The sequence below is a fragment of the Bacillus cereus group sp. MYBKT14-1 genome (assembly GCF_051915185.1).
GTDB lineage: Bacteria > Bacillota > Bacilli > Bacillales > Bacillaceae_G > Bacillus_A > Bacillus_A cereus.
Map to the genome: position 1 here is coordinate 1 of NZ_JBQAEF010000016.1, position 57,671 is coordinate 57,671.

Sequence of the window (57,671 nt, forward strand, 5' to 3'; positions counted from 1 at the left end):
ATTGGTACAATCATTAAGCAATCTCTTCGTCGTTGTCCAACAGCTATTTGTATTTCATTCGGATGCTAATTTTAAATAACCCGATAATTTGATAACTTAATAATTCAATTGCACTTCTACTGTGCGAATATTTAATAGGGAGGAATTAATAATGAAAAATGCTTTTGATTTAGATGTACAAAAGGATGCAGTGAAATTACAAGGTGATGTACAACCAGATACAATTGGTACAATCATTAAGCAATCTCTTCGTCGTTGTCCAACAGCTATTTGTATTTCATTCGGATGCTAATTTTAAATAACCCGATAATTTGATAACTTAATAATTCAATTGTACTTCTACTGTGCAAATATTTAAATAGATGGTTCATCCCGTTTTTAAATTACGGGATGGATTTTTCTTTTAACTCAATTAAGAATAGGGTGGTTTTTATGAGTATTACAAAGATAAATGTAGTAAAAGAGAAGGAAGTAAAACAATCTTCATTTGAGGTATTAAATAATTTTATGGTACGTTCTCCACTTCTCTCATTAGATTTCTTTCACAAACAACTTTCAAATCCACAATTAAATAATTTGAATTTAGATGATACTCTTCTGTTTTTTAAAAATATAGTCGAAAATAACAAGGAAATAAAAGAAGCAATAGCGGTGTCTAGTACGTCTCTTCTTCAGTCAATACAACAAATTACCCCTGATAGTAAGCTTAAAAATAAAAGAAATGTTGTTAAAGGGATCTTCAGATACCTAAATCGTATCTCTACTCGAACAACTCCCTTTGGATTAAGTGCCAGCGTTGGAATGGGGAGGTTTTCTACTTGTAATACATCGGAAGATTATGCCTCTTTAAAGAAGTATGTGCAAGTAGATATGGAATGGGCTACTAATTTAATTAAACTATTAGAGTCTGATTTAAGCATAGTTAGGCAATTAAAAGTTAAATTGAATCAGGGCATAATGATTAACGGCTCAAGGGTAAAATTAAATTACTCAACAGATAGTGTCAATGATAAACAAGGTGAACAAAATTACGTTTCCACCTCAATAAATTATAATGAAGTAGTAGAGCAGGTTTTTGAGCATTCAAAAGAAGATATTAAATTTGGTGATTTATTACATAAAATTTATTCAAATCACTCTGACGTAGACATCGAAATTATTGAAAGATTTATATATGAGTTAGTTAAACAAGAATTTTTAGTAACAGAATTAAGATGTTCTAACGAAGATACAGATACTTTAAAACACATTTTAGGGATTTTGTCAGAAAAAAATAATATTCAGGTCATTGGGGCAGAACTTCACGATATATATATGAATATAAAAGAGTATGAAAGAGCTACATTAGGGGAAGGTTTATCACTTTATATGGATATCACAGAAAAAATGAAGCAGATAGTTCAAGTGAAAAACCCTTTAAAGGTGGATTTAATCTCTTTAAATAATGACTATTATATAGAAGAAACTCGTAGAAAAGATATTGAAGAAATTGTTGAATTGCTATGTAAATTTACAGCATGGAATGGAAACATAAGTAATAATGATTTAAAAGAATATCACTCAAGATTTTTAGGAAAATATGGTTTAGACAGAGAAGTGCCAATTTTAGAACTTTTAGACAAAGAATTAGGTTTAGGTGCTCCTAATGGGTATCAATATCCTCCCCAAAATGAAGGGAATATTGAACAATCTTTTGGATTGGGACATGTTGATAGGGTCTTTCTAGATAAGATTACAGAGTGTTACTTAACAAATGAAATGGAATTATCTATAACTGATCAAGACATAGAGACTTTGAAAAGTCAAGTTGTTGAAAAAATAGCATTACCAGATTCTTTAGATGTCTACTTTTTTAGGAATGTAGGGAATGATAAACAGTATGAATTTATATTAGGACCGAATCCTTATTCAACAGGAGCAGGTACTACATTAGGCAGATTTATTAATTACTTAAACGATAGTGATAGAGAGTTTTGGAGGGAAATAGCTAAAAAAGAGCAAGAGTTACATCCGAATTCTATTTTAGCAGAAGTTTTGCCCACACCTATAAATAATCGTAATTTAAATGTTTGTCAGATTGGTGAGAGGAGAAGTCACCAAATTAATATAACCAATAACTTATATACGCGAAATAATATTAATTTAAATGATATTGTAATTGGCGCGACTCACGACAGTTTATTTATTAAATCTTTATCAATGGGGAAAGAAATTATTCCGTTAGCTAGTCATATGTTAAATCCTTCTCTTTGTCCAAATATATATCGTTTCTTAATAGAGATTGGGCAACAAAAAACAGGAAATAACTATCCATATATTTTTAGTAATATAACTAATCTTGGTATTTCATTTATACCTCGAATAACGTATAAAAAATTTGTATTGGCACCAGCTAGGTGGAATATAAAAACTTATTCTTTTAAAGAGTGCAAAAATGAAGAGGAGTTTTATAAGCATTTTAAAGTATTTAGGGAGAAATTTAATATTCCTAAGCTCGTCTTTTTAGTTCATTTCGATAACAGGATATTATTAGATTTAGAAAATAAAATTCATCTGAATGACTTATTTAAGGAAACTAAAAAAATCAAAGATAATTCTTTTATATCTCTAGAAGAGAGTCTATATACAGAAAGTACAGATATTAATCACTCGCAGGACTGCAAAGAATTCGTGTTCTCTTTGGTAAATAGAAAAAAATCAATTATAAAAGATGATAAAAATATAGAATTTTCAAAAAAACTACCTATTATTAGTGACAAAGAAAGAATGGAGTACCCATTTGAAAATTGGATATTTGTAAAGCTTTATTGTGTTAATGATCGACAAGAAGAGATGTTAGGGCAATATTTATATCAATTTATTAAAGAAAATAACTGGTATGAGAATTTCTTCTTTATGAGATTTAAAGATCCGGAATTTCATATTAGGATTCGATTTAAGGCAGACACAGAGGTTTTAATACATGAGGGTCTCCCTATTATTATAAAATGGATAAATACTTTAAAAGAGTTAGGCATTATTAATAGGGTAACTTTTGATACATATGACCCAGAGATAGAACGCTATGGAGGGGCAATCGCTATGGAGAAGGCTGAAAAAATATTTTATTTAGACAGTCTGATTTCCCTAGAGTTAATTAGAAAAAAAAGGTTTGAAAATTTTTCGGTTTCTAAAGATATCTTAGCTTTTATTAATGTTAATCATTATATGAAATTCTTTAAATCAGACCTTACAGAACAAATAGAATGGCTAGATAAACGTATAGAATATAAGGAGTTTTTAAAAGAATTTAGGGAGAATAGAGATGAATATTTAAATTATTTTAAAAAATTTGTAGTGGAAGATACTTCTTCACTAACTGTGGATGAAAGCCAATTGATAAATCTTTTAATTATACGAGAGAATGCCTTAGCTGAATATGTTGAATATATTAGGCTCCTTGAACAGCAAGGTATTTTATATTCTAATATTGATAATATTCTAGATAGTTTAATCCATCTTCATTTAAACCGTCTTATAGGAATTAATCGAGAGTATGAAACAAAGGTATTGACTCTTTATCGACATGCATTACACAATTTTAACTTTCAATATACTATATAGTGATTTTCAGAAAATGAAACAGGAGGATAACAATGCAAGTAGATCAAACTGACAAATCCGTAAGCTTACAAAATATTATATTTGCATTCTCATATTGGCCTCGAATTTTTCTTTTCTTATGGCGGGCTAATTATGTATATTTAATATTTATTCTATTAATTAGCCTTTGTCGAGGACTAATTCCCGCTGTGTTATTGCTAGCTACACAAAACATTGTAAATAGTGTTAGTGAAACGATGGGAACTGTAAATTTCAGCTCTACAGCAGAAACTGTGCTACTGTTTATTGCTTTAACCATTTTTAACGAATTTTTGTCTATATTAGAAACGCATTTTACATCTATATACAAAACAAATATATCAAACCATATTAATGTTGAAATTTTTGAAAAAGTAGGCAAGTTATGTCTAGAAGATTTTGAAAATGCAGAGGTGCAAGACCAATTACAAAGGTCTCAACAAGAGGCTAATTATCGTCCCTTTGAAATATTCCAGCAAATTTTGTCTATATTTACAGGTTGTGTGACTTTGTTTTCTTCAGCGGCTATTCTTATTAATTGGAATTGGAGTATCGCGTTATCATTGGGGCTAATACCTATATTATTCTTTTTTGCTTATTTACATTTAGGTAAAAAAGAGTTTGTTATTCACTATAATCGTATCCCTAGGTATAGAAAATCTTGGTATTTAACTTACTTATTGACTCGAGATTCAAGTTTTAAAGAAGCAAAACTTTATCAATTACATGGTCACTTTTTAAATGATTACCAAAACATCATAAATGATTTTCTTAATGAAGATAAATCTTTGGCAAAGAAACGTACAATTTTATCATTATTTTCCCAAATTATAAGTAATGTTTTAATTGGTGGGATTATTATGTATATTGCCTTTGCTGCTTTTAAAGGAGAAATAAACTTAGGGAATTTAGTAGCATATATTTCAGCAGTTACTTTAACCTACAACAACTCACAAAATATAATGTTTAACATTGTGAATATTTGTAAAAATAATTTGTATATAGAGCAACTCTTTTCTTTTCTAGACTATCCTGTAAAAGAAGTAGATAACAAAGTAATAGGAAATAAAGTAAATAATAAAATTCTAAAAAAACCTATAGAGTCAATAGAGTTTAGAAATGTTTCTTTTAAATATCCTGAAACAGATCATTACGCTCTCAAGAATGTATCATTTAGCTTGAAAAAAGGAGAGACTTTAGCATTAGTTGGTAGAAATGGTTCGGGGAAATCAACATTAGTTAAATTATTGACATTGTTATATACAAATTTTGAAGGAGATATACTTATTAATGGAAGAAACATAAAAGATATACCCCCAACTAAGTTATACAGTGAAATAGGGATGGTTTTTCAAGATTTTGTGCAGTATGAAATGTCATTAAGAAATAATGTTGGTTTTGGGGATATAGAAAATTTGGAGAATGATGTTAAAATCAAAAAATCGCTTTTTAATGCGGGGCTTCCAAATTTAACTGAAAAATTACCTCAGAAATTAGAAACACAATTAGGCAAATACTTCCAGGAAGGGAACCAACTTTCTGGAGGCCAATGGCAAAGAGTTGCTATATCAAGAGCATTTATGAGGGATGCCTCGCTGTATATATTAGATGAACCCAGTGCAGCTTTAGACCCAAAAGCCGAAGCTGATATATTTCAAAGATTTTATACCTTAGTTGCCAATAAAATAGGCATCTTTATTTCACATAGGTATACTACACTACGGTATGCAAGTAAAATTATTGTTCTTGAAGAAGGAGAAATTGTTGAAGAAGGAAATCATTATGAATTAATGGAGAACGAGGGTTTATATTCTGAGTTGTACAATTTACAAATGAAACATTTTCAACAGGAAGAAGTAATAGATTTGTAACTTATAAATTGTAGAAAAGGAAGATATAGATGACAGTAACTAAAAATTTTAATTATATAATTCAAGAGGTAACAAGTAACTTAATTATAAATTTTAAAACTCCTGAAGAGTTAATGAAATTTATGATGGAAGATAAGAATAATGAACATATCGATTCCGACTATACCCTTGCATCTGGGCTTTCTGGATTACTCTTATTAATATCACAGTTACAAAAGGAAGAAATTGTATGGAACGAGTATGGTTATGAATGTATGAAACTTCTAAATAAATATATTTCAGATGGAAAAATAAATAATTTATCTTTGTGGGGAGGATTGACAGGAATAGCAGCGTCAGCTTATTTACTATCTAATAAAGGCGAATATTATTCAAATTTCATAAACCAGTTAAATGAAATTATTTTAGATAATCTCTCTTTTTATTTAGGGGGTTCTTTAAATAATTTAACTTCATCTAGGACTACCAGTTTAGACTTTGAGGCAATTTATGGGTTAGCAGGTATTACAAGGTATTTACTATTTTTCAAAGAAGATCCCAAGGTTAATGAAATGATTCGAAATATATTGAACTATTTTATTCAACTAAATAATAAAGTTAACTATAGAGAACAGAAAGTGCCAGGGTATTTTATTAGTGAAGGTAATCAATTAAATAATGATTCTATCAATTACCCAGGTGGGCACTTAGATTTAGGATTATCGCATGGTATGTGTGGTCCGTTGTCTGTTATGGCTTTATCATTGGAACATGGAATTGAACAACCAGGTCAAATAAGTGCGATTAATGATATGGTTGAGCAATTATTAAAATGGATGCAAAAAGATCAAGAGGGAGTATGGTGGCCTACAAAAATTAATTTTAATGAATTTATTAATGAAGATTTCATACAAAAGCAAGACCTGATATATGGTTGGTGTTATGGTACTCCTGGAGTAGCAAGAATATTGTGGATATGTGGTAGAGCTCTGAATAATAAAGAATATCAAGAGATAGCACTTTCGGCTTATAAAGCAATATGTAAGAAAGATTTTAAAAATTTAAAAATCCAAACACCTACTTTTTGCCATGGGATTTCTGGTATTCTGCATTTAACGCATCTAATGTATATTGAGTCTTTTGATAAGGAACTATTAAGTTTTAAAAATAATTTAGCTGAAAAAATACTTCAATATTACGATGCAGAAAACCCTCTGGGATTTTATGACATAACTTACAGTGGTAAAAAAAATCTCTCAATTGGGGCATTAGATGGTGTGAGCGGTATCTTAGCTGTATTAAATTCTATTAATTCTAATGAAATTCCTGAATGGTCGTTTTTGTACCTTACAAACTAAATATATATTATATAGGAGAATTGAAATGGTCAAGAAGTTTAATATAGTAAATAGAGGGTGTATGTTATTTTTTTTCTGTTTTGTTTTGTATTTTAATAATAGCGTAAGTGCTAATAGTGATTATATTGATAACAGTTATATTATTACTATGAAGGAGGAGGGAGTTTCTGGTGAAATATCAGAGGAATTAATTCATAAATTCCCTGATATAAAATTTGAATTTATAAATGATATTGGTGTTATTAAAATACATGGGAATAATGAAGAAATTACCCAAAAAGTACTGTCTTATATAAATAAGATGTATGCTGTAGATTCTGTTAGTAAAGATAAAAGAATATATATACCAGAAACTAAAATTGATAACTCAAAGGTAGATAAAAATAATTTTGTAGATTCACAGTATAAATATTTTGGATTTACACCGTCTTTTATGCCTAACGGCCTTTATACTAGATGGCAATGGAATATAGATGCTGTAACAGCTAATAAAAAAAGCTATGAATTTCAAATGGGTAATCATGAAGTAACGGTGGCTATAATTGATAGTGGTATTGATCCTAATCATCCCGATTTAAAAAATAATATTGTAGCAGGTGGTAAATCTTTTATCCCAGGGGATGAAAGTATTAATGATAATACAGGGCATGGAACTATGGTTGCGGGAATTATTGCAGCTAATGGAGATCTGAAAGGTATTGCTCCGAATACTGGTATTGCTCCGTATAAAGTTTTAAATAGTGAAGGTGGTCAATCTACATGGGTTATAAAGGCTATTATACAAGCTGTGGATGATGGTCATGAGATTATTAATTTAAGTTTAGGTACTTTTTTATCGTTGAAAAATAAAGAAGAAAAAGCCCTAATCAAAGCTTATAATAGAGCAATAAATTATGCACACAAAAAAGGAGCTTTGGTGGTAGCATCTGCTGGTAATCAAGGAATAGATTTATCAAATCCTAGAAAAGTGTCTGAACACTTAGGGATATTAAATGATGAACAAAAATATGCTCCAGGGGGACTAAATTCCGCATTGTCAGTAGGGGCAGTTGATAAAAATAATCAATTCGAAAATTATTCCAATTATGGATGGATGTTAGATGTTACAGCTCCTGGTGGTGATTTCGGACCGTTGTATGAAAAGGAAGGAATTGTAGACGTAAGACATCTTATATTAACAACTTATCCTACTTATCTCCCAAATTATATTGCTGAAAATGGTGATTTACCACGTGGTTATGAGTTTTCTTATGGTACGAGCTTATCTACTCCTACAGTATCAGCAGTTGCGGCTCTTATATTAACAGAGTATAAAGAGGAAAAGTCTAAAAACTTATCTATTGATGAAATTCAAAATATTATGTATCAAACTACCTTAAAAGTTGGAACAAATAGAAAAGAAAAACTTTCAGGAAGAGGTACGGTAGATGCATATGAAGCCTTGAAATTAATCAACAATAAATAAGATTTTAATAAAACCAAAACTTTCTTGCAAAGAAATTAGTGCCATTTAGAGACATATAAGAAATGTGTTCGTAGATAATTTCAATAGTTAAAATAACTGGTTATATCTTAATGGGATGAACCAGTTGTTTTTGTTTAAAACCATTTATTTAGTACATTATTTTTTTATGATAAGTAAAGTGTGATGTTCTAATTACATAGTATGAAAATACTTAAACTGCCAGGATTTTTATGATAAATAAATATTTTTAAAATTTAAAGAAAACTTATTGAAATCCGAAACATAAAGGTATAAAATGGGAATAAGTAAACTGAACAGTTCAGTTCAAATTTAATTTTAGGTAGGAACAGTTTTTAAAAGTCATAAAGAGGTGCTAACTTTGAAAGAAAAAATCATAATATCCGCTTTGAAATTATTTGCAGAAAAAGGTTTTCACGCTACTAATGTACAAGAGATTGCAAATCATGCTGGAGTTGCTAAGGGGACACTATATGCTCATTTTACTTCTAAAAAAAATATTTTAATTTCCATATATGGTTATTATTTAGACTGTTTATACAATAGCTTGGATGTTAGCATGATAAGTAATAATCAACCTTTTGAGGAACGACTAATAACATTAAACAAAGTTTTAAATGATTATCTGAGTGTCGCATTTGAACATGAAAATTTCCTTAAAATGCAAATGAAAGAACAAAATATTAATGATCCACAAATTATGGAATTTATTCAAGAAAAACGTGGGAAAATTTATATTAAATTTCAGCAACTAATGACGTATGTGGGAGGAGAAGAGCTGAAAAACTGTGTATTAGATGTGGCTGTTATATTAAATAGTCTAATTGAGGAATATTCAGCAGTTGTGATATTAGATGGAGCAGATATACCAGTTGAGGAATTAGTTAATTTTATTACACAAACTATAACCTGTATCTTAAAGGGGTTTAAAAACAAGCATATATCCCCGATTCTTAGTGAGAATTACATGAAAAATAAGGAGATTAGAGAGGAGTTTATATATACAAATAAAATTAAAGAACGGTTGAGTTCAATCAATCAATTGATTCATAATATTTATTTTACTCAAGAAGAAAAGCAAGAAGTCAATGCTTCTTTAATGTTGATTAACGATGAATTATCTAAAAATAACCCAGATATTATAATTATTAAAGGAATGCTAAGAAATATAGGGCGATTTACAGAATTAGAATTCATAGTAGATGAGATATTTAGTTTATTACAACAAATAAAAAAAGATTTTTGATGAAAAATACTATTTTTAATAGAGGTGAGCGTTTATGTTAGGTGAGTTAATAGAAGTAATAAAGTTTATTATAGAAATTGTTAGAGGTAATATTCCTGGTACTCAGTTGTATGCCATGGTGAGTATTCTAGTTATAGTACTCATAGGTGAAGTATTATTTGAATTGAAAAAAGGGGCAGTTAAAAATATATTTCTACTAGTTGGTGAGCGATTAATATTAAATATAATCGGACTGGTGTTTTATTTAGGGTTTTACATGTTTATCTTAAAAATGTTTTTGAAAATATGGCCGACATTAATCCCAGGTTATGAAACAGCTTTAGCTAGTTGGTTAGCAATTATCTCATATATAAGTATTATTTTATTAGTACCACTTGCTGTACTCTTTGTTAAATTTAATAAAATCTCATTAAAAGCAATAACATTTATAATTCATTTAATATTTACCGGAGTTATAATTAGTTTAATTAATCAGTATTGGGAGCCTAATATTAAATTCCCTGTAATTTTATTAATCGTTAATATAGTGGCCAACACTCTTTTAAGTCTAGTAATAGTTACGTATGGATTAAATAAGGATGAACAAAAAAAAACTAATAACTTAGTTAGAGGGTCTAAAAAAGGGGCTTTTTAAACTATTTTAGAAGTTGACATTTTTAATTAAATGTCAACTTTTTGTTTTGAAGAACAATGAATTTTTTATTTTTAATGTGTGGAAATTACCGAACAAACTAAACTATTGGAGAAAGTACTGATGAATGAATAAAAGAAAGGGAGCTTTTTACAATGTACCCTATAGAATAGACACTTAAAAAAAGTCTATTCTATAGGGTATTTCTTGTATAATGAGAGAAAAATGAGAATCGGAGAAATTTTAAAATGACGAAAAAATTATTTACAGAAAAAGAAGTTCAAATACTATCAAAAAATCGATATGTAAAATCGGTAAGCCAAAAAGGAATTACCTATACTGATGAATTCAAGCGTATTTTTATTGAGGAAAATGAACAGGGTAAACCACCTCGTATCATTTTTGAAGAATGTGGTTTTGATATAGATATCATCGGTCTACAACGTATTGTGTCATCAGGAAATAGATGGCGTACTTCTTATAAGCAAAATGGTGTATTTGGCTTAAGAGACACACGTAAGGAAAACTCAGGAAGAAAGTCAGAAAGAGAACTTACATTAGAAGAGAAATACGCACGTTTGGAAGCGGAACGAAACTTATTAAAAGCTGAAAATGAACTGTTAAAAAAGATCAAACTTATGGAAGGGAGGATGGGAAAGAAATAACGTTACAGCCTAGTCAAAAGTACCTATTAATTCGTTCTATTATTGAAAAATATCGCTTAAAAAATATGGTGAGATATTTGTGTCAGATCGCAGGTGTTTCACGCTCTGGATACTATAATTATTTTTCAGCTATTTCTCAAAGTCGGCGAGAGAAAAGAACGCATCAAGATGAAATGGTGAAAGAGATGATAGTAAGGGCATTTCGATTTAAAAACCGAAAGAAGGGGGCTCGTCAGATCAAAATGACATTGGCGGGTCAATTTCAAGCTGTCTACAATTTGAAACGCATCCGTAGAATCATGAAAAAATATGGGATTATCTGTCCCATTCGCAAAGAAAATCCGTATAAAAAAATGTTGAGAGCGACGAAAGAACACTTCGTGGTACCCAATCAATTAAAACGAGAATTTAGGCAAGGTGTACCAGGAAAGGTACTTCTTACCGACAGCACATACCTGTCTTATGGTAAGAATCAAAAAGGATATTTATCTACCATTCTAGACGGGTCTACGAATGAAGTTTTAGCTTACCATGTGTCAGAACGACTTACCCTAGATATCGCAACGACGACTCTTCACAAACTAAAGAAGAATAAGAAGGTACGATTAACGCAAGATGCCTATATTCATTCTGATCAAGGTACTCATTACACAAGCCCTACCTATCAAAAGTTAGTCAAAGAATTAAAGCTGGGACAATCCATGTCAAGACGAGGAAACTGTTGGGATAATGCCCCTCAAGAATCTTTTTTCGGGCACTTTAAAGATGAATCTCACATCAAAACTTGTACATCTTTCACACAGTTAAAACAAGAAATTAAAGACTATATGAAATACTACAATCAGCATAGATATCAGTGGAATTTAAAGAAGATGACTCCTGTCGAATACAGAAATCATCTTCTTGATGCCGCCTAACTTTTTTTTAAATGTCCTTTACAAAGGGTACAGATTATTTGCTATGTTACCTTTATTTTTTGTTTTGTCGCAATAGGTGCTACCATATATTAATATAACTTACCTGAAGATTTTATTTGATGGTTATCAGTAATAGTAAAATTCATTATACTTTTCCCTTTCTTATTTGATGTTCAATATCTTATTACAGTTTTAGCATGGAATAGATCCAATAGAATTCAATAAATATAGACAAAAAAGCTTATCTCTTAGCGCTTAATGATAAGCTTTTTTATTATTTTTTTATCGTTTTTTGTTTTTGTGTTATTTGCTTCTCTTAGGTTGATAGCGATGTGGCGAGACCCCACATCCATCAACTTAAGGATTCGGACTATTTTTGAAATTAAAAGCGCGTTACTATTTTCTTATATTAATGAGAAAGGGTGACGTGCTTTTTATGAATATGCATCAAAAGCAAGAGTTGTCTTTATTTGCCGAAGAGTTATATCAATATATGTCTCCCGCTACACTTAATCAATTAGCTATAGAAGCAGGCGGGATGAAACGAAACCGGAAGTGCCACGGGCATCATTTTTTATCTTTGTGTGTATGGCTAAATCAACAAGTCGCTACCACCTCTCTTACCCAACTATGTAGTCAATTAGAAACTTCAACAGGAGTTTTATTAAGTCCGGAAGGACTTAATCGGCGATTTAACTCGGCTTCTGTAGCCTTTTTTCGTACTGTATTTACTACACTTCTACAGGCTAAGATTGGAGGCGTATCTAAGATTTCTCATTCTCTTTCTTCCTACTTTGAGCGCATTCGCATCCTTGATTCTACAACCTTTCAAGTTCCAGATCGATTCGCAGCTATGTATCCTGGTGCCGGAGGATGTAGTCATAAAGCTGGTGTGAAAATTCAACTAGAGTATGACTTGTTGAGTGGAGAGTTTTCTGATGTGAAAATTGAACCAGGAAAACGAAGTGATCAGGCGTATGGTGCGACTCGAACAGACATGATACAAAAGAATGAGCTGTATATCCGTGACTTAGGATATTTTCGTCTACAAGACTTTAAGTCTATTCAAGACAAGCAGGGGTATTATTTATCCCGTCTTAAGTTACCGACTAAAATATATAGAAAAGAGTTCGAAACAGTCGTATTTAAAACAAAACCTCCTCAATTGAAACCAGTATATATACAAATTCATTTGGAAGACATTATGAAACAATTAAAACCTGGCCAAGTTTATGAATTACAAGATGTATATGTAGGGAGTAAAGATAAACTGCCTACTCGTATTGTAGTTTATAGATGTATCGAGGAGCAAAAACAGAAACGCTTACGTGACCGAGCTATTCGTGAAAAGAAAAAAGGGATTACATATACAGAGCGCACGAAGCTTTTACAAGGTATCACGGTATATATGACAAACATTCCTACGGAATGGGTACCAAAAGAGAAAATCTATGACCTATATTCATTACGTTGGCAAATTGAGCTGTTATTTAAAATATGGAAATCTTGGTTTCAAATTCATCGTTGTAAATCTATTAAACAAGAGCGATTAGAATGTCATCTTTATGGGCAACTCATTAGTATTCTATTATGTTCTTCTACTATGTTTAAAATGCGAGAACTCCTATTACGTAAAAAACAGAAAGAACTAAGTGAATATAAAGCAATGTATATAATTAAGGATTATTTTTCACTTTTTTACCAAGCATTACACAAAAACACCCAAGAATTATCAAAGGTTCTCCTTCGTCTGTTTAACCTCCTACAGCACAACGGACGAAAATCTCATCGGTACGAGAAAAAGACAGTCTTTGATATTTTGGGTGTTGTTTATGAGTATACCACTTCTAATCCACAGGTAGCATAGTAAAAAATTGAAACCCGTCAGGGTTTATTTGATATGCCTACTTTTATAAAATCTATAAAAGATAATAAAAAATTATATAAAAAAACCACATTTTGTTTGAAAATATCCCTTAAGTTGATGGATGTGTGGCTGTACCCCATGCACATCAATTTAAGAATTCAGAATTTCCCCGAAACGAAAAAATGAGGGTTTTTGTCACAAGTTAGCACAAAATTTTGTTTGGTTATTTGCTTTGTTAGGTTGATGAAGACGTGTCGCTACTCCTGTAAAGGTAGTAGAGGGTACTACAATGAGAAATTCTCTAGTATCTTATTGTGGTACCAAGCATAACTTGACAAGTAACTAATAAATTATGCCTGTTTTGTATAATTTTCGCAAAATCACTTTGACTCATTAATTATTATCATTATAAAATAATATTAGGATATATATTACTAGCAGTTATATGTTTAGGTATATCCTTTTTGTGATTATAAGGAAGAAATTCAAGTTAAGACTGAAACAATAAGTTAGGAAAGCTAAACTGACGCAGCAGACAATGCAAAAACTCATGAAGGTCTGTCTATTGTTGAAGAAAAGAATTACTAAAAGAAAAAGGGGATAAGTTTAAAATGAGTATTAATAAATCATTTAAGGGTATCGCAATAGCAGGGTTAAGTGTTAGTTTCATGCTAGTAGGTTGTACATTAAATACATATGGACTTACACAGTCAGAGTATAGAAAAGTAGATAAGTATTATGATGCAGATAAAATGGTATCTGACCTAAAGAAATTGCACTATAGTGATGAGCACATTGAAAACCAACTAAGAAACGCATTGTCTAGAATTGAGTATGAAAAGGGAAGTAAGGAAGAAGAATCAAGTAGTAAAGAAAGTAAATCAAATGTATCAGACACGGAAGGTGAAAAGAAGGTAAAGGTATCTGAAAAAGATTATCCTTATCGTTTGACTGAACTGCACTTAGAATTCCAGTATCATTTAAAAAAACTAGAAAAGAAAACTGATGAATTATTTACAGAAAAGAGTGTCTACATAGGTGAGATAGATTCTTTAATTAGTCACATTAGTTTGGATATAAACCGTTTTGAAAAAATCAAGCCAACTAAAAAGTATGAAGACTACCAATTCTTAATACAAGAAGGGGTAGAAGAGATTAGAAAACACCTAATAAAAGTAGAAGATGCAGTTAGACAGTATGATGGTGAATATAATAAGGATAAAGCAAAAGAAATCATACAAACCGGTTTGTTTGGGATAGATGATGGTGTTTCTAAATGGGAGACAGTATTTAAGGAGATAAACGAGAAATACCCTAATATAGAGCAAGAGGTAAAGGAAGAGAACCAGAAACATGCGAAAGAGGGTCATCGCGAGGATGATTTAAATGAAAAAGTTAGTGGTTCAGAAGTTGATAAATACAAAGCAGCCATCGTAGAAAATACAAATAAGATGGATGAAGTTATCAGACTGATACAAGATATAGGACATTCAGATGTAAAGGATTATGAGTCAAAGAAAAGTGAAATCCAACTGAGTTTGAATATGGCAAAAATACACGTAAGAGACATAAAATACCTTGAGGCACCTAAAGAGTTAGAAGTTGAACAAGAAAAGATAAAACAGGCAATGGATAATTACTGGGATGTTCTGCGATTACTTTCAGAAGCATTAGAAGAACAAAATGATAGTAAGTTGGAACAAGCAAATAATAAAGCAGAACAGGCAATGAAACTATTTAAAAAAGCAACTGAGAGTATTAAAAGTAAAACGAACTAATCATGAAAAGGGGCATATGGCGGTAGCCCTATTGCAAATTAACAAATAAAAAAAGATAAGATCAGGGAGTAGGATCTTATCTTTTCGCAAAGAGAAATATATTGCAAGATATCTTATTATTCAATATCTTGTTTCCTCTAATGCTTTTTTTCTTGGTTTAACATCTATTGCGTCATAATCATATAACCAAAAATTATTACTGAAATTACAAGTCCTATAGCAGCACCCAATAACACTTGTCCATTAGTACCTGCACACAATTCTTTTAAATCTGCTTTTGCTTTTTTCTTATCTTCTCCTGTTGAAAAGAGATAAATAATAGAATGTGCAACTAGTGAAAATAGTGCCGTGATTATCTCTATCATTACTTATGTCCCCTCTACTATATGTTTACTATTAATTGATCAATAATTGCTTTATACATTATATCAGCTAGGGTACATGGAAGTATAATGAAACATTTATATAACTTGTTTTTAATATATATATATTAAAAAATTTTACCTAATAATTCCTTGGCGTACGAAATTCTTGTTTTGTTGGGAGGACACCATCGCTATCAAGCTAAAATTTTATAGTATCCCCCAGAACGAAATTTGGTGTTAACTTATAACAAAAAAGCATATTTTTTCGTTTTAGGGTTGACCTGTTTTCTTAACTTGATTGTCATGTGGCGGTACCCTATCACTATCGATTTAAAAGAATGACTGCCACGTTTTATACAAATATTAATTTGTTTTGATTGAAAATAGATTATAAAATTAATATTTAAATATAAAGAATTTGAATATTAATATGTTATCATTTAAATGATTCAAATATGTAGTAAAAAGTCAATATTTGTAGCTGATTTCGTTTATACGTATGAAAGAATTAAATTATGAAAAGGCGGTATTTATTATGAAAGCAATTAAATTAGCAGGTTTAACAATTGCAGCAGGTTTATTATTGGCAGCGTGTGGTACTGAAGAAGCGAAAATAGAGCAGGATGTGAAGAAAGAGGAACAAAAAGAAAAAGTTAAAGCATTTCAGGCAGAAAAGCAGCAAGAAGATAGGAAAGTAACTGTGCAACAATCGACGGATACGTCAAAACAGCATGAAAATGTAGTAAAAGAAACAGTTAAAGAAGAACAAAAAGCAGAGTCAACGCCTGTTGAACAACCGAAAGTCAGCGGGTTAAATGAGGGACAAGCAAAAGAAAAAGTGGAACAATCGATGACAGCGCAAGGCCAGGGGGCGCGTAATAAAGATGTGAAATTAAGCCAATTAGGCATCGAAACAGCAAAGGATGGAATAAAGGTGGCTGCACAGGCGCAAGACGTCCATATTGAAGCAAAAGACAGTCTAACTCGAATTGTTGTTATCGTTCCAGCTGGAACAACGAAAGAACGAGCGCAACAAGTAGGCGACATAGCAGCGCGCCAGGTGGCAAGTTTTGGGGCAATGGGATTAAATGTAGATTTGAAAGTACCATCAAAAGACTATTTAGGGGAATATTGGGAAAATTTCTCTGGTGATATCGGTATCTATGACAGTAACAAAAAACAATTAGTACGTGGATATATTTCCAAGTTAAACCCAACAAAAATTAAATGGTAAGAAAAACAAGGTCCCTACAAAATGTGTGGGGATTTTTCCATAAAGAAAAGACACCCTAAGGTGCCTTTTCTAATAGTTTCTTAGCAGAAGCAACTGCATCCAATAATGATTAATAGTATAAAGAGTACAACGAGTAAAGCAAAGCCTCCAGCAAAACCGCAGCCTTCGCCGCAACTACCACCATATCCCATAATAATAGTTCCTCCTTTAGATAAGAGAATAAAACTAGGGTTCATTCCACGGATGTTAATGGGTTTACTTTACCTTATGTTTTTAAGTATGAATTGAGCAGGTCCTTTTGAAAATAAGGGAAAGATAATTTAATGTGCTTCTACTGAATATTGATAAGTACCGACGTTCAAAAGTTGCTTAAAACGTATAATCCAGAAGTAATTTTTATAAATGGAGGGAGCACAATTTCTTCAAGGGAATCCTGTAATTATGACTAAAGAAGCAATTTATCAAACACATATGAAAGCTGTTAATCATTACTTACTAACTAGAAAAGAATTAAAAAGATTTTATCAATGTAAAAGGACTTTCCAACAATATTTTAGTACCATTTGATGGTGAAATATCTCACTTTCTAATATAAATACTTATGCGCTTTTTGATAAGCGTTGGTTTTCATGGTTGAGGCCCACCAGACATGCCTATTAAGTTAAGAAATAATAACACTCCCAGAACGATAATTTTATGCGTGTTGTTCATATTTATTGTTTGGGAATAAATCTGTTCTTGTTAGCTTGATAGTGATGGAGTACAGCCAGCAATGTAGGTTTAAAATAACATGATGTTGTTTATAAAAAAGCTGTAGAAATAGTGTGTCAAACCATACCACTAGTTAAAGAGAATATATATATGGCGGACCTTTTAAAATAGATATAATTACGTGAAAATTATAGTAAGAAGGGCAAGGAAATATTTAATGATTTTAAGTTTGTAGCAAATCATTCGATTTATATCCAATTTCATAATCATTTGAATAAATGATTGTGAAATGCCAACTATTGGAGCATCTATTGAAAAGGAGAATAGTTTATGGAAATAGTAAATGATAGAGCCATGTTACGATTAATGCATGTAAATGATATCGAAAGCTTATTTAACATTGTGGAAGAAAATAAAGAAATATGGACGTATTTAATAGCCAAAATGGATAGTTATCAAGATATGGAGCAGTATGTTGAAGTAGCAATAAAAGGTTTTGAAGGGGAAACGGATTTACCATTTGTTGTCGTAGATCAGAAAACGAATGGAATTGTAGGCAGTACACGTTTGTACAGTATTTCAAATGATAACAAAACGGTTGAACTTGGGCAAACGTGGTATCACCCAAGTGTACATCGTACAAGTATAAATACTGAGTGTAAGTATATGTTATTGCAATATGCTTTTGAAGAGTTACACATGTTACGTGTGCAAATAAAAACGGATTTACGAAATGAAAAAGCACAGCGGGCAATTGAAAGGCTAGGTGCTGTAAAAGAGGGTGTATTGCGAAACGAAAGACAATTGCCAAATGGTTATGTACGGGATGCAGTTATATATAGTATTATTGCAAGCGAATGGCCGATTATAAAAGAACAACTTTTACAAAAACTAGCTGTATATAAATAAATACTACGTTTATAAATAAGGGGGTATCATCTAATATATATTGGATGATACTTTTTTGTTTTATGAACAAAAAGGCTATTGAAAGAGTCCTGATATGAATATCAGGACTCTTTCAATGTATATAATTATTTCACTGCCTCTTTTAATTCTTTTCCAGCTTTAAAAGCAGGTGCTTTTGAAGCCGCGATTTGCATTTCTTCACCTGTTTGTGGGTTACGTCCTGTACGTGCAGATCTTTCACGTACTTCAAATGTACCAAAACCAAGAATCTGTACTTTCTCTCCATTTGCTAACGCATTTGTTATTGTATCTAATAATGCTTGTGTTGCTGCTGCAGCATCTTTTTGTGTAAGTTCAGCTTTGTCTGCTACTACTTTTGTTAATTCTGTTTTATTCATTTTCTGCACCTCTTAATATGTAATTAGGTGACTATTATAACGTGTGTATATTCATGACGCAATTATACTGTACTTAGAAAAGACCATAGCAAGAGCTAGAGGACAATGTTTGTGTAAAAGGCATAAGAAGGATATTAATTATCGCTTTAAACTCTGTTCATATTTCTTTACATCTTCCATGGTTTTAAATATTAATACATCAAAAACTCCTTTTTCATTCCCACATACAACAACAAAACCATCTGTTGCTTCGAGAACTCTACCGATGCCACCATCTGTAAGTGTAATACTGGTGACATGTTTTACGTTCAGTTTTTCTTCTTTTCGAATGTAAGTAGTTATGGGTGTTCCTACAGGAAACGCATCTGTGATCTCTTTTGTTGTATATGTTCCATCATCTATTGACTGAGTTTTAGCAGTAATAGAATCAGTTTGAGTGGAACATCCTGTTGAACATATTAAAAGAATGCCAGTAATCATACTTACACAAGCTGTTTTTACCATTCACAAAATCCTCCTATAACTGTTCGTATTGTCAACTCATTTAGGGTAACAAATTATATATACGAAGTTTGTTGGATTATATGAGTCGTAATTGAACAAAGATACAGGTATTTTGGCAGAATGTGTTTCAAACAAAAAAAAAGACACCCTAAGGTGCCTTTCTGCGACTTGAACCAACGTAATATGGTATTGGATGCCAATCCAATTATTATTTTACCACATTAAGTAATTTTGGTTGTTGAGAAATATAATTCAAATCTATACGTTGTTTACTTTTACTTCATTAGCTTTTTTGTTTTGGATTCTTCAATCTGTTCAGATTTAATTTTAATTTCAGGGGTTATTGCTATCCTGCTACCTTGGTGCACACAATACAGGTATTTGTTGCACCAGAACTTAAAAAGTAATTAAATGTAAAAAATTTAAAAATCGAAACGTAGTTATTATTATATTAAGAATTATAAATTAAAGGTGGCATCTGGAAGGGAGTAGTTATACATGAAAAAAATAAAGGGGAAGTTATCTTTTAGCATTGATATTATAGGTTGTATCCTTTGCATTATAATGCTTATTATAAGTCTTGTTAATTTTAGAACATGGGTGCATCCTTTTCTATTCTTTATCTGCGGACTAATTTTCTTCATTAATATAGTAAATACCCGTAAGGGAAAAGTGCATAATTCAAATTAAAATAAAATTGTATCCGTATAACCCAAAAACGCTATTCTGTTTGTAGAAATATACAGAGAGGATGGCGTTTTTTGTAAATTTTTTGTTTCAAGATGAACTCCAATGATTTGCTGAGGGATTGTATCAATATTTTCCTCCTTCACTTTTAGAACAGCTTGCTAGAGGGGGGAGATTTTGTTTAAAGAAAGGGAGTTTTTGCGATGTTACCTGATTATATAAAGATAGCTTATGAGATAGCCCAAAAAGCCCATGCTGGACAAGTAGATAAAGCAGGTATGGATTATATCAAACACCCTGAGGCAGTTGCTAGCTTTGTAAATACGAACGAAGAGAAGGCTACTGCTTATTTGCATGATGTTCTGGAAGATACAGAGTTAACTGCTAATGATCTGTTAAGTGCTGGTATACCTCATAACGTAGTTGAGGCAGTGCAGGTACTGACAAAAGAGAAATACACACCTTATTTTGAGTATTTGTGCAGAGTGAAAGAAAATTCTCTTGCCCGTACAGTTAAACTTGCAGACTTAAAACATAATTCTGATCGCTCAAGACTTGCTAGGATAACAGATAAAGACCTAAAACGATTGGAGAAGTATTGTAAAGCGATTCAGTATTTAGGGGAATAAAAGAAACAGCAACTTCTAAAGTGACAATTTCTTATAATACTAGTTGTTTAAAGAAACTCCTTCTTGCAATGTTTTAAGGCATGTAAGAACAATTCCCTGGTTGTTGTAAAATAAAAAAATAAGAGACGATATTCTAAAGGAGTCTAGAATATCGTCTCTTATTATAAGCCTTAAAACGTCAATTCAGGAATATGTAAATGATTTTTTAATAAGTTCCAAGTCTCATCTAGAATGGGTTTTGGTGGTATGTAAATAATTGTTCCATCCCGACCTCTTGTTAAAATAACTCTATATGCATTGAGTTTAATTTGGAATGGATCTACAACACCCCATTGATAGTGTTGCCCCTTCCAAGTCCCATTTTGTAGATATAGATCATCATCCCAATGAACAAGCGTCATATCTAGTTCAAGACCCTGTGTTTGGAATTCAGTTGAGCTGTAGTTGAGCGCTCTACAATAGTATTGGGATTCGGCATAGTTAAAGTATTGAGCGATCTTACTAGGGCGTTCATATCGTTCATCTCTTGGTAGAACAGGGACTTCTTTTTGATGATCAGCGCCACCAGCACAGACAACGCCAACTGTTTTTGTATCATCCTGATAAAGCTGATGTAAAGTGTGTTTGGCTTTGGCTAAATCACGCGTAATAAAAAGTTGATAATGTTCTTTTGGTAGCTTATGAATAAGCTGTTTTGTTTGTTCAAAATTAGCATCTAATAAGGTATTAATAATTTCATAGTATTTTAAAGCTGCATGAGCACGGAAAGATGAGTTTAAATGTAGCTGAGAATGAGTTCTATAATGTGCTGCATTTGTAAATAAAGAATTAGGATGTTTAGAGTGAACAGTCACGTTTTTTCCAGCGATCGCAGTATTCCATAGAGCGAGACCGCCTTCTTCACCAGAATAGATCTCTTGTCCTTCACCAATTAAGCCAATTGTTACACTCCACGGTTTATTCTTTGTTGTGATATTCATTATAATATCCGGTTCGCTTAAGTTTTGAGCTTCTCGATTTCTTCGAGTTAGTGATTGGTCGACTTTTTTTGCATCCCATGCTCGTTGGGCCTCATCAAACATGATTATTTGTTCTTTTGGAATCATTCTCTTTTCGAGAAAATCCATTTTATATCCATATAAACCTTGTACGAAGGTTCTATTTTTCAGCGTGTCTTGTAATACGTCCACTAATGGTCCATTACCAGATAAATAAACTGCATTTTTCATCTCGTGTGCAATGGTCAAACCTAAATATGTTTTACCTGCTCCTGGTTCGCCAGATACTAAAATGAGATGGTGGGTATTTGTACGTTGAGCTTCTTCAATAATTGAGCGTACAGTTTGTTGTACTTCTGGAAAGTTACTGCTTGATACAGCTTTAATGTCAGGGAGCGGTTCATTATTTAAAATGGATCGAGCAGCTTCTAGCATAGAAGGTGAGGGTTCATAGACACCATCGATTATTTCCTCTAGCGTCAAAGTTGGTACTTTTGTTTTATTGATGATTCGTTTAAGAATGCTTTCCAATCCATCAACAGTGGAGAGGGTTACTTGATATTCTTTTTGGAAAACCCAGCGTTCACCTTCATAGTTTGTAAGCAGCAAAACACCTATGACTTGCATGTTAGATTGTTGAATAGCTGAGTGATAATGTTCAAGATCACGCATATAAAGAGAAGTTTGGATATATTCAGAAGGTGAAACGCTATTATAACTTTTACATTCGAGGACGATCAGATAACCATTGATCAGTAAAAGTACATCTGGGCGACGACCGCCTCCGCGTAAAATCTCATATTCAAAAATAAGTGATGCATCTAAATTAGAAAATCGATTAAATAAATCTTGTAGTTTATTATAACTATCAATCCATGCTCTCTTTTGAGAATCTATTTTTGGATCATTAGTTTTATAGACATGATCTAGCAGTTGTTTAACAAAAAAATGTACATCTAATTGCTTAAATTGTTCAATAGTTCCAGCCCAGCCATAGTTCAAGATAAAAGCCCCCTTGAAGTGTAGTAGAATATATGTATATTTCTATTATACGAAATGGTATAACTAGTTTGGAATAAGAAAAGAGTTAAGTCGTATTTTTCTGGGGAATTTTTTGGTAATAAAAGATTTTCTTTATATGTTGAGGGCTATCGGTAACAAAAGAATTAATTTAGATGAAGATATTTTATGTTTAAATATAGTTTCTTAACTAGAGCACGAAATCATATTATTAACCAATTATCACTTTTAAATAAAGTCACTATGTTTTGAAAAAAATGCGATAAAATATAAAAAGGAAATGGACCATTTGTTAAAAAGATCAATTTCCTTTTTACGATTTAAATATGTTTAAATTTTATTATGAAGGAACCTAAATCATAGCCTGTTTTTATTATTGCTATAGCTGAAATTATAGCTAATGGGTATTTAATAGATGGTTTGTTGAGAAATTCCTTTAGGATTTTCATATTGTAGACCTCCATTGTATTGATAATATTAATATATATAGTATCACAAACATAGTGGTTAAAAGCCATTATATTTATCCCAATTAAATATAATGTGAAGAAGGGTACTTAAATTGACGGAGAACGAAACAAAATAATGGGTAACAAAACGATCAAATTTTTTATAAAAATCGCATACTAGTTTACAAAAAAAGAATCCATTTTGAACAAGCTTATGTCAGATTCTTCTTATTTATCATATAATATGTGTTTGTGTTACTATTACTATTTAATTAAGTTGTATTCTTTATTAAATAGAAGTATCGTTTATAAAAATTGTACTGTTTTCAGTCCTTTTTATTTTCAAGTTAATGTGATATATTCATAACATAAAGAGCGAAATATATCACATGGAGGTTTTTATGAAAAATAAATTGTCTTATTTAGGATTTCTCGGTTTTTTGGGTTTTTTAGGTCCGTTTACACTTTTAGGAAATATTTCATGGGCATATTATTTTTTCGGTTTCTTTTTCTTTTTCGCATATGCAAAAGTAGTACCAGATGAGCTTTTTATGCTACATGTTCGTATCGCTGCTACAAGGGCTTTTTTCGTAGCAGTAGTACTAGGAAGTATACTACTTTTGAGTGTTTTTATATTAGAAAATTTACATATAATTCGGTTATTCGTTATAATTTCATTTTTCATACCTTTAGGCACATTTATAATTAATTTAGAAATATTTGAGCGCAGAGAAAAGAAAGGAATGCAAGATGCCACTTAAGACTAGAATGAAAGAATATAGAGTAAAGCTAAATATGTCGCAAGAAGATTTAGCCAAGGAGGTTGGTGTTAGAAGAGAAACAATTGGCAATCTCGAAAATGGAAAATATAATCCTTCCTTCAAACTTACTTATGATATTGCGAAGGTTTTAAAAGCACCTCTTGAAGTTCTGTTTTGGTTTGAAGAATAGTTCATGTATGAGTAAATGATTATGATAGATATGTTCATGAGCTTTGAACAATCTTTTTTATAAAAACTAAATGCAGATTTCTAACAAAAGACTCCATTTTGATTAAACCTTTTTCAAAGTGGAGTCTTTTTGTTTACCATAAACTATGGGTTTGTGGTTTTTTGTTTAAATTTCATTACAAATCAACATCAATTTGCGAATACCTTGTTTGTAGATAAAAGAGAGCTGCAAACATCTGTATGCAATATATATAAGGTGCCAATTGTAATGTTAATAATGGAGATTGATAGCTCCTCTACGTTCACTTTTATAGAAGAGGGGAGATGAAATAAGCTAAGATACAGCTGTTTTAGTAAATTTGCTTCATTTTAAAATAAGTTTGAATGAAGGAGACAATTTGCTAAATACACTATGTTGTTCATTTCCTTCTTGATTCATACCTGCCTGATAAGATGTAAATCCTTTATACGTTTTTCTTTTCCATTGCCATAAGCCATTACTTTGATCGAATTCACCATAGTAATGATTGTAATCGAGTTTGTTTCCAGTGTTTTTATTAAAATTATTGCTAATAAAAATACGGCTATTACTTGCATAGATTTGGTTATTGGTAATTACATTGTTCCGAGTATCGTAATTTAATTCGATTTGGCCACTCTCTTGATCTTTTGTATCATTTTTATACATTACATTGTTCGTAATTGTGTTATTTTCTGCATATCCTTGCTGACTATCATATCCACCAATTGCAATGCCACTCATAATATTATTGGATATCGTATTGTCTCTAACGGTAATTTGGCTTGCACTTTTTCCTGCATGTTCGCTAGCTACTTCAATACCGAGATCATTTTCATAGCTTTGATTTTGCTCAATGATAATTTCCTTTCCGCCATCCACGTAAATACCATCAGCTGAATATTCATTATAACTCGTATTATTGATGGATGAATTGTGATGGACAATGTTATTACGAACAACTCCATTCCGTGCTTGATCTAAAGCAGCTACTGAAGATACGCCTTCATGTCCAATCAGAACAATTCCGATGTTGTTGTTATCATGTACTTTGTTATTGGTAACTTCAAAGGTATCTATATTTCCATTCACAGCAATTGCTTCACTCAATCCTAATTTCAAATTTGCTACTTCGTTATTATCAATCACAATATGATTTAAATTATTTTGTGCACTAGATGAAGTACCATAGACCGCAATACCATGTGCATTTCCATCCTTTACATTCGCTTCAATGTGATGGATATAATTATTTCTAATATCAATATAACTTCCTGTTCCAGTAATATAAATACCAATAGGGGGGTTGCTACCTTTACTTCCGCGTGAACAAGCTTTAGATCTTTTTGGAGTTTTACACACATCTCATGCAAAATAAAACTACAGCACGAACAAACCTAACCTTCATCAAGTCAATGATATTCAATTGTTTCGGAAGTAATTATGTTACTTAGGATTTTTTTAATAGGTATTAAAGAAAAACATTTTACATTAAAAGGTTATAGAAGTTGTATGATTTTGGATTAATAAAAGTGCATTCAATAATGTCAATTAATTATTATATTTTAAGAATAGTGAAAGGTTTTCGGGAATTAAAAAGTTGAATATAAGTTTGGGATTAGAATATTAAGGTGGATAATTATGTGTTTATTTGTAAAAAGAAAAGAAACTTTAGCTTTAAAATATGAATTAGACGGACTCTTATAGCATGAAAAAATATGCAATTTTGCATAGTTAAATTTTACCAAATAGTATTTTAAATAAAATTACGTACCGTAATAAGGATTAAAGTTAAGAGATTCAATGGAGTGAAACTATAAGTTTTTAATATAACCAAATGTTCTATTTTTGAGGATGAACATGGTTATATTAATTAAAATATACTAATTGTAAATTAAACATAAAGCTAGGCCAATAATGCATTCAGGGCGTTTAGTATTTGGTTTAAATTGGATAAAATTTAATGAAAAAGGAATAGATGAAAAAATATTCTGTTTATTAGAAATGATAAAAAAGAAAAAGAAAATAATAATTAAAATAATCAAGATTTAAGCATTTATTATTTTTCAGATATATAGAATTTATATCCATAAAAACAAATTATTAGTTATTAAATGGAAATTAACCCCTTCCCAATTTATAGATTTAGTAGTATTATTTGCTAAGAGATAAATTGGATATTATTTACTTTTATCAAAGGTATTGAAGCTTTGTTTTTATAACTCGAGTTCTATATCTATCTAACCTTCCGATTAATCTGAAGGTTAATTCAATACCAGAAATAATTAATGCGCTATTAAATTCTTAAGTTATTAAATTATTTTCATTTACAGAAAAATAATTTATCGCGCAAATTTTAAGGGGGTGGATTTATCGTTAAATCCATATTTCTTAATATAACAAAAGTTAGTTTAGAGGATATTCATTGCAAAAAATATTACTGGAAGGTGAATTAAAATGGGGAAATCGTTATGTGACCAAGAAAAAAAAGTAGCCATTCTTATTGCACACGGTTATAAGGATGTAGAAATTGCACAAAAACTATTTGTTAGTAGAAGAAGAGTAGGGGTTATTATTTCATCAATTAAGTTGAAATGTAGAATATCTTCTCGAGTTCAGATAGGAATTCTTGCCTATCATCGTGGATGGTTAGAATTTGAAGAAATTATGAGGAATGATGATTATGCGCAAAAGAGTGCCTTATATTGAACAAATGGAGCACAGCGAGTGTGGTTTAGCTTGTTTGGGGATGGTATTAGGTTACTACGGTTATCATGTAACGTTATCTGAATTAAGAAATAAATTCGGAGCTTCTAAAAAGGGCACCTCTCTTTATAATTTGATAGAGATGGGGGAAGAAACTAATCTTAAAGGAAAAGTTTATAAAACAGATTACGATGGTTTAAGTCAGATTTCAGGTCCTGCAATCCTCTTTTGGGAAAATAAACATTATGTTGTTCTTGAGAGAATTAATAAAGGTAATATTACTATTGTTGATCCCCTTAATGGGAGACGGAAAGTTAGGCCGGAGATCTTTAAGAATTCTTATTCTGGATATGTTTTGAAATTTAAAACAGATGAAAAATTTATTACAAAAAAGAAGGAATTAAAACTCAATTTTCTATTACAACATGTTTTAATGCATAAAAATATACTGATAAGTATAATGTTGGTGGCATTCCTATTACAAGGTATTGGACTAGTTATTCCTAAATTTACACAATGGGTTGTTGATAAGGTTATTGTACCTAATAATGCAGAATACACAAATATTCTAGGGATAAGTGTGCTCGGTCTATTTTTATTTTATCAAGTATTCTCTATTTTTCGAGGGTATTTAATTACTATTCTTCAAACACGTATGGATTCTTCATTTATGTCAGCTTTTATTTCTAAATTATTTAGTCTTAAATACTCATTTTTTGAAGCTAGAACAAGTGGAGAACTTATATACCGAGCCAATTCAAATGTAATAATCAGACAAATTCTCTCTTCTCGTATGATTTCTCTAATTATTGATATGGTTTTAATTATTGGATATGCAATAATGATGTTCTATATGCAGTGGAAATTAGGTTTGTTAGTAATATTATTATGCAGTATTATCACAAGTATCACACTATTAAGTACTCGTTTGATGAAGAAATTATCAGATCAAAATATTATGGTACAAACCAAAACACAAAGTTATTTAACTGAGAGTATTCATGGAATTTGTGATGTTAAGATTTTAGGTGCTGAAAAAAAGGTTTTTAATCACTGGCATCGTTTATTTCATAATCAATTAAAAGCTTCTCAAAAGCAAAATTTATTTTCTACTACTTTAGAATCTTTTAGTAGTGGAATTCAATTTATTACCCCTCTAATCTTACTTTGGGTAGGTTCAATCTTTATATTAAAAGGGGAATTTACGATAGGAGAACTTCTAGGTTTTTCGGCACTGGCTACATCGTTTATGGTACCAATTATTTCTATGGGAAACACGTATTCTCAATTGTTACTCTTAGTGGCTTATATACAGCGCTTACAAGATGTGATGGAAAGCGAATCTGAGAGTATAGATGGACACAAGATTAAAAATATTCAAGGTGAAATTGAATTTAAAGATGTGTCATTCAAATACGACCATTTTGGAAGGGAAGTTCTTTCTAAATTTAATGTTAAGTTTGAAGCAGGAGAAAAAGTTGCTATTGTTGGTCCATCTGGTTCAGGGAAAAGCTCAGTGGCAAAATTATTGCTAGGATTATATTCACCTACTAATGGAAAAGTCATTATTGATGGAAGACCATTAGAGGAATTGAATCTACATGCTTTACGCAGTCAGATGGGAGCGGTTTTACAAGAAACCAGATTAACTCATGGAAGTATATTAGAAAATATTCAAATTTTAGATAACCAAATTTCCTTAGAAAAAGTAGTTAAAGCATCTCAATTGGCAGATATTCATGAGGAGATTCTGAAACAACCTATGGGTTATTATACAATGATTTCTGAAGGGGGTAGTAATTTTTCAGGTGGTCAAAAACAGCGTCTTCTTTTAGCACGTGCTTTAGCTAATGAGCCTAAAATATTAATATTAGACGAGGCAACTTCAGCTTTAGATAATCTTTCAGAATCAAGAGTTCAACAGAATTTGAGAACGTTAGGCTGTACGCAGATTATCATTGCTCATCGATTATCTACAGTGAGAGATGCGGACCGAATTATTGTTTTAAAGGATGGAGAAATTCAAGAAATAGGAAATCATCAAGAGTTGTTAAAAAGAGAAGGCATTTATCATCAACTATATACAATTCAAGAGGAGAATCAAAATGAAGAAGTGGCAATCTAAATTAGGAACTATAATCGTAATTTTAACTACTGTTATGCTATTTACATTTACTTTTAATAAGTCAAGTAATGCAGAGAGTAGAACTGATCAACTATTTATGTTTACGGATTCAAATACTTCAGAAGAGGTAAACCAATTCATTAAGGAAAAATACCCAAGTGTAAAGAGTACGGTAATTCCTGAAATCGCAATGGTTAAGATTGAAGATACAGATAATGGTCAGCATATAAAAGCAAGTAATGAAGTAAAGGAAAAGTTTCATAATAAAATTGAATCTACTGGACCAGAAAGTAAAATAATTGACCCTAAAGAAGATACTTTAAAATCTAGTATTTCTGAAAATGAGATTATTCCTACTGCTGTTCCAAATATGGAAGAAAAAGCGAAATTATATCAAGTGTTAGGATGGGATATAAAGAAAATTACCGAAGATGGAAAAAGCTTCAAAAAGCAAAAAGGTAATCATAATGTAAAAGTAGCTCTTATTGATAGCGGTGTTGATTTTAACCATCCAGATTTAAAGGAGAATATTATTTCTAAAGGAAGATCGTTTGTTCCCAATGTAGATAATACTGAAGATCACATGGGGCATGGTACAATGGCAGCTGGTACTATAGCAGCTAATGGAAATATGTTAGGAGTTGGACCAGAGTTAGGCATTATCCCTTATAAAGTTATGGATAATTGGCAAGATGGAGCTGAATCAGCCTGGGTTACACAAGCAATTATTACTGCTACAAAAGATGGAGTAGATGTTATTAATTTAAGCCTAGGAACGTACAAATCATTGGAAAAGCCAGAAGATCGAGTAGTAGTAGAATCTTATAAACGAGCTGTAAAGTATGCACATAAACATGGAGTTATTGTTGTAGCTAGTGCAGGAAATGAGAGTTTCGATAATAATAACCCAACGCTTATAGCAGAAAAACGAGGTTTTTCTGGTGATAAGCAAGTACATCTTCCAGGTGGTGGGGTTCCATCATTAATTACTGTTTCAGCTACTGATAAAAATGACTTACTAGCATCTTATTCAAACTATGGTGGGGTTTCTGTAGCTGCTCCTGCCGGAGATTATGGACCCGAGTGGGCTACTGAGCAAAAACTAGATCCGCTTTCTATGACATTAACGACTTATCCAACTAATTTACCACAACCACCATTAAGCAAGGCTTTAAACTTACCGGAAGGTTATGTTTTAATGGTAGGAACTAGTGTAGCAGCACCAAAAGTATCTGGAGCGGTTGGAGTTCTTATTGCTGAACAACAAAAGAGAGGGCGAAAGTCTTTAAACATAGCTCAGATCAAAAATATATTAAAAAAGAGTTCAACAGATTTAGGGGCTCCTGGTAAAGACCCTCAATATGGATACGGTTTAATAAATGTTAATAAGGCGTTAGAATTAATCAAATAAATATTATATATAAATTATAAAGAATAGGGATTTTCCATTGATTTACGTGGAGGTCCCTATTTTATTTTGAGGAATATTTTAATTTGTTTTATAAAAATTAGTAAATGTAAGAAAGTATTTTCTAAATAATAAAAAATGCAAATTTGCGAACTATAATTAAAAGAATTTCTCATATAAAATACTATTTGTAGTTAATATTAAAGGAGGAATTTTATTATGAATCGTAATCAAATTATTGAAGAATTAGCAGTAAACCATCCAGCAGGTGCAAAATTAGTAGAAGTATCAAAAGAAGAGTTAACACGTGTTTATGGTGGTGGAGATGTTCAACCTGAAACAAGCCCAGCTTGTGCTACGGCTATGCTTTATCTTCAAGGAGTAACTGTTAGTCTTGGTCTTTCTAGAATGCACTGCTAGTTATAAACATAAAATTAAAAATTGATAGAAAGAACTACCTGTTGTCCATAATTTTTAGAGGACAGGTAGTTTTTTTCTTTGGTCATTAGCCTTTTACGTCAAATAAAATCACTTATGTATAAGCTATATTTTAACTATATAAGTGAAAAAAACATATTACAAAAATAATCAAATAATTTTAACGAAATAATAAAAAAATGCAAATTTGCGAACTACAAATAAAGATCTTACTCATATAAAATAATGATTGTAGTTAACATTAAAGGAGGAATTTGATTATGAATCGAAATGAAGTTATTGAAGAATTAGCAGTAAATCATCCAGCAGGTGCAAAATTAGTAGAAGTATCAAAAGAAGAGTTGACACGCATTTATGCTGGTGGGGATGTTCAACCTGAAACGACTCCAGTTTGTGCTATTGGTGGCGGACTAGCGCTAGGTTTTTCAATCTCAAAAATATACTGCTAATAGTTGAGAATAAAGATTAGAGTAACAAAAACACCATAATGTAAATGTATATAATTTACATTATGGTGTTTTTTTAAATACTAGGTTACTCAAAAAACATTATGTTAAAATGGAGGCTTGAAAAAATTGAATCAAAATACTAGCATTAAACCATTAATTTCGACTACTTTGTTTAAGTCGTTATCTATAAAAGAAAGAATTCAACTAGCTGATAAGATTGATACAATTAATTTAAATGAAGAAGAATTTCAAAGTTATCGTAATAAATGGAAAGAAGACACTTTATTAAATGATGATTCAATGAACAAGAGAATTCAAGTGGAGCAGTTAGATGAAAAGTTATTTATTAAAGCATTAAAAGCATCTGAAAATGAAGAATGGTTACAACAAAACAAATTAGAACCAAATCAAAATCCCTTATGGATGAATTGGATAGAGGAAGCATTAACACTTCATAGAAATAAAGCGTTAAATGAGCCGGATCAATTACATATTAGTTTAGCTTTCCGTCCTTTTATGCTCTGGGCAAAAAATAGATTTAATAAGTTTTATCAAGAGCATCCGTCCCTTTCGAAAAAAGTGGATTGGGATCAATTACAGTCTTCAATTTTATATAATTTGATTGAGGCTCTAACTAATATAGGTGCTAGAACTATCACTTTAGAGCTATATATTGCAAAGCAATTAAAAGAATTGACTGGAAATACTCCTGAAGAAAGATTTGAATCCTTTGTAAGAACTAAACTGCTAGATTTTGACGCACTTGAGTTTATATACAAAGAATACCCTGTTCTTACCAGGATTTTAATGATACGTACAAATTATTATGTAAATGCAATAACTGAAGCATTAACTCGTTTTGAAGAAGATTGGGATCAAATTAATCAATCTTTAAAACTAGATGCGCTTTCTCTTAAATCTATAGCTGTTGGACTAGGAGACTCTCATCAACAAGGGCGATCTGTAATGCGATTTAAGTTTGAAAAAAATAAAGAGATATTATATAAACCAAAGCCATTAACTGTAGCAATTTATTTTCATGAACTTTTAGATTGGATAAATAAAAAAGGATTTACACCAAAGTTAAAGGGACATAATATATTAAACTGCCAGGACTATGTTTGGGAGGAGTGTATTCAACATCGAGAATGTAAGACACAGGACCAAATTGAAAACTATTATAAACGTTTAGGTGGATATTTAGCTATTTTAAATGCTGTAAATGGTACTGATTTTCATCATGAAAATATAGTTGCTGATGGTGAATTTCCTACATTAATTGATTTAGAAACTATTTTTCATCATCCAGCTAAAATAAATATTAAAACGGCTGAAATAGAAGCGAAATATAAAATTATAAATTCCGTTCTAGGTACTGCGTTACTTCCACATTTATATTTTAAGAATGCAGAAGGGTATGGTATTGATATTAGTGGAGTAAGTGTACAAAATCAGGAAGAATTGCCTATACCTTTACTGCGACCTGAAAATGAAGGTACAGATGAGATGCGGTTTGTTCGTAAAAAGGTAATGGCAGATATAAATGATAATAATGTTCCAAAGTTAAACGGGAAAGCAATAGGGGCATCGTCACATGTAGATTCTATTATTGAAGGATATCAGTATGCAGCTCAAATTATATTTAATAATAAATCAGAACTTCTTCATGAAGATGGTCCTATAGCTAAATTTAAAGATACTGAAATTCGAATTGTAGTACGACCTACTCAATATTATGGGAATTTTCTTTTAGAAAAACACCATCCGGACTATATGAGGGATTGTGTGGAGCTTGAGAAATTATTAGATCGACTTTGGTTTACTGTATTAGATACACGTCAAATTCCATTTGAAAAACAAGATTTATTCAATGGAGATATCCCTATCTTCACCACAAAACCTGGAAGTCGAGATTTATTTGCAAGTTCTGGTGAGAAAATTGAAAATTACTTTGACCAACCAAGTTATGAAATAGTTGTTGAACGTATAAAAAACCTTACATTAGATAGTATTGAAGAGCAGTCAAAGTGGATTGAAGCTTCGCTTTCCTGTAATATAAAGGAAAAAGTTATTGTTAAAGAGGCTACATACCTAAAGGAAGAATTAAAGGAAATCAAGACAGATATATTTATAGAAGAAGCAAAAAATATTGGATATAGATTGAAGGAACAAGTTATCCATGGTTCTTATAACGATGCCACGTGGGTTGGCCTCGGAATGAACTATCATAATCAATGGCAAGTTACAGCTTTAGATAGCGGATTATACAATGGATTAAGTGGTATTGCAATGTTCTTAGGCTATTTAGGAAAAGTCTCGGGAGAAGAGGATTTTAATAGGTTGGCAATGCAAACAATGGAATCAATTTTACAACAGCCTATACAAGAAAAATCGTTTGCTAGCGCTTTTTATGGGCAGGCTTCTCATTTATACATCCTTTCTCATTTTGATGCATTATATGGTGGAAATCAAAAGTGGAAGTTATATATTCAAAATTCTTTAAATAATATAGAGAAAAGTGTAAAGAATGATCAATTTTATGATTTACTGGGTGGAAGTGCTGGAATAATTCAAGTCCTGCTTAATATTCATGAACAGTTTAATAATGAACAGGCACTTAATATTGCTCAGAAATATGGTGATCATTTAATTGAAAATAAAATAGTTACAGAAAGAGGAATTGGTTGGTCAGATCCTTCAAGTCAAATAATGTTAGGCGGGCTATCGCACGGTACAAGTGGGATTGCCTGGTCATTGTTAAGGTTGCATAAGCAAACTTCCAAACAAAAATATTTTGAAACAGCATTAGAAGCAATTCGATATGACCGTTCTTTATATAATTCAAAAAATTGTAATTGGGCAGATTTAAGATGTTCGCAACATAAGTCAAGTGAATTTTCTGCAGCATGGTGTCATGGAGCCACTGGAATTGGTTTAAGTCGTCTTTTGTATTTGCCTTATATTAAAGATACATTATTACAACAAGAGATAGAAACCGCAGTATCTACAACTGTAGATGTTGGAATGGGACGGAGCCATTCTCTTTGTCACGGTGATCTAGGAAATTCAGAATTATTCCATGTCGCGGGAAATGTATTAGGACGTCCAGAATGGAATAGAATGGCTCATGCGGTAGGAATGAATACAATTAAGGAAAAACAAGAAATAGGAAAATATAAAACTGGTGTTGGGCGTCATATTGAAATTCCAGGTTTATTTATGGGGTTATCTGGTATAGGATATCAATTATTACGCTTAGCTAAACCGAATCAAGTTCCTTCTGTCTTGACTTTGGAAAAACCAATTAAGTATTAATTTAGAAAACAGCACATAGAAATTTATGTGCTGTTTTCTATTGTAATTATTTAATTAAATTAAAGAGAAACTAGTCTATTAAAAGTTCTTCATATATAATATTTAACAAAATGTTAAAAAAGATATGCGAAATGTTAAAAAAGATATGCAAAATGTTAAAAATAGGATAAAATATTCATAGGAGGTGGGGGTAGTTGTTAAACAACCGAATAGTTGTTTGTCGTGCCGAAAAAGGTTGGACACAGCAAGACTTAGGAGAGAGAGTAGGTGCTAGTCGACAGACTATCGCTTCTATGGAAAGGAATAAATATAATCCCTCTTTAATTCTTGCATTTAAAATAGCCCAAGCTTTTGGAAAACCATTAGAGGAAGTTTTCGAATATAAGGAGGAATAAATAAATGGAATTTATAAAGTATGCTGTAATTATTATTATAGCTTTATCATGCCTAAGTGAATTATATATGTTTAAATTTCAAAAAAGCCAGGAGGCTAGAGATGAGAGGGGGTTAGAAATTCAGTATAAAACTACTAATTTTTTATATAACACTCTTTATCTGGGAATAGTTATATTGTTTCTTCTTAACATACTTCAATATATTACAGCAGAACAATTTGTGAATATCCTCTTATATTTCTTTATTTCTTTAGGGATAATAAAAGTTGCTTATTCATATTGGAGAAGGAGCTATTAAATATAAAAAGAAATATTAAAAATAAGGGAGCATATTTTTAATATACTTGTTCTTGAATTAATAATAGATTAATTTCTGTGGAAGTATTAGTGCTTCATATTAAGAGAAATTGGCCGAAGCTTACTAATATAATTATAGATACGCCTATGTACTTAAAGAATAAATACAGAGTTTTTATAAGCATGGAAAAATTGCAGTTTCAATTGAAACTGCAATTTTTAATTCATCCTTGCCATTATAGGGGAGGGGATTTGAAGTGTGCTAAGATAAAGTCATTTTAGTAAACTCGCTTCATTTTAAAATAAGTTTGAATGAAGGAGACAATTTGCTAAATACACTATGTTGTTCATTTCCTTCTTGATTCATACCTGCCTGATAAGATGTAAATCCTTTATACGTTTTTCTTTTCCATTGCCATAAGCCATTACTTTGATCGAATTCACCATAGTAATGATTGTAATCGAGTTTGTTTCCAGTGTTTTTATTAAAACTATTGCTAATAAAAATACGGCTATTACTTGCATAGATTTGGTTATTGGTAATTACATTGTTCCGAGTATCATAATTTAATTCGATTTGGCCACTCTCTTGATCTTTTGTATCATTTTTATAAATCTCATTGTTTGTAATCGTGTTATTTTCCGCATATCCTTGCTGACTATCATATCCACCAATTGCAATGCCACTCATAATATTATTGGATATCGTATTGTCTCTAACGGTAATTTGGCTTGCACTTTTTCCTGCATGTTCGCTAGCTACTTCAATACCGAGATCATTTTCATAGCTTTGATTTTGCTCAATGATAATTTCCTTTCCGCCATCCACGTAAATACCATCAGCTGAATATTCATTATAACTCGTATTATTGATGGATGAATTGTGATGGACAATGTTATTACGAACAACTCCATTCCGTGCTTGATCTAAAGCAGCTACTGAAGATACGCCTTCATGTCCAATCAGAACAATTCCGATGTTGTTGTTATCATGTACTTTGTTATTGGTAACTTCAAAGGAATCTACATTTCCATTCACAGCAATTGCCTCACTCAATCCTAATTTCAAATTTGCTACTTCGTTATTATCGATGACAATATGATTTAAATTATTTTGTGCACTAGATGAAGTACCGTAGACAGCAATGCCATGTGCATTTCCATTCTTTACATTCGCTTCAATGTGATGGATATAATTATTTCTAATATCAATGTAACTTCCTGTTCCAGTGATATAAATTCCAATAGGGGTTTCGCTAACTTTCGTTGACTTTAAGTTACGAAATTCTAATCCCTTTACTTGAATATAATTTTTGTCTTCTATTGTAAATAATCCATCATCTTCTAATTTGACCTTAGAACCATCGAGAATGACTTTTTCATCCTGGTAATTTTGAAAAGTAATGGGTGCGCCTGAGGCACCAGAACGAGCGACACGAACCTTTTGGTTATAAACTCCGCCTCTTATGTAGATTGTACTTCCTTCTTTAGCGACGTTAGCAGCTTTTTGAATGGTGGCGAAAGGTTGATCTAATGTGCCGGGATTGAGGTCATTTCCTGTTGGAGATACATAGTAATTTGTAACAGAAATTCCATTGCTATTGGATTGTGCAAAGGTAGAGGTAGGGAGTGTGAAAATTAACATACTGAAAGAAAGGATAAAGATAAAAAGCGATTTTTTTAATGAGGGAAATATGGTTTGATATTTCATCATGATCCTCCTTCTTTTTTTAGCATTCCTTCTCAACTATATAGTTAAAACTGACGATTTATATCTTGTATCAATAAAAAAAACAGGAATGTATTGCGGGTTAAGGGACATCAACTCCTATGGTCTACGTCTTCTATCTGAAACTAAATTTTTAATAATTCATGGTTTTTCGTATAAAATCAAATCATATATACGTGTACTTAAAGAAATATGGATATTAAAATCGGTAGACGAGGGAATGAGAGATACTGATACTAATTTTAAGGAAAGTTATTCAAAATATGTTTTCTATTCAATTAAAGCTTCCCTGTGTATCATGTTAACTGTTGTACTAATTTGATTGGTAAGATTAACAGATATTTATTTAAAGTGGGGGTGGTTCAATAAATCTGAAATTAACATTGTTTAATATGAGTGTTCGAAAAAATTTATCAAGTTTTAATATTCGGAAAATCATTTATATAAACAAGTATGTTATGGTAACCTTTAATAAAAGGGGGTAGCGTATATGAATGTTGAAATTATTTCTAAAGAAGAAATCACAAAATTATTAAACGACTGGTATCAAGCTATAATTTCACAAAGTGTATTACAGTCTAATAAAATAAAAGAAGAGATTGCAGATAAAATCAATAATATTAAGGAAGACCAAACAATATTAGTCTACTATGCTTTATTAAATGCACGGTATAATCTGCTAATTCGTGATATGGATAGTTCAAAAGATATTTTGGATAAAATTGAGCCATTACAAGAGCCTACAGAAACATTTTTAGAGTACTATCATCATTTATTTAAAGCAATTTATGCTACTAATACAGCAAACCATAGTGAAGCAAGAATACAATTTGAAGAAGCTGAAAAGTATTTAGAGTACATGCATGATGAAATCGAAAAAGCTGAATTTAATTATTGGCTTGCAGTTCATTACTATCACATATTGAAACCAATCCTAGCAGTTCAATTTGCTACGAAGGCAAATGAAGTATTTTCAATTAATCCAGGGTATGAATTAAAAACTGCTGCTTGTTTGAATACTTTAGGGATGGCACACACTCGCTTAAGTGATTTCGAAAGTGCAGAAGAATATTTACTTTCAGCATTGGGTACTTTCCAAAAATCTAATGACGAAAGTCTTACTAAACGTGTAAAGCACAATTTAGGACTTTTATATGCAAGTCAAAACATGTCAGAGTTAGCAATTAAGCATTTAGAGGAATCACTAGAAAACAACGCTAAAACGATGTTTCTTTTAGCAAGAGAACATTTTAAGTTAGGTCATAATCATAATGCTAATGAATATATTGAGAATGGCTATAAGATTAGTGACTTATGTTATCGTCATCATTTTCAAATTTTAAAAGCAGTACATAACTATGCACCACAAGAAGAATTAGAAAAGGTGGTCATGGAAGGTATTTCGTATTTTGAAAAAGAAGAATTATATGATTGGGTAAAAGAATATGCTTATCTTTTAGGTAATATATTCTATGGTTCAGAAAATCACGAAAAAGCCAGCAAGTATTTACACATCGCTTTAGATGCAGACAAAAAGAGTATAGAAAGAAGGGCACTAAAATGAAAAAAGCAATCTTATTAATGATGATGTTATCCGCTGTTTTTACTTTTGGTCTTACTAATGTAAAAGACGTATCACATAATGAAACTATTGAAGTGTTTATGGATCATGGAGAGCATATTTAATTATCTAAAAAAAGAGGGAGCTGCGTGGTCATCTCCCTGTCAAGTAGACAGTAATAAAAAGAGTATTATGCCACGGCCTTTTCCCGATATTCTATCGGGGAAAGGCCGTGAAGTTTTTCTTGGAACCTTTCTGTATTATAGAATTGAATATATTCTTAAATACCAAACCATACATTCTTCTTTACACCCAATGCTTTTAAGGGTGGAGTTGCGGCTAGAGCGATTGAACCGCTTCTATTTACATCACCGACTACTGCTAATTTTGTATGCATAGGGTCTAATCCCTTTACTTGAATATAATTTTTGTCTTCTATTGTAAATAATCCATCATCTTCTAACTTGACTTTAGAACCATCTAGAATTACCTTTTCATCTTGGTAATTTTGAAAAGTAATGGTTGCTCCTGAGGAACCAGAATGAGTCACATGAACCTTTTGGTTATAAACTCCGCCTCTTATGTAGATTGTACTTTCTTCTGTTGCGACATTAGCAGCTTTTTAAATAGTAGCGAAAGGTTGATCTAATGTACCGAGATTGAGGTCGTTTCCTGTTGGAAATACATAGTAATTTGTAACAGAAATTACATTGTTATTGGATTGTGAAATGGTAGAGGGAGGGAGTGTGAAAATTAATATTCTGAAAGAAAAGATAAAGAGTGATTTTTTTAATGAGGGAAATATTTTTTGATATTTCATCATAATCCTTCTTCTTTTTTTAGCATTCCTTCTCAACTATATAGTTAAAACTGACGATTTATATCTTGTATTAATAAAAATATTTACTTGAAATTATTCGGTTAATCTGGAACTGCCATGATTTGTGAAAAAGCCAAATAAGTGTTGGAACCTTTAAGAAGCAATAATGTTAAATTAATACCTCTTGTAAACAGTCCTAGCAGCGAGTATACTGATTTGTTTTATGTGCTAAATGTTATTAAATTAAAATTGACGGTAATAAAGTAATCTTAAAAATTTAATTGCGGGCTTAATGAAAGAGTGATAAAACATCGCAATGAATTATAATATTGTTTGGATAGAAAAATCCCACTTACAATTGTTTCCTTTATTGTGTATTTGATATAGAAAGTGATACCCTTTATTGGTGTATATAGAAAGGGGATATTAGTGAAAATTTTGAATTAATGGAGCATATATTCATGCTTAAACAAAAATAACTAGTTTTAAATAATGGTTAAAAACGTAAAAAAATAGCTCGTATGATGATGACAAATTGAATGCTTTTTGTTGAAATTAAAGAATGTATGAGTCGAGTGGAGGAATAACTAGATATTTTGGCGTGTATTAATTAATAAAATTATTGAATTAGAATAAATAAAGACAACAAGGAATGGAATACCATAATTGGTGAATTTTTTTAGTTATTTAATTTTATAATACCAATGATATTATAAATGAAGTATTATTATAATAGAAGAAAGGAGTGGGAAAATTGTTAAATTTTGATAAACTTTTAAATGATACTTTAAGTGCATCAATTACTAATCCTATTGATATTTTTGATTTATTACCTGAAAAAAATAAAAAATATGAAGGGCTTTTAAGGCATGCACAAGTTGAAGTATTGAAAAACTGGTATGAAAATCATTTTGAAAATAAAAATACAATTATTAAAATGAATACTGGTAGTGGAAAAACTGTAATAGGGTTGTTAATTCTTCAAGCGTTTTTAAATGATGGTAAAGGCCCTGCGGTTTATGTTGTACCAGACAATTATTTAATAGAACAAATTATCCGAGAAGCTAATGATTTAGGGATAAAGGTTACGAGAAATGTAAGAGATATAGATTTTGAAACGGGTGAAGCTATCCTTGTAACTAATATCCACACAGTATTAAATGGTCGTTCGACATTCGGTGTTAATACAATAGAGAAGAATATAGGATGCTTAATTGTGGATGATGCACATGCCTGTATGAAAATTGCCAAATCACAATTTGCTATAACAATTCCTAGAAATAATTCTTTGTATGCGCAATTGCTTGATGTATTTAAAGACAGCATTCGACACCAAAGTGAAAGTAAACTATTAGAATTAACAGATGGTGATAAGGGGGTTCAGCAATTAATACCATTTTGGGAATGGCAGAATAAAATTTCAGATGTTAGAAGTTTATTACATAAACAAAGGGATAATAATGATCAAAATAATAGTAGTTTATTTTACAATTGGTCGCTACTTAAGGATAATCTTGAATTAGCAGATTGTATATTTTCTTCTAATGAAATAGTAATTAACTTAGATTTTGTTCCTGTTGAGGTAATACCAAGTTTCAATGATTGTCCACACCGTATTTTTATGAGTGCAACTATTGATGATGATACTACTTTAGTATCACATTTTAATATACACAGTGATGAAATTAAAGAAAGTATTACTCCTGAAAAGGCAAACGATATTGGTGAAAGATTGATTGTAATACCACAAGAAATCAATCCAAATATTACAGACAATGAGCTAAAAGCTTACTTTCATCAATTAGCCCAAACAAAAAATGTAGTTATTTTAGTACCTTCTGAATACAGATCTAGATATTGGCAAGATGTTGCAAATATAATTGTAAAAAAACAACAAGAACTTATTGAAACAATAAATTTATTGAAAACATCACATTTAGGTTTAATCGTATTAATAAATAGATATGATGGTATAGATTTACCAAAAAGTGCATGTCAAGTATTAGTATTAGATGGCATGCCTGATGTTCGAAGTGAATTTGAAAAGTTTGAAGAAGCTACACTAAGGGACAGTAATGAAACTTTAGTAGATAAAATACAAAGAATTGAGCAGGGTATGGGACGAGGTGTTCGTTCAAAAGAAGATTATTGTGTAGTTTTTCTTATGGGGAATTCATTAGTTAAGACATTATATGCACCAAATGCCAAAAAAGCTTTTACAGAAGCCACACAAAAACAATTGGAGCTTTCTAGAAATATTAACAAGCAATTAGTTAATGGGAGTATAGTAGATATTAATAGTACTATTAATTATTGTTTGAATAGAGACCCTAGTTGGATTAAACTTCATAATGCAACGATTTTAAAAGTTAAGTATAATACTCAAGCTTCTTTTAATGAAAAGATATTAAGCCAGAAAAAAGCTTTTGATGCTGCTAAAAGTAGGGACTATGAAAAAGCTGTTAATACCTTACAACCTATGATTAATACTGAAGTAAAGAATAACTCCAAGGGTTATATAAAATATAAATATGCTAAATACATGAATTTCAATAACAACATAGCTGCACAAGAAAGTGTAAAATCTGCTAAAAGTCTAAATAGTCATATACCTTATCCTATTAATGGGATTACATATCAAAAATTACAATTTAAGAACATTCCGCAAGTAGATAAAATAATACGTTTTAATGTTTTAAAATATAAAGATACAAATGAGTATGTTTTAGGATTTAAAGCCATTATTGACAAACTTCACTTCAACGAATATTCTGCGAATAATTTTGAGCAGGCCATAAAAGAATTAGGGGATCATTTAGGATTTGTATCACAAAGGCCAGAAAATGAGTTCAACAAGGGACCAGATAATCTTTGGGCAACAGGTGAGAACACTGCATTGGTCATTGAATGTAAAAATGAAGCAACTGCAGAAGCTATTTCTAAAAAATATTGTAATCAACTAAATGGATCTGTTCATTGGTTCCAGAGTCAGTACCCATTAATTACAAATGTAAGACCTATTATGATTCATCCATATAATAAATTTGAGTTTGCAGCTACTCCTCATCCCCATACTAGAATTATAACTAATGAAAAATTAGAGGAATTGAGAAATAATTTAACAGCATTTGCAACTCAAGTAGCTTCATGTAAGTATGATTCTATAACTGTAGCAGGGTTATTGAAAACATTTAATTTAGAACCAAATTTATTTATAAATGAATATACCATGAACTATCAGTAATATTAATTAAACAGTGTAGAAACAAGAAAATCTAAATATATTGGTAACCAACTATTTTTTAAATGATAGATAGTTGGTTATTTTACTATTAAGAATATATTTAGTGGTTTTATAAAATTTTTTATATGTTTAATAGTGAGTTTGGAAATATTTCGTATTTATCCGATAGCTTTTTTAATTAATTTATTGAATAATAAATCTATTTCATAGAACATAAATGAGAGAATATTAATAATGTCTTTGATAAGATTTTTGATTTGGTTAATCTTTATGAATGTTTTCGCACTAACTAAATGGGAATAGTATTGAATGGGAAAAGATATGCATGGGTTATAGTATTTAAAAAGATAGAAGGTATAAAACTATATCAAATTATTGGAGTAAAATATATATAATAATAAAAAGAAAGAATTTAGGATATCTTTCTTTTTATTATTTCTTCTTTATGATATCTTTATGTGGTTATACCTTCAAAGTGTACATCATCACTTGTTATTTCAAGTTTATCATTGTTTTTTTCGGTTTTCTTTTGTGCCTCATTTTCTTTTTTTAATTCGTTGAATATCTTATAAAGGGCATTTTTAAAAGTAAAGAGTATAGTGTCTTGTGTTGTTTTATCAAAAACATGTTTGGTTTCTTGAATCTCACCATTTTCTTCTTTGAGAACACCGGATGCTAAAATTTTTGTTTCACATTTCTCAGGTCTACTTTTAAATTCTATTGCTAAATCTATATATTCTGGAGATGATGAGTTTTCAAATCGCATAGTAGCCATTGAAAAATAAAAACCATTTTTTATTGTGCTTTTTACAAAATTATTATCTATTAAATTTTGTCCACCTAGAATAGCTGAATTTATCCCTTTTAGATTATCAGAACTTACTATGGTATCGTTATTATATCTCTTAACTTTTAATTTAACTATTTTCTCTAATTTCCATGGATTATGGTTGTGTTGGAAAAAAATGTCAAACAACTTAATTCGATATTCTTCTTCTAATTCGTTTAAATTTATTTCTGAAAAGTCAAATTGAATATTAGGATTAGTTGTATGAATATAATTTAACACTTGTGATATTTTTTTATGATCACGTGTCGTTGAGATATCAAAATCAAGGTTACAGACAGGTGATTTATCATCAACTGTTACTGTTACTTTCCGTGCAGTACGATCTAATAAATCAATCATTCCAGGTTTATATTCTGTGTAATTTATTTCAAACATCCATGTACCGTCTTCTTTGTCGAGGACACTAATCTGTGTGTTTTCATCATCTATAAATGCTCCTTGAGCAGAAATTAATGCTTCTTTTAAATCTGAAACTTGTTTACTGGGAATATTTATTCTACTAGATTTTTTATAGTTATTTTCAGATTCTATTTTATTTTTGAATTTTAAAAATTGTTCTCGTGAAAAATAAAAATCAGCTCCAATTTTGGCAATATCTTTTTTGGTAAATGCATTAATAAGTATTCCATTTTCTTTAAATATATCTAAAGAATCCTTAGGATTTATAAATTTTTCAAGCACTCTTTTTACATGAAATCTATGTGGGTAGTCTTTGAGTTCCATGATTGTCTCCCTTATAAAGTATAATTTTCCGGTACATTAGAAAATGTTTTCATATAATCTATTTCAATAGTTAAATATGATGTTTGTTTTATTAATTCTTCTTGTTTAACTCGTAGGAATTCCTTAATTTCAATGCGATATTCAGTTTGTTCACCATAAAAATGAATTATTAGTTTGTCAGCATCCTCAAATTGGAATTTTTTTATACAGGTGTACATAAAGTTCAATTCTTCTATAGTGGGTGTAGCAAAGAAAAATACATGGTTAACCTCATGCAATTCTACACCCTTCCTAGAATGTTTAGTTCTTCTGCTTTTGGCAAAAATATAGCTTGAAAACATGTATGTGAGATTAATATGATCCCTTCTTAGAGAGGGGGTTTGTCCACCACTAAAATAATCACTTGGATAAAAGAAAGAAAAAGATTCTGTGTTAGGATCTTGTTTAAGTCCTTTTACTGTATCTATTAACGAACACATCCGGAGAATTTCTACATTAGAAGCCACAAAAATGGGAATTGGATTTTTTCGTTGCTGTAGTTTTAAATTCCTTAGGTAATCCTTAAACATTTGATTATTAAATAGTTCTGGTTCATTACACCAAATCATAAGCAGACCAGTTCTAATATTGTCAGAACCTAAAGATTTTAATTGTGTATTTGTGCTGGCACATTCTACTGTCATTAGTAATTGGTCTACAAATTTTTGTATATTGCTGGGGTTTATTCCATTCCATTTTCTATATTTAGATTCTACTACTACACCTAAATTTCTTTTTTTATGTGGATCAAAATAATCAAAAAGTAAGTCTATGCCATGGGGATTTTTCCTATTAGCAGTTCCGGTTTTATGAATTTTTTTATTAAAACAAGGAATATCAAAATTTGCATCTCCTTTTTGAATCCATCCTAATTCTTTTAAGATGTTAGATGTTTGAGTGGTCCATCGATCACCTTGGAATTGTTGTTCTTCTGACATTATTAGTTATGCCTCCTCAAATAAGAATAGAATTTTTTCTTTAATATTTTCTAAATGTATTTTTTGAATCGTATTGTAAGACAAAACGATTTTTCCTAAATTTAAATTTATATCTAAAGTGTAATTTTCTTTTTGCAAATAAACTAGTAATTTAATATTTGAAGGAGATGAAGGGATTTTTTTTAATATATTAAATGCATCTGAGTTATTATTAAATTCTAATGATAAGGCAGGAAGAGAAATTCCTAAAAAACCAACGTTTTTAAATTTCACTTTTTTTATATAATAGTCAGACTCATTAAATTTACTAGTCAAGTCACTTAAGTTAAGTGTGTATGTATAGGGATTAAACGGAGATTTTGTATCTAAAAATGCACCTAAAGAAGAACAGGCTGTTTTATCACCATATAAAACCATATATTCATGTTGAATAAAAATAATTACATCACATCTAAAGGTTTTGTTAGCAGCTTCCGATATAACGGTATCACTATTTCTATCGTATATACACTCTAGGGATTGTAAAATTTTATAATAACTAAAAGATATATAGTTATTATCAAACTCTAGGTTAAAAACACCTTCATTTTGATTAGTCAAGGCGTGTTGTTCTACTAAAAAACTATTTATAATGTCTGCATTTGCATTTTTTATTTTTTTGTAAACAACACAAATCATATGAAATGTCCCCTTTAATATTTTAGTTACTACCATAGTTTAACAAATTTGAAATTCTTTTTGAATAATTATTAGCAATTAATTTCCTTGTAGAATCAAGAAGTGAATGTTACTGTACTCAAAAATACATTCAATGGTTTGAAAATATTTATTAGAAAAGTATATGAAAAATAAAAATTAATATGTCGAATTTAACTATACATATGTATTAATAATGTTTAGTAATTTTTAGTCATATATTTATTATAATATATTTATATTAGGAATATAAGAGTTTGCTTGTATTATTTATTTTCTTTTTTGACTTCTTGTCTTTTTTTATTCAATAGCTAATTGTAGATTCTTACTTTTTTATTGAACTAATAAAATACAGAATTAACTTACTATTTATTTACAAAATATCTAAAGGTATTTACCGCTTTTTCTAAACGGGTAAAAATTATTTGTTAAAATAGCAAAAATATTGATTTGTGAAATAGAAGCCTCTTTTGACTGTTTTTTGTTAAGTAAATAAATTAAAGAGTGAGTTTGTGATTTACTTCCATATAAAATTATTCCGTCAGTTTACTTGAGGCGAATTATAAAGAGTTACTCAGTTTATAAATTCACTATAGCCGTGTGTCTATAGCTAAACATGAAAATAGATAACAAAGTTTGAAGGTCTATTATAGCAAGAGAATTTGGGCATAGGGACTTTTTTAAAATCGAAGCCTCCACTTAACGAAGTCGATAAATGAAATCCAGAATGAAGAGGGGGATTTTGATGTATTACATATAGTTATTTGTCTAATTTTATATTTAATGTGTTATAACTGATTTTTAAGCTGATATGGTTAAAGAAAATTAGAGAGTATTTGAAAAAATGAGGTATACAGAAAATAATAGAGCAATTAGTTAAGAAGGCTATTAAAGAGATTGAGGAGGTAACTAAGATGCACAGAGTTCTCTATAGAGTAGTTAGGAAATAAACTTGATTCTTATTATTCTAATTAAAAATATAGGTTGGAATAATAAGTAAATAGAGAAGGTGTTCTCCCTACCAAAATTCAATTGAGATGTCAGAGGGATTATACAGAATAGTGAAGTTGAGTAAGTATTCATAACTTCACTAAGAAAGGCATCATATGAATTTTTTTGAAACGAGAAGGGTTTTATTAAAAAGTAAATCATAGTAGTAAATAGAAATGAGATAGTGATGCAATTTTACAAAGTATATTATATTAAATATTATATATAGTGATAAATAATCTAACTTGCTTGTTAAGTTAAATAAGGAGAATACTTTTATGACATATTGTTTTGCATGGAAAAAAGATGAAAAAGTATTTTTGGTTGCAGATTCTGTAACATCTAGTTTAACGAATGAAGATTTTTTGGCAGGCACCTCTTCATTCGGAGAAATTGAAGGCTTGTATTCAAAGTATTGGACTCAAGAAACTTCACAGAAGATTATTAAAATAAATGAAACAACTGCGGTTGCGTATAGTTGTAATAATGAAAAAGTAGCTTTGGAAGCTATTGCAAATTTATCATATTTAGACTATGTAAGTTTAGAAGAGATTCTTCAAGGGATTTGTAATTCTTATAATGTTGGGTTTGAACTTATAGTAGTTTCAAAAGTAGAAAACCAAAATAAAATATATCATTTAAAAAATTCATCGTTTTCTGAGGTATTTGATTTTGTTGAGATTGGTTCGGGAAAATCAATCCCCTACTTATCTTCATCTATTAAAGAGCTTGTTAAGGTATGTAAAGAAGAGAGCGGAAATGATGCAGAAATACATTTAGCTGATATTATTAGTACAATTCAGTGCATGTCGTTAAAACAAAACTTTATTAAAAATGGTGTTGGTGGAGTTTATTTTGGCTTGTATCTAGATAAGGAAATAAGGTGGTGTAAAGATTTTATGTATCACTTCACGGATAGTGGAGTAAACAAGCAATTAGTTTCTCTTTTATGTAGAAATGATACTATATTTTATGCCTCAAGTTTTAATGAAACTAGCGGGTATTTCTTTGAGAAGTTTATTCAGGAAAAAATGAGGGAGAATAAGTATATATTAGAGGCAATGGTAAAAACTATAAATACAGTTATACCAAATTATTTAATATACTACGACTTTTCAAGTAATTCACGTGTTTTTGTGAGAATTGATGGTTACAGTGCAAGCAAAGAAGTTAAATTTTGGATTAGAAGGCGTTCTAATGAGGTTAATTATGCAATCTTATCAAGCCCAGTTATTGGTGAGAAATTAGAAGATAATTCTAGGACGGATGAGTTTATACCTTCTACATATATGCTTCAGTCTCCCCCAACTCCTTTTATATATAGGGAAGAATTTATTAGGAATATGGGTATAGGAGAACTTGTTCTTGATTTAGATTTAATATATGATTTAGATTTTAATTATATAAATTTTAAAAGAGAAGCCCCTATTAAATGTATAGTAGATGAATCGGTATCAAGCTATAGGAACATTATTGTTATAGATGCTCATTATTTAGATAATTTAATTGAAGAAAAAATAAGGTTTTATAGACAAACAAACATTGATTTAGACTTGAACCTAGACTTAGATTTAAAATTAGAACCAATTGTCGAACAATTCACAAGACAAATTACTTCAACTAATTTTGAAGAGTATTCAATATATATCTTGGTAAATAGAAAATTGAGTACGTATTTAAATCAATTGATACAAGAGAAATGGATAGGGAAATATAAAAATTTATTTATTGTAGAAGATTTTAAAGATAGTTACCTTACTACAAACATATTATCGATTATTAAAGACTACTATTCAAAGGAAGAATATTTTCATATAGATAAAGTAATTCTTTTCTGTGATCATACGGATGTAAATGGAATTTTACAAATGGTACCACATTCTAATTTTGAAGTGGAAAATATTGATATATTATTAATTAGAGAGATTAACCATTTGACCTCTATGGATGGACGGTTTAGATATGTGGTATCAGATCTATTGATTGGTTTAATGTTTGGGTTATCCAAGGAAGAAATTTCCTATTCGGAAAGTTTAATTGAAGAAGATCTTTTGAAGGAACTAGAATAGTATCTAATTAAAATGAAAAAAATTTGAGGGATGTTATTTTATAAATCTAATAAGATTTTATGTCAAAATTATAAATAGTAGGGATTTAAATTTTTAAGGGCAATGAGTTCATTGTCCTTTTCTAATTATACATGCAATCTAAATTGCATGTATAATTAGATTATGGTATTATTTTACTTTGAAATGAAATTTAAAAATAAAGGTTGATTTTAATTGAGAAACTTTTTAGTAAATCAAATTGAAAATCAAAGTGGGAAATTGTGGCGAGCTATCCTTGATTTAGATTTCCAGAAAGCTTACGAATGCCAAACAATAATTGATGAAATAGAGAAAATAATTGAAGTTTACGAGGAAGAGATAAATATAGAAGAAATTATTCAAAATTATTATTATTCCTCTAGACAGGTTGCTAAAAAAATTAAAAAGTCACATGCAACAGTTGTTCGAAGAGCACAAAATGGTAAACTGCAAGGCGTTAAAATTGGAAGAGATTACTTCTTTAAGAAAAGTCTTATTGATAATTTAAATATGTATTCTCAAAATGAAAAAGAGAGGTGAAGATTGTGGTTGCAATTTTTACAAAAATGGAAGAGAAAAACAACGCGAAGATTTGTTATAATTGGAGTGATATGCCAAAAAGATGGGGGCATAGTCTTCATCCTATGTGTTCATATTTGGCAATGTTTCCACCAGGAGTCCCTAGATATTTCATTGAACAATTTACAGAAACAGGGGATGTTGTACTAGATCCCTTTTCTGGGCGTGGTACAGCGCCGCTTGAAGCTTGTATTGCAGATAGAGTGGGAATTGGAGTGGACTTGAATCCACTAGCATATTTATTAACCAGTGCAAAATTATGTTCGCCATCTTTAGAAGAAGTACTTTTAAGAATAGAAGAGTTACGAAAAGGTTATGCAAGACCAAATTTGAGTAATGTTCCAAAAGAGATAGAAATGCTATATGATACTGAGGTCACTTTACCACAGTTAGTATATATAAGAAATAAATTCATAGGTTGGAAAAACAATATATCAGATGTAGATAGATTTATATTAGCTAGTTTAATGGGAATAATGCACGGTAAGTTTAATAAAAATGGAACTAGTTATTTATCAATTAGTATGCCAAATACTTTTTCTATGTCACCTAATTATGTTAAGAAATTTATTGAAACTAATGGTCTAACTAAACCAAGTGTAGATGTTTTTGATCAAATAATAGGTAAAGTAATAAAGCTTTATAAAAACAATAGACCTATTACCAAAGGTTATGCATATTTAGAAAATGCTAAAAACTTTTCTGAAATAAATAATGAACATATTATTAATAAAAATGTCAAAATGGTTTTTACTTCACCTCCATACTTAAAGGTAGTCAATTATGGTACATTTAATTGGATTCGTTTATGGCTATTAGGAGAAGATATTAAATTAATCGATAAAAATTTAAAACTTGATGATAATCATTCACTTGCTGGATATGTAGATTTTATGGAATCAATAATTAAGCAGTGTGAAAATGTTTTAACTGATTCAGGGGTAGCATGTTTTGTAATAGGGGATGTGGCTAAACCTGGAAAAGAACCATTGAAACTTGCAGAGTATGTGTGGGAGCAGATAAAAGAGAGGACTAGCTTAAAACTATTTGGAATTGTAGAAGATTATCTACCTTCTAAGGATAAAGTTACAAGGATTTGGGGGAAAACACAAGGGAATGCTACAAAAATAGATAGAATTCTTGTTTTGTATAAGGGAAATAAACCTAATTTAAAGTATAGTTTAAGATCAAAAGGTATTTTAAAACAATACACATATTGAAAAAAGGATGTTATAAAAAGTTTATCTTATAGGCTTTATATAACATCCTTTTTTTATTCTAAACTCAAAGCTTACTGAAAATGTGATATTATGGTAGTGATATTCCAATTATGAATGGGGATGAAATATGTATGAGTATGGAGTTATTTGATCAAATAACTAGTGTAGATCTATTCTCTTTAAGTTCTCAAGAGAATTATTATGTTGGAAGACCTTTCTATTTGAACTATGAAAAGTTGGGTATTTTAACATGTGATGCTTGGAAGCAAAATGTAAATGGCATACCACAAGGTGCATTTTTACTTGCATTTTATGAAAATGAAAGAAATGTTTCCGAGGCTTTATTATTAAGGGTATTAAATCCAATAAAACTACCGACTGATAATGATATTGTTAGTTCAATGGTAGAATATTACAAAGATGACATTGATACGTCTGGTTCAAACAACAAGTTGGATCAATTTACTAGATATGAATTTAGTTTTTCTGGATTAGAATGTAGAATACTTGGGACCTTTTATAAAGATGAAAAGGGACATACTTGTTTTGGAGCTGATGTTGAAAACTTTTTTGCTCCTAATAATTATAAAGTTTTTAAACCCACAACTGATATTCTAGAGGCACTAATTAATTTTAAATCAAACGGTTTTCTTAATCAAAGTGAAACAGATGTTAAATTTGGAAAAGTTAGATATAGTTCTAGTGCTCGATATCAACAATATGAAGAAAAGGTTCCTGTTTATGTTTCTTCTCAAGATTTTTTAGGGAAAAGAACAGCTTTATTTGGTATGACTCGCACAGGCAAGTCGAACACTGTTAAAAAAGTTATCGAAGCTACTATGGAGCTTAGTAAAAAAGCACCATATGATTTAAAAAAGCACGTTATAAATACGCCCTTTACTGATAATGGTTTACCAAATTATCCAGTGGGACAAATAATTTTTGATATAAACGGCGAATATGCTAATCCGAATATACAGGATGAAGGAACTGCTATATATAAGAAATTTCAAGATAATGTCGTTAGATATAGTGTTCTTGAGAAACCAGATTTTAAAGTACTTAAAGTAAACTTTCATCAAGATATTAAATCCGGTTTTGAATTAATCAAGTCAGGTCTAGTTGAAGAAACAGGAGATTATATAAAAAACTTTATATCGGTCGAATTACCAGATTTAAAGGAAATCGATTCAAATGATAAATCAAAAATTACAAAGGCAGGAAGAATTTTAGCTGCTTATCAATGTTGTTTGTATGCAGCTGGGTTTATTCCACCTAAGAGTAAGAAATTAGTAAAATTTGCAGGTAATAAAGTATTAAATGCGTTAGTAAAAGAAGATGGTACTTTAAATCCTTCTCAAGGAATAACATTTCCTGAAGCAATAGAGTGGTTTACAACCATTTGGAAAGAATATCAAAACAACGAATTTTTTTCAAAATATCAAAAAGAAAAGGGGCACGAATGGGCCGATAATGATTTAAAAGCAATGTTAACAATGTTAACAAGATGTAAGGAAGGACAAAAACAACCTATGGTAAGTGGGTTTATTAAATTAAGGATAATGAAAGATTTACATACATCTTTAGAAGATGAAGCTTTTGAAAAAAATATTTTACAGTCTTTAAGAGAAGGAAAAATAGTTATTGTAGATTTATCACAAGGTCATCCTAGTATTCAACGCCTATATTCAGAACGTCTTTGTCAAAAAGTGTTTCAAGATTCTATGAAAAATTTCATTGAAAATAAACCAAATAACTTTATTCAATTTTATTTTGAAGAGGCACATAATTTATTTCCTAAAAAAGAAGATAAAGATTTAAGTCAAATATATAATCGTATTGCTAAGGAGGGGGCAAAGTTATATCTTGGATTGACTTATGCAACCCAAGAAGTAAGCTCTATAAGTTCAAACATTTTAAAAAACACCCAAAATTGGTTTATTTCACATCTTAATAACCAAGATGAAATAAAAGAATTAAGAAAATACTATGATTTTGATGATTTTTCAGATGCATTAATAAGATTTAGTGCTTCTAATGATAAAGGTTTTGTCAGAATGAAATCGTATTCTAGCTCTTTTATTATTCCAGTTCAAATTGATAGATTTACAGCGGAAGGAAATTAATAAATTATGGGTTACTCAAGTAAATATGGAAAAAGACCAAATGAATATGCCAGTAAATCTGCTCATACAGCTTTGATTAATGATCAAGATATGAGAGAATTCCTTACAAATTGTAATTTTCCTAAGGAAGGTTTAGCGGTACACATAGATTCTAAGAACATCATTAATGTTCCAAATTTAGACAACCCGATGAAATATATTATTGCTATTGATGGAGGTTATGATACTGTATCAGCTAAAAAATCTTATCCATCAGCTACAGTTTCATTTTTTCAATTTGGAGCTTTAATGTTTAAAGTAGAAGATTTGGAGAATATTGAAAAAAAAGCCTTTATTCAGCCTTCTGATATGCAAAAATTAAAACAGATGGAGAGATTAAAGTTAGCTTTACCAACTAAATATTTAACAATTGGAAATGAAAAGAATCTTACAGATTCTATTAGAAAGACAATTTTTGATTTCTTTACATGCAAGCCAAAAAAAATTAATGAAAAATCAAGTAATTTTATGAATACTCTATGTTGGCTAGTTTTTTCAGAGTACTTACCAATTAATAATCCTAATCGGAATAAAGTGTATGTTCTATCGAATTGTCCTAATTGTGGGAAGAAAGACATAGTTTTGTCTAAAGAAGATATGAATAGCGATTATACCTTTAATAGTTGTAGCTGTAACGAAAAAATATATTTAACAGATGTCTTCCGTCTTCATGAAGCGATTGATGATGAATTAGGAGCTAGCGGTATATTAGGTTATGTGACATCATTATTAGAGCAATTTGTAATAATTGATTTAATTAGAACAATTTATCATAAAAATAAAATTTTACTCAAGGAAACATTATTCATAAAAGATGGACCTTTAGGCTTTTTTGGTCAAACAGCAAACATTTATAAGTTAGTTAGGAGCTTAATGAATTATTTGCAATCTGATGGGGTGACAATAAACTTAGTTGGAATAGAAAAAAGTGGCGTTTTTGTTGAACACGCATTTCAAATTGAGTCAAAATTAGATAAGGGTACAGCTGTAATGCTTGGAAATGAATATATATATGGTAATATATTGCCGGGTAAGGGAAATAATGATCCTTATGCTAATACTTCTTATTATAGTGGAAAATTGATTTATAAAACTGAATTAGGTCAAATGTTTGTAATAACCGTACCAACCACATCAGCAGATGTATATTTAAATCCTGATAAATCTTATTATATGAATATAGATTATGTATTGATGAATCTTCCAAAATTAAAATGTGATATGTATGATAATGCTTTATTCCCGATAGCACTTGCTAATAAATTAGTTTCTTTATCAAGTCATCCAAGCTCAGGAATATTAGAAGCTTTTATGAAAGATAGAATGGGGATTTCATAAGGGAAATTTAAATTATACGTTATTAAGAAATTGATAAGTAGATTAAAGTAATTATTAAAATATTGTAGCAATAATCCAGTTTTAATTAACAGATGAATCTATTTAAATAACCTAAGAAGGAAGTCCCCTTCCTTCTTAGGTTATTTCTTGTTTATAGGTTTTTTTGTGCGGTTATTTTATAGTTGTATAGATATGAAAAAAATTATTTTTAAAGGAAAAAATAAATAGCAATGGAAAAGTATTTTTGTTATAGAAATTTTTGAATTTGCTACAGTAGGTATCTATATAATAAGTCCAGAGAATTTAAATCTATGGAAGATTCTAAAGTTGAAATGATAATTTTCATTTTTATATTATATTTCTGTAGAAGTTTAGAGGATATTTAAACAAACGTATTATTTTCCATTTAGGTAATATCAAACTAATTAAGTTAAGTAAAACTATGTGAATTCATTATGTGACGAAGATTTTAAGAGGGGAAAAATTGAGAAGATAGTAAAAATCATTAAGAATTCTATTGAATAAGTGATAGATTTGGAATTAACTATTAAAAATATTGTATTGAAAACAAAGTTACTTATATTGGAAAAGGAAGGGTTAAATTTGTAGAAAGGACAGGAAGGACAACTGTTCTTAAAGGCTGCACAGGATGGCGATTGTTCTATTGTTGTTTATATGGATCTTGTAATTGGATATGACCACTGCTTACAAAAAGTATATATAAACCGAATCAAACGTTGATTGAACAAAGTTTTTAATATTATGCTTCCGGAGAGGCATGAACTTATGACCATTAGCCTATCAAGCTAAGAAATATATGTGATTTTTTTGAATGTCGAGTAAAAAGGTAATCGTATTAAGGGTTCGTGTATTTTTAATTTATACAAGTAATATATTAATTAAATTTATTGGCTAGACTCTTGACTGTTGTTTATGCATTTAAATTATTTATCCTTTAAAGAAATTTTTGGTATATTTACAGTTGTACAAAAATTGTAGTGAATGGTTCTTTATTATAATGAAGTAAATATTAAGCTAGCAGTATAAGTGATAAAAGCTCTTAAGACGTTAAATTATTTGAAAAAGAAAAAAATGTGGCCACTCCTGCGAGAGAATAATTATTATTTATTAATAGTCAATTAGCTACAAGAGTATATAAAAATCCGTAGGGAACTATAGAGTACTGTATATAAGTTAGAAGAAGTCATGTATAATGTTACTAGATGTTATGAGGGAGCTAAAGAATAGAAGATAGTGATATTTACAGTACAAAAATAGAAGTGTGAGTTTCGAAGATTAGAGGTGCATTTTTTAGGTTTTTTTGCTTTAAGTTGATTTAAAAAGTTTATGTAAGATTTATAATTGAGCTTGTATAAATATAAACTATTATTAGCTAAAAATATAGATGAAAGGGATGGAAGAATTGTCAATTGGATACAAAAATTCAAGAAGGTTTGAAGGAAGTATGGGTAAGTGGATGAGAAGTATTGATGAAAGAGAAGAAGAAGAAGAGCTTCAAAGACAAGAGTTTAAAAAAATCATGATGGAAATGGGATATCCACCACCTGATACCATGTTCCCAAATGAAATGAATATGGTTATTGAATATAGGACAGAAGGTAAGGAAACTATTCGTAAGAAATTTGATGAATATATAGACAATGTATATAGAAAACAAGATTTAGAACAAATAAGAGATAGGTGGATTTCAGCGGAATGGTGTAAGGGTCGATGGGGAATTTTAGGTGAAGCGATGGATGCATATTTTTTAGAGAAATATAGTTTAATAATCCCTGTACTTATAATTCAAGCTGAGGGAATTATTGCACAAGCAAAAGGGCATATAGGGCAAATGGGTGGAAAAAAATTAAAGGAGTATATTGAAGAAATTTTAGACGATAACTCTATTAAGTCTTTTGATGATGCTATAACTGAATTTTACAAGGAAACGGTATTGGTAAAATTTGCACATGGGGATCCGATCGATTCATTTTTAAGTAGGCATGCTATATTACATGGTGCTGATGTCAATTATCCTACTAAACCAAATGCTTTAAAAACAATATTATTATTTGATTATTTGTTTGATAAAATAGATAATCTATATTCCAAATAAAGGGAAAAAGAAATCTATTATTAATAATTTCTCTTCTCTTTTAAAAATAGAAAAAACTTTAGTAATTGAGAGTAGAAACCTTAGAATTCTAGAAAGCTATGATGTATATATTACAGGGGAACTAGAAGAGGCGGATAAATATATTATTTAATATAAGGATTTACTTACAATCAATTAACTGAGGACATTAAGGTTAATTGATTCCACAATATTATATATGATTAAGGATACAACATTTTATTTAAAGGATCTCCAAATAGTTTTTAATAATATGTACTTAAGGAGAACAATACATGTGTATTTATAATGAAGATTATGTTAAAAATGTGCGAGCATGTATTAATAGAACAACTAATTCTCGTTACGTTTTAGTTGTAAAGCTAAATAATAATAATAAAGAAGCTGTTGCGGTTATTATGAAAAACCCAAGTAAAGCTAATAAAAGTAAATCTGATAAGACTATAAATAATGTGATTGAAGTTGCTTACCAAAGAGGTTTTGGTATGGTTTATATTCTGAATTTATATAGTTATTATTCTCCAGAGGTTAAGGGTATTACAGCGTTAATTGAAAAGAGCGATAAAAAAGATTTAGAGATTAATAATAGTTATATTCAAAAAGTAATGGAGAGAGTTAATAAGGTAATTGTTGGTTGGGGAACTATACAAGCTAAAAAAACTGTTTTGAAAAATTACGATAATAGAGTCAAAAGTGTATATGAATTAATTAAAGATAAAGAACTATATGTAATAGACGAAGACTTTACCACTAGTAATTATCCTAAACATCCACAGACATTAGCATTACGTTCCTCTAAAGTAACTCTTAAATCATGGAAACCAACTAACATGTAAAAAGTAGAATAATCAGCATTGTTTTAAAAATATGTAGCTGACTATGACATAATGTTAGTTTCTTCCCGGAATAGTTAGAATGTTTTGTTTTTTTATCGAGAGAAATAAAAAACCACTCAAAAGCGAGTGGTTAGATCAGAAATGAAGTTCAAGAAGTTTAGATTCAGAAGAATTATTCTTTCTAGAAAGTTTCTGCCTTTTTAATTCTCTTTCAGCATCAAAATGAATTTTATCAGTATTTCTATAATATCCTAATGAATGTTTTGTTATTTCATCTTTAAGCTGTACATCATCGTAATG

General features: G+C 30.2%; 43 protein-coding genes and 4 pseudogenes (1 of these 47 running past the window's edge). 34 read left to right on the plus strand and 13 right to left on the minus strand.

All coding sequences use genetic code 11. From position 1 onward, the window contains the following. Positions 1 to 151: 151 nt before the first annotated feature. From ACTFO4_RS25180 to ACTFO4_RS25230, 11 genes and pseudogenes are all read left to right on the plus strand, one after another. A complete protein-coding gene (locus ACTFO4_RS25180; RefSeq protein WP_153600587.1) occupies positions 152 to 292 on the plus strand; it encodes a type A lantibiotic in 141 nt (46 codons plus the stop codon). Between the two features lie 140 nt (positions 293 to 432). After that, entirely contained in the window at positions 433 to 3,603 is a 3,171-nt protein-coding gene (locus ACTFO4_RS25185) for a lantibiotic dehydratase (protein ID WP_440014611.1), read from the plus strand. Between the two features lie 32 nt (positions 3,604 to 3,635). After that, complete coding sequence (locus tag ACTFO4_RS25190; protein ID WP_076775122.1) at positions 3,636 to 5,492, plus strand: ABC transporter ATP-binding protein; 1,857 nt, start codon at positions 3,636 to 3,638, stop codon at positions 5,490 to 5,492. A 29-nt stretch (positions 5,493 to 5,521) separates the two neighbouring features. Further along, on the plus strand, positions 5,522 to 6,829 hold the full coding sequence (locus ACTFO4_RS25195; RefSeq protein WP_076775119.1) for a lanthionine synthetase C family protein: 1,308 nt from the start codon (positions 5,522 to 5,524) through the stop codon (positions 6,827 to 6,829). A 25-nt stretch (positions 6,830 to 6,854) separates the two neighbouring features. After that, positions 6,855 to 8,294, plus strand: coding sequence for a S8 family serine peptidase (locus ACTFO4_RS25200; RefSeq protein WP_326235595.1), 1,440 nt, complete (start codon positions 6,855 to 6,857; stop codon positions 8,292 to 8,294). 379 nt (positions 8,295 to 8,673) lie between these two features. Continuing rightward, positions 8,674 to 9,558: a TetR/AcrR family transcriptional regulator gene (locus ACTFO4_RS25205; RefSeq protein ID WP_326235594.1), complete on the plus strand. Its 885-nt coding sequence runs from the start codon at positions 8,674 to 8,676 to the stop codon at positions 9,556 to 9,558. Between the two features lie 34 nt (positions 9,559 to 9,592). After that, positions 9,593 to 10,192, plus strand: coding sequence for a hypothetical protein (locus ACTFO4_RS25210; RefSeq protein ID WP_326235593.1), 600 nt, complete (start codon positions 9,593 to 9,595; stop codon positions 10,190 to 10,192). 245 nt (positions 10,193 to 10,437) lie between these two features. Then, a protein-coding gene (locus ACTFO4_RS25215) for an IS3 family transposase (protein WP_440014610.1) occupies positions 10,438 to 11,771 on the plus strand; the annotation gives its coding sequence in 2 pieces (ribosomal slippage) (positions 10,438 to 10,822 and positions 10,822 to 11,771; 1,335 coding nt in all). 48 nt (positions 11,772 to 11,819) lie between these two features. Beyond that, a pseudogene (locus ACTFO4_RS25220) lies at positions 11,820 to 11,996 on the plus strand (DUF6773 family protein); the annotation flags it as partial. Between the two features lie 211 nt (positions 11,997 to 12,207). After that, on the plus strand, positions 12,208 to 13,638 hold the full coding sequence (locus ACTFO4_RS25225; RefSeq protein WP_440014609.1) for an IS4 family transposase: 1,431 nt from the start codon (positions 12,208 to 12,210) through the stop codon (positions 13,636 to 13,638). A 611-nt stretch (positions 13,639 to 14,249) separates the two neighbouring features. Then, positions 14,250 to 15,416 carry a DUF7018 domain-containing (lipo)protein gene (locus tag ACTFO4_RS25230; RefSeq protein ID WP_440014608.1) on the plus strand — a complete coding sequence of 389 codons (1,167 nt, stop codon included), beginning with the start codon at positions 14,250 to 14,252 and terminating at the stop codon, positions 15,414 to 15,416. A gap of 164 nt (positions 15,417 to 15,580) precedes the next feature. Here the strand turns inward: ACTFO4_RS25230 and ACTFO4_RS25235 are convergent, their stop codons facing one another. Next, complete coding sequence (locus tag ACTFO4_RS25235) at positions 15,581 to 15,781, minus strand: hypothetical protein (protein WP_440014607.1); 201 nt, start codon at positions 15,779 to 15,781, stop codon at positions 15,581 to 15,583. Between the two features lie 499 nt (positions 15,782 to 16,280). Here ACTFO4_RS25235 and ACTFO4_RS25240 point away from each other — a divergent pair, with 499 nt between their 5' ends. Further along, complete coding sequence (locus ACTFO4_RS25240) at positions 16,281 to 17,015, plus strand: DUF874 domain-containing protein (protein ID WP_440014606.1); 735 nt, start codon at positions 16,281 to 16,283, stop codon at positions 17,013 to 17,015. 80 nt (positions 17,016 to 17,095) lie between these two features. Here the strand turns inward: ACTFO4_RS25240 and ACTFO4_RS25245 are convergent, their stop codons facing one another. Next, entirely contained in the window at positions 17,096 to 17,206 is a 111-nt protein-coding gene (locus ACTFO4_RS25245) for a YjcZ family sporulation protein (RefSeq protein ID WP_000540371.1), read from the minus strand. 850 nt (positions 17,207 to 18,056) lie between these two features. On the opposite strand from ACTFO4_RS25245, the gene ACTFO4_RS25250 reads away from it, so the two are divergent. Beyond that, positions 18,057 to 18,635: a GNAT family N-acetyltransferase gene (locus ACTFO4_RS25250; RefSeq protein WP_440014605.1), complete on the plus strand. Its 579-nt coding sequence runs from the start codon at positions 18,057 to 18,059 to the stop codon at positions 18,633 to 18,635. Between the two features lie 125 nt (positions 18,636 to 18,760). On the opposite strand, the gene ACTFO4_RS25255 is transcribed toward ACTFO4_RS25250, so the two are convergent. Together ACTFO4_RS25255 and ACTFO4_RS25260 are read right to left on the minus strand one after the other, a co-directional pair. Beyond that, a complete protein-coding gene (locus tag ACTFO4_RS25255; protein WP_060852657.1) occupies positions 18,761 to 19,033 on the minus strand; it encodes an HU family DNA-binding protein in 273 nt (90 codons plus the stop codon). A gap of 138 nt (positions 19,034 to 19,171) precedes the next feature. Then, positions 19,172 to 19,537, minus strand: a complete 366-nt coding sequence (locus tag ACTFO4_RS25260; RefSeq protein WP_440014604.1) for a hypothetical protein — start codon at positions 19,535 to 19,537, stop codon at positions 19,172 to 19,174. Positions 19,538 to 20,427: 890 nt separating this feature from the next. Here ACTFO4_RS25260 and ACTFO4_RS25265 point away from each other — a divergent pair. Then, positions 20,428 to 20,853: an HD domain-containing protein gene (locus ACTFO4_RS25265; protein WP_440014603.1), complete on the plus strand. Its 426-nt coding sequence runs from the start codon at positions 20,428 to 20,430 to the stop codon at positions 20,851 to 20,853. Positions 20,854 to 21,023: 170 nt separating this feature from the next. Here the strand turns inward: ACTFO4_RS25265 and ACTFO4_RS25270 are convergent, their stop codons facing one another. Then, a complete protein-coding gene (locus ACTFO4_RS25270; protein ID WP_440014602.1) occupies positions 21,024 to 22,853 on the minus strand; it encodes a DNA/RNA helicase domain-containing protein in 1,830 nt (609 codons plus the stop codon). A gap of 868 nt (positions 22,854 to 23,721) precedes the next feature. Between ACTFO4_RS25270 and ACTFO4_RS25275 the strand changes: the two genes are divergently transcribed. After that, the gene (locus ACTFO4_RS25275) at positions 23,722 to 24,081 is read left to right on the plus strand and encodes a DUF3796 domain-containing protein (RefSeq protein WP_074642482.1); all 360 of its coding nucleotides are present in this window, start codon (positions 23,722 to 23,724) and stop codon (positions 24,079 to 24,081) included. Further along, complete coding sequence (locus ACTFO4_RS25280; protein ID WP_001128812.1) at positions 24,071 to 24,271, plus strand: helix-turn-helix transcriptional regulator; 201 nt, start codon at positions 24,071 to 24,073, stop codon at positions 24,269 to 24,271. Before ACTFO4_RS25275 ends, ACTFO4_RS25280 begins: the two co-directional genes overlap by 11 nt. A 363-nt stretch (positions 24,272 to 24,634) precedes the next feature. Here the strand turns inward: ACTFO4_RS25280 and ACTFO4_RS25285 are convergent. Continuing rightward, a pseudogene (locus ACTFO4_RS25285) lies at positions 24,635 to 25,597 on the minus strand (right-handed parallel beta-helix repeat-containing protein); the annotation flags it as partial. Positions 25,598 to 26,746: 1,149 nt separating this feature from the next. On the opposite strand from ACTFO4_RS25285, the gene ACTFO4_RS25290 reads away from it, so the two are divergent. From ACTFO4_RS25290 to ACTFO4_RS25325, 8 genes are all read left to right on the plus strand, one after another. Next, positions 26,747 to 26,998 carry a response regulator transcription factor gene (locus ACTFO4_RS25290; protein WP_016078316.1) on the plus strand — a complete coding sequence of 84 codons (252 nt, stop codon included), beginning with the start codon at positions 26,747 to 26,749 and terminating at the stop codon, positions 26,996 to 26,998. Continuing rightward, positions 26,973 to 29,120 carry a peptidase domain-containing ABC transporter gene (locus ACTFO4_RS25295; RefSeq protein WP_440014663.1) on the plus strand — a complete coding sequence of 716 codons (2,148 nt, stop codon included), beginning with the start codon at positions 26,973 to 26,975 and terminating at the stop codon, positions 29,118 to 29,120. The genes ACTFO4_RS25290 and ACTFO4_RS25295 overlap by 26 nt, the downstream gene beginning before the upstream one ends. Beyond that, positions 29,101 to 30,531, plus strand: coding sequence for a S8 family serine peptidase (locus ACTFO4_RS25300; protein WP_440014662.1), 1,431 nt, complete (start codon positions 29,101 to 29,103; stop codon positions 30,529 to 30,531). Before ACTFO4_RS25295 ends, ACTFO4_RS25300 begins: the two co-directional genes overlap by 20 nt. Before the next feature lie 216 nt (positions 30,532 to 30,747). Then, positions 30,748 to 30,948 (plus strand): mersacidin family lantibiotic, encoded by a 201-nt coding sequence (locus ACTFO4_RS25305; RefSeq protein WP_440014660.1) that lies wholly within the window; start codon positions 30,748 to 30,750, stop codon positions 30,946 to 30,948. A gap of 278 nt (positions 30,949 to 31,226) precedes the next feature. Continuing rightward, a complete protein-coding gene (locus ACTFO4_RS25310) occupies positions 31,227 to 31,415 on the plus strand; it encodes a mersacidin family lantibiotic (RefSeq protein ID WP_016078320.1) in 189 nt (62 codons plus the stop codon). A gap of 126 nt (positions 31,416 to 31,541) precedes the next feature. Continuing rightward, positions 31,542 to 34,730, plus strand: coding sequence for a type 2 lanthipeptide synthetase LanM family protein (locus tag ACTFO4_RS25315; RefSeq protein WP_440014658.1), 3,189 nt, complete (start codon positions 31,542 to 31,544; stop codon positions 34,728 to 34,730). 194 nt (positions 34,731 to 34,924) lie between these two features. After that, positions 34,925 to 35,125: a helix-turn-helix transcriptional regulator gene (locus ACTFO4_RS25320; protein WP_000933887.1), complete on the plus strand. Its 201-nt coding sequence runs from the start codon at positions 34,925 to 34,927 to the stop codon at positions 35,123 to 35,125. Between the two features lie 4 nt (positions 35,126 to 35,129). After that, positions 35,130 to 35,423 (plus strand): hypothetical protein, encoded by a 294-nt coding sequence (locus ACTFO4_RS25325; RefSeq protein WP_074790070.1) that lies wholly within the window; start codon positions 35,130 to 35,132, stop codon positions 35,421 to 35,423. 291 nt (positions 35,424 to 35,714) lie between these two features. On the opposite strand, the gene ACTFO4_RS25330 is transcribed toward ACTFO4_RS25325, so the two are convergent. Next, the gene (locus tag ACTFO4_RS25330) at positions 35,715 to 37,133 is read right to left on the minus strand and encodes a right-handed parallel beta-helix repeat-containing protein (RefSeq protein ID WP_440018874.1); all 1,419 of its coding nucleotides are present in this window, start codon (positions 37,131 to 37,133) and stop codon (positions 35,715 to 35,717) included. A gap of 508 nt (positions 37,134 to 37,641) precedes the next feature. Between ACTFO4_RS25330 and ACTFO4_RS25335 the strand changes: the two genes are divergently transcribed. Both ACTFO4_RS25335 and ACTFO4_RS25340 read left to right on the plus strand, forming a co-directional pair. Further along, a complete protein-coding gene (locus ACTFO4_RS25335) occupies positions 37,642 to 38,715 on the plus strand; it encodes a tetratricopeptide repeat protein (RefSeq protein ID WP_440014548.1) in 1,074 nt (357 codons plus the stop codon). Continuing rightward, positions 38,712 to 38,837, plus strand: coding sequence for an aspartate phosphatase (locus tag ACTFO4_RS25340; protein ID WP_440014547.1), 126 nt, complete (start codon positions 38,712 to 38,714; stop codon positions 38,835 to 38,837). Before ACTFO4_RS25335 ends, ACTFO4_RS25340 begins: the two co-directional genes overlap by 4 nt. A gap of 65 nt (positions 38,838 to 38,902) precedes the next feature. Here the strand turns inward: ACTFO4_RS25340 and ACTFO4_RS25345 are convergent. Both ACTFO4_RS25345 and ACTFO4_RS25350 read right to left on the minus strand, forming a co-directional pair. Continuing rightward, positions 38,903 to 38,992: pseudogene (locus tag ACTFO4_RS25345) on the minus strand (IS3 family transposase); the annotation flags it as partial. A 21-nt stretch (positions 38,993 to 39,013) separates the two neighbouring features. Next, positions 39,014 to 39,121 (minus strand): annotated as a pseudogene (locus ACTFO4_RS25350) (damage repair protein); the annotation flags it as partial. 1,156 nt (positions 39,122 to 40,277) lie between these two features. Here ACTFO4_RS25350 and ACTFO4_RS25355 point away from each other — a divergent pair. After that, positions 40,278 to 42,776 carry a DEAD/DEAH box helicase family protein gene (locus tag ACTFO4_RS25355; RefSeq protein ID WP_440018875.1) on the plus strand — a complete coding sequence of 833 codons (2,499 nt, stop codon included), beginning with the start codon at positions 40,278 to 40,280 and terminating at the stop codon, positions 42,774 to 42,776. A 454-nt stretch (positions 42,777 to 43,230) separates the two neighbouring features. Here the strand turns inward: ACTFO4_RS25355 and ACTFO4_RS25360 are convergent, their stop codons facing one another. Genes ACTFO4_RS25360 through ACTFO4_RS25370 form a run of 3 tightly spaced genes read right to left on the minus strand, consistent with a single transcriptional unit; the run spans position 43,231 to position 46,004 of the window. Continuing rightward, positions 43,231 to 44,349 carry a hypothetical protein gene (locus tag ACTFO4_RS25360; RefSeq protein ID WP_440014545.1) on the minus strand — a complete coding sequence of 373 codons (1,119 nt, stop codon included), beginning with the start codon at positions 44,347 to 44,349 and terminating at the stop codon, positions 43,231 to 43,233. An 11-nt stretch (positions 44,350 to 44,360) separates the two neighbouring features. After that, positions 44,361 to 45,326: a hypothetical protein gene (locus tag ACTFO4_RS25365; protein WP_440014544.1), complete on the minus strand. Its 966-nt coding sequence runs from the start codon at positions 45,324 to 45,326 to the stop codon at positions 44,361 to 44,363. A gap of 6 nt (positions 45,327 to 45,332) precedes the next feature. Continuing rightward, complete coding sequence (locus tag ACTFO4_RS25370) at positions 45,333 to 46,004, minus strand: hypothetical protein (protein ID WP_440014543.1); 672 nt, start codon at positions 46,002 to 46,004, stop codon at positions 45,333 to 45,335. A 1,286-nt stretch (positions 46,005 to 47,290) separates the two neighbouring features. Here ACTFO4_RS25370 and ACTFO4_RS25375 point away from each other — a divergent pair. From ACTFO4_RS25375 to ACTFO4_RS25405, 7 genes are all read left to right on the plus strand, one after another. Beyond that, entirely contained in the window at positions 47,291 to 49,081 is a 1,791-nt protein-coding gene (locus ACTFO4_RS25375; RefSeq protein ID WP_440014542.1) for a hypothetical protein, read from the plus strand. Positions 49,082 to 49,294: 213 nt separating this feature from the next. Then, positions 49,295 to 49,639 (plus strand): helix-turn-helix domain-containing protein, encoded by a 345-nt coding sequence (locus tag ACTFO4_RS25380; RefSeq protein WP_267378871.1) that lies wholly within the window; start codon positions 49,295 to 49,297, stop codon positions 49,637 to 49,639. Positions 49,640 to 49,644: 5 nt separating this feature from the next. Further along, a complete protein-coding gene (locus ACTFO4_RS25385) occupies positions 49,645 to 50,898 on the plus strand; it encodes a DNA methyltransferase (protein ID WP_440014541.1) in 1,254 nt (417 codons plus the stop codon). A gap of 131 nt (positions 50,899 to 51,029) precedes the next feature. After that, complete coding sequence (locus ACTFO4_RS25390) at positions 51,030 to 53,024, plus strand: ATP-binding protein (protein WP_267378865.1); 1,995 nt, start codon at positions 51,030 to 51,032, stop codon at positions 53,022 to 53,024. Between the two features lie 6 nt (positions 53,025 to 53,030). Then, complete coding sequence (locus ACTFO4_RS25395; protein WP_440014540.1) at positions 53,031 to 54,401, plus strand: hypothetical protein; 1,371 nt, start codon at positions 53,031 to 53,033, stop codon at positions 54,399 to 54,401. A 1,414-nt stretch (positions 54,402 to 55,815) separates the two neighbouring features. Continuing rightward, positions 55,816 to 56,517 carry a hypothetical protein gene (locus ACTFO4_RS25400; protein ID WP_440014539.1) on the plus strand — a complete coding sequence of 234 codons (702 nt, stop codon included), beginning with the start codon at positions 55,816 to 55,818 and terminating at the stop codon, positions 56,515 to 56,517. Positions 56,518 to 56,810: 293 nt separating this feature from the next. After that, on the plus strand, positions 56,811 to 57,371 hold the full coding sequence (locus ACTFO4_RS25405) for a DUF1643 domain-containing protein (RefSeq protein WP_440014538.1): 561 nt from the start codon (positions 56,811 to 56,813) through the stop codon (positions 57,369 to 57,371). A 135-nt stretch (positions 57,372 to 57,506) separates the two neighbouring features. Here the strand turns inward: ACTFO4_RS25405 and ACTFO4_RS25410 are convergent, their stop codons facing one another. Continuing rightward, positions 57,507 to 57,671, minus strand: the 3' portion of a protein-coding gene (locus ACTFO4_RS25410) for a hypothetical protein (protein ID WP_440014537.1). 432 nt of this gene lie beyond the right edge of the window; 165 of the gene's 597 nt are visible here — the last part of the coding sequence; its start codon lies off the right edge, out of view — the gene reads right to left on this strand; it ends in the stop codon at positions 57,507 to 57,509.

What these genes read in the sequence shown, in the direction of transcription:
- ACTFO4_RS25180 (WP_153600587.1), top strand. Translation starts at nt 152, where the DNA reads ATGAAAAATGCTTTTGATTTAGATGTACAAAAGGATGCAGTGAAATTA.
- ACTFO4_RS25185 (WP_440014611.1), top strand. Translation starts at nt 433, where the DNA reads ATGAGTATTACAAAGATAAATGTAGTAAAAGAGAAGGAAGTAAAACAA.
- ACTFO4_RS25190 (WP_076775122.1), top strand. Translation starts at nt 3,636, where the DNA reads ATGCAAGTAGATCAAACTGACAAATCCGTAAGCTTACAAAATATTATA.
- ACTFO4_RS25195 (WP_076775119.1), top strand. Translation starts at nt 5,522, where the DNA reads ATGACAGTAACTAAAAATTTTAATTATATAATTCAAGAGGTAACAAGT.
- ACTFO4_RS25200 (WP_326235595.1), top strand. Translation starts at nt 6,855, where the DNA reads ATGGTCAAGAAGTTTAATATAGTAAATAGAGGGTGTATGTTATTTTTT.
- ACTFO4_RS25210 (WP_326235593.1), top strand. Translation starts at nt 9,593, where the DNA reads ATGTTAGGTGAGTTAATAGAAGTAATAAAGTTTATTATAGAAATTGTT.
- ACTFO4_RS25225 (WP_440014609.1), top strand. Translation starts at nt 12,208, where the DNA reads ATGAATATGCATCAAAAGCAAGAGTTGTCTTTATTTGCCGAAGAGTTA.
- ACTFO4_RS25230 (WP_440014608.1), top strand. Translation starts at nt 14,250, where the DNA reads ATGAGTATTAATAAATCATTTAAGGGTATCGCAATAGCAGGGTTAAGT.
- ACTFO4_RS25235 (WP_440014607.1), bottom strand. Translation starts at nt 15,781, where the DNA reads ATGATAGAGATAATCACGGCACTATTTTCACTAGTTGCACATTCTATT.
- ACTFO4_RS25240 (WP_440014606.1), top strand. Translation starts at nt 16,281, where the DNA reads ATGAAAGAATTAAATTATGAAAAGGCGGTATTTATTATGAAAGCAATT.
- ACTFO4_RS25245 (WP_000540371.1), bottom strand. Translation starts at nt 17,206, where the DNA reads ATGGGATATGGTGGTAGTTGCGGCGAAGGCTGCGGTTTTGCTGGAGGC.
- ACTFO4_RS25250 (WP_440014605.1), top strand. Translation starts at nt 18,057, where the DNA reads ATGGAAATAGTAAATGATAGAGCCATGTTACGATTAATGCATGTAAAT.
- ACTFO4_RS25255 (WP_060852657.1), bottom strand. Translation starts at nt 19,033, where the DNA reads ATGAATAAAACAGAATTAACAAAAGTAGTAGCAGACAAAGCTGAACTT.
- ACTFO4_RS25260 (WP_440014604.1), bottom strand. Translation starts at nt 19,537, where the DNA reads ATGGTAAAAACAGCTTGTGTAAGTATGATTACTGGCATTCTTTTAATA.
- ACTFO4_RS25265 (WP_440014603.1), top strand. Translation starts at nt 20,428, where the DNA reads ATGTTACCTGATTATATAAAGATAGCTTATGAGATAGCCCAAAAAGCC.
- ACTFO4_RS25275 (WP_074642482.1), top strand. Translation starts at nt 23,722, where the DNA reads ATGAAAAATAAATTGTCTTATTTAGGATTTCTCGGTTTTTTGGGTTTT.
- ACTFO4_RS25280 (WP_001128812.1), top strand. Translation starts at nt 24,071, where the DNA reads ATGCCACTTAAGACTAGAATGAAAGAATATAGAGTAAAGCTAAATATG.
- ACTFO4_RS25290 (WP_016078316.1), top strand. Translation starts at nt 26,747, where the DNA reads ATGGGGAAATCGTTATGTGACCAAGAAAAAAAAGTAGCCATTCTTATT.
- ACTFO4_RS25295 (WP_440014663.1), top strand. Translation starts at nt 26,973, where the DNA reads ATGCGCAAAAGAGTGCCTTATATTGAACAAATGGAGCACAGCGAGTGT.
- ACTFO4_RS25300 (WP_440014662.1), top strand. Translation starts at nt 29,101, where the DNA reads ATGAAGAAGTGGCAATCTAAATTAGGAACTATAATCGTAATTTTAACT.
- ACTFO4_RS25305 (WP_440014660.1), top strand. Translation starts at nt 30,748, where the DNA reads ATGAATCGTAATCAAATTATTGAAGAATTAGCAGTAAACCATCCAGCA.
- ACTFO4_RS25310 (WP_016078320.1), top strand. Translation starts at nt 31,227, where the DNA reads ATGAATCGAAATGAAGTTATTGAAGAATTAGCAGTAAATCATCCAGCA.
- ACTFO4_RS25325 (WP_074790070.1), top strand. Translation starts at nt 35,130, where the DNA reads ATGGAATTTATAAAGTATGCTGTAATTATTATTATAGCTTTATCATGC.
- ACTFO4_RS25330 (WP_440018874.1), bottom strand. Translation starts at nt 37,133, where the DNA reads ATGAAATATCAAACCATATTTCCCTCATTAAAAAAATCGCTTTTTATC.
- ACTFO4_RS25335 (WP_440014548.1), top strand. Translation starts at nt 37,642, where the DNA reads ATGAATGTTGAAATTATTTCTAAAGAAGAAATCACAAAATTATTAAAC.
- ACTFO4_RS25340 (WP_440014547.1), top strand. Translation starts at nt 38,712, where the DNA reads ATGAAAAAAGCAATCTTATTAATGATGATGTTATCCGCTGTTTTTACT.
- ACTFO4_RS25360 (WP_440014545.1), bottom strand. Translation starts at nt 44,349, where the DNA reads ATGGAACTCAAAGACTACCCACATAGATTTCATGTAAAAAGAGTGCTT.
- ACTFO4_RS25365 (WP_440014544.1), bottom strand. Translation starts at nt 45,326, where the DNA reads ATGTCAGAAGAACAACAATTCCAAGGTGATCGATGGACCACTCAAACA.
- ACTFO4_RS25370 (WP_440014543.1), bottom strand. Translation starts at nt 46,004, where the DNA reads ATGATTTGTGTTGTTTACAAAAAAATAAAAAATGCAAATGCAGACATT.
- ACTFO4_RS25375 (WP_440014542.1), top strand. Translation starts at nt 47,291, where the DNA reads ATGACATATTGTTTTGCATGGAAAAAAGATGAAAAAGTATTTTTGGTT.
- ACTFO4_RS25390 (WP_267378865.1), top strand. Translation starts at nt 51,030, where the DNA reads ATGAGTATGGAGTTATTTGATCAAATAACTAGTGTAGATCTATTCTCT.
- ACTFO4_RS25395 (WP_440014540.1), top strand. Translation starts at nt 53,031, where the DNA reads ATGGGTTACTCAAGTAAATATGGAAAAAGACCAAATGAATATGCCAGT.
- ACTFO4_RS25400 (WP_440014539.1), top strand. Translation starts at nt 55,816, where the DNA reads ATGGAAGAATTGTCAATTGGATACAAAAATTCAAGAAGGTTTGAAGGA.
- ACTFO4_RS25405 (WP_440014538.1), top strand. Translation starts at nt 56,811, where the DNA reads ATGTGTATTTATAATGAAGATTATGTTAAAAATGTGCGAGCATGTATT.